Annotated in this window: 52 protein-coding genes (1 of these 52 only partly in view); 23 read left to right on the forward strand and 29 right to left on the reverse strand. The window is 66.6% G+C overall.

All coding sequences use genetic code 11. From position 1 onward, the window contains the following. The first annotated feature begins 108 nt into the window (after positions 1-108). The 3 genes from FA702_RS04930 to FA702_RS04940 all read left to right on the forward strand — a co-directional run bounded on the left by FA702_RS04930 (position 109) and on the right by FA702_RS04940 (position 4,694). The gene (locus tag FA702_RS04930; protein ID WP_136955245.1) at positions 109-1,494 is read left to right on the forward strand and encodes an aminomethyltransferase family protein; all 1,386 of its coding nucleotides are present in this window, start codon (positions 109-111) and stop codon (positions 1,492-1,494) included. Between the two features lie 139 nt (positions 1,495-1,633). Beyond that, a complete protein-coding gene (locus FA702_RS04935) occupies positions 1,634-2,476 on the forward strand; it encodes a beta-etherase (RefSeq protein ID WP_136955246.1) in 843 nt (280 codons plus the stop codon). A gap of 256 nt (positions 2,477-2,732) precedes the next feature. Further along, positions 2,733-4,694, forward strand: coding sequence for a glycosyltransferase family 2 protein (locus FA702_RS04940; RefSeq protein ID WP_136955247.1), 1,962 nt, complete (start codon positions 2,733-2,735; stop codon positions 4,692-4,694). Here the strand turns inward: FA702_RS04940 and FA702_RS04945 are convergent. The 4 genes from FA702_RS04945 to FA702_RS04960 all read right to left on the reverse strand — a co-directional run bounded on the left by FA702_RS04945 (position 4,681) and on the right by FA702_RS04960 (position 7,685). Next, positions 4,681-5,436 carry an IclR family transcriptional regulator gene (locus FA702_RS04945; protein WP_136955248.1) on the reverse strand — a complete coding sequence of 252 codons (756 nt, stop codon included), beginning with the start codon at positions 5,434-5,436 and terminating at the stop codon, positions 4,681-4,683. The genes FA702_RS04940 and FA702_RS04945 overlap by 14 nt on opposite strands. Before the next feature lie 4 nt (positions 5,437-5,440). After that, a complete protein-coding gene (locus tag FA702_RS04950) occupies positions 5,441-5,836 on the reverse strand; it encodes a nuclear transport factor 2 family protein (RefSeq protein ID WP_136955249.1) in 396 nt (131 codons plus the stop codon). 35 nt (positions 5,837-5,871) lie between these two features. After that, on the reverse strand, positions 5,872-7,005 hold the full coding sequence (locus FA702_RS04955) for a cobalamin-independent methionine synthase II family protein (protein ID WP_136955250.1): 1,134 nt from the start codon (positions 7,003-7,005) through the stop codon (positions 5,872-5,874). A gap of 74 nt (positions 7,006-7,079) precedes the next feature. Then, the gene (locus FA702_RS04960) at positions 7,080-7,685 is read right to left on the reverse strand and encodes a TetR/AcrR family transcriptional regulator (protein ID WP_136955251.1); all 606 of its coding nucleotides are present in this window, start codon (positions 7,683-7,685) and stop codon (positions 7,080-7,082) included. 62 nt (positions 7,686-7,747) lie between these two features. Here FA702_RS04960 and FA702_RS04965 point away from each other — a divergent pair, with 62 nt between their 5' ends. From FA702_RS04965 to FA702_RS04975, 3 genes are read left to right on the forward strand one after another with little or no spacing between them, the layout of a single operon-like run. Beyond that, positions 7,748-8,143: a cytochrome c5 family protein gene (locus tag FA702_RS04965; protein ID WP_210417586.1), complete on the forward strand. Its 396-nt coding sequence runs from the start codon at positions 7,748-7,750 to the stop codon at positions 8,141-8,143. Between the two features lie 5 nt (positions 8,144-8,148). Then, on the forward strand, positions 8,149-9,558 hold the full coding sequence (locus FA702_RS04970; protein WP_210417587.1) for a D-arabinono-1,4-lactone oxidase: 1,410 nt from the start codon (positions 8,149-8,151) through the stop codon (positions 9,556-9,558). After that, entirely contained in the window at positions 9,548-10,819 is a 1,272-nt protein-coding gene (locus tag FA702_RS04975; protein ID WP_136955252.1) for an alanine racemase, read from the forward strand. Before FA702_RS04970 ends, FA702_RS04975 begins: the two co-directional genes overlap by 11 nt. 10 nt (positions 10,820-10,829) lie before the next feature. On the opposite strand, the gene FA702_RS04980 is transcribed toward FA702_RS04975, so the two are convergent. The 3 genes from FA702_RS04980 to FA702_RS04990 are packed head-to-tail and all read right to left on the reverse strand — an operon-like array spanning position 10,830 to position 14,557. Then, on the reverse strand, positions 10,830-11,819 hold the full coding sequence (locus FA702_RS04980; protein ID WP_255504716.1) for a HupE/UreJ family protein: 990 nt from the start codon (positions 11,817-11,819) through the stop codon (positions 10,830-10,832). Next, positions 11,816-12,649: a peptidyl-prolyl cis-trans isomerase gene (locus tag FA702_RS04985; RefSeq protein ID WP_136955253.1), complete on the reverse strand. Its 834-nt coding sequence runs from the start codon at positions 12,647-12,649 to the stop codon at positions 11,816-11,818. The genes FA702_RS04980 and FA702_RS04985 overlap by 4 nt, the downstream gene beginning before the upstream one ends. A 12-nt stretch (positions 12,650-12,661) precedes the next feature. After that, positions 12,662-14,557 carry a DUF3604 domain-containing protein gene (locus FA702_RS04990; RefSeq protein WP_136955254.1) on the reverse strand — a complete coding sequence of 632 codons (1,896 nt, stop codon included), beginning with the start codon at positions 14,555-14,557 and terminating at the stop codon, positions 12,662-12,664. Positions 14,558-14,781: 224 nt separating this feature from the next. On the opposite strand from FA702_RS04990, the gene dxs reads away from it, so the two are divergent. Genes dxs through FA702_RS05005 form a run of 3 tightly spaced genes read left to right on the forward strand, consistent with a single transcriptional unit; the run spans position 14,782 to position 19,839 of the window. Beyond that, on the forward strand, positions 14,782-16,728 hold the full coding sequence (gene dxs, locus FA702_RS04995; protein ID WP_136955255.1) for a 1-deoxy-D-xylulose-5-phosphate synthase: 1,947 nt from the start codon (positions 14,782-14,784) through the stop codon (positions 16,726-16,728). Positions 16,729-16,735: 7 nt separating this feature from the next. Beyond that, positions 16,736-17,221 carry a DUF2141 domain-containing protein gene (locus FA702_RS05000; protein ID WP_255504717.1) on the forward strand — a complete coding sequence of 162 codons (486 nt, stop codon included), beginning with the start codon at positions 16,736-16,738 and terminating at the stop codon, positions 17,219-17,221. 2 nt (positions 17,222-17,223) lie between these two features. Continuing rightward, on the forward strand, positions 17,224-19,839 hold the full coding sequence (locus FA702_RS05005; RefSeq protein WP_136955256.1) for an MMPL family transporter: 2,616 nt from the start codon (positions 17,224-17,226) through the stop codon (positions 19,837-19,839). On the opposite strand, the gene FA702_RS05010 is transcribed toward FA702_RS05005, so the two are convergent. Both FA702_RS05010 and FA702_RS05015 read right to left on the reverse strand, forming a co-directional pair. Next, a complete protein-coding gene (locus FA702_RS05010; protein ID WP_136955257.1) occupies positions 19,836-20,834 on the reverse strand; it encodes a VacJ family lipoprotein in 999 nt (332 codons plus the stop codon). The two genes, FA702_RS05005 and FA702_RS05010, sit on opposite strands and share 4 nt — an antisense overlap. Then, positions 20,835-21,431 carry an ABC transporter substrate-binding protein gene (locus FA702_RS05015; protein WP_136955258.1) on the reverse strand — a complete coding sequence of 199 codons (597 nt, stop codon included), beginning with the start codon at positions 21,429-21,431 and terminating at the stop codon, positions 20,835-20,837. It abuts the gene before it with no gap. Positions 21,432-21,618: 187 nt separating this feature from the next. Here FA702_RS05015 and ispH point away from each other — a divergent pair, with 187 nt between their 5' ends. Together ispH and hpnH are read left to right on the forward strand one after the other, a co-directional pair. After that, complete coding sequence (gene ispH / locus FA702_RS05020) at positions 21,619-22,593, forward strand: 4-hydroxy-3-methylbut-2-enyl diphosphate reductase (protein WP_136955259.1); 975 nt, start codon at positions 21,619-21,621, stop codon at positions 22,591-22,593. An 8-nt stretch (positions 22,594-22,601) separates the two neighbouring features. Then, entirely contained in the window at positions 22,602-23,747 is a 1,146-nt protein-coding gene (gene hpnH, locus FA702_RS05025) for an adenosyl-hopene transferase HpnH (RefSeq protein ID WP_136955260.1), read from the forward strand. Here hpnH and FA702_RS05030 read toward each other — a convergent pair. The 7 genes from FA702_RS05030 to hpnA are packed head-to-tail and all read right to left on the reverse strand — an operon-like array spanning position 23,667 to position 31,350. Beyond that, complete coding sequence (locus FA702_RS05030) at positions 23,667-24,329, reverse strand: phosphorylase (RefSeq protein WP_136955261.1); 663 nt, start codon at positions 24,327-24,329, stop codon at positions 23,667-23,669. The two genes, hpnH and FA702_RS05030, sit on opposite strands and share 81 nt — an antisense overlap. 10 nt (positions 24,330-24,339) lie before the next feature. Next, on the reverse strand, positions 24,340-26,277 hold the full coding sequence (gene shc / locus FA702_RS05035) for a squalene--hopene cyclase (RefSeq protein WP_255504718.1): 1,938 nt from the start codon (positions 26,275-26,277) through the stop codon (positions 24,340-24,342). 10 nt (positions 26,278-26,287) lie between these two features. Then, complete coding sequence (hpnE, locus tag FA702_RS05040; RefSeq protein ID WP_136955262.1) at positions 26,288-27,544, reverse strand: hydroxysqualene dehydroxylase HpnE; 1,257 nt, start codon at positions 27,542-27,544, stop codon at positions 26,288-26,290. After that, positions 27,541-28,386, reverse strand: a complete 846-nt coding sequence (gene hpnD, locus FA702_RS05045; protein ID WP_136955263.1) for a presqualene diphosphate synthase HpnD — start codon at positions 28,384-28,386, stop codon at positions 27,541-27,543. Before hpnD ends, hpnE begins: the two co-directional genes overlap by 4 nt. Then, positions 28,383-29,204 (reverse strand): squalene synthase HpnC, encoded by an 822-nt coding sequence (gene hpnC, locus FA702_RS05050; RefSeq protein ID WP_136955264.1) that lies wholly within the window; start codon positions 29,202-29,204, stop codon positions 28,383-28,385. Before hpnC ends, hpnD begins: the two co-directional genes overlap by 4 nt. Then, complete coding sequence (locus FA702_RS05055) at positions 29,204-30,334, reverse strand: glycosyltransferase (RefSeq protein ID WP_136955265.1); 1,131 nt, start codon at positions 30,332-30,334, stop codon at positions 29,204-29,206. Before FA702_RS05055 ends, hpnC begins: the two co-directional genes overlap by 1 nt. Next, positions 30,331-31,350 carry a hopanoid-associated sugar epimerase gene (gene hpnA / locus FA702_RS05060; RefSeq protein ID WP_370385497.1) on the reverse strand — a complete coding sequence of 340 codons (1,020 nt, stop codon included), beginning with the start codon at positions 31,348-31,350 and terminating at the stop codon, positions 30,331-30,333. The genes FA702_RS05055 and hpnA overlap by 4 nt, the downstream gene beginning before the upstream one ends. A gap of 165 nt (positions 31,351-31,515) precedes the next feature. Here hpnA and hpnI point away from each other — a divergent pair, with 165 nt between their 5' ends. The 12 genes from hpnI (at position 31,516) to phoB (ending at position 44,384) form a co-directional block, all read left to right on the forward strand. Then, on the forward strand, positions 31,516-32,673 hold the full coding sequence (gene hpnI / locus FA702_RS05065) for a bacteriohopanetetrol glucosamine biosynthesis glycosyltransferase HpnI (RefSeq protein WP_136955267.1): 1,158 nt from the start codon (positions 31,516-31,518) through the stop codon (positions 32,671-32,673). Between the two features lie 2 nt (positions 32,674-32,675). After that, entirely contained in the window at positions 32,676-34,121 is a 1,446-nt protein-coding gene (gene hpnJ, locus FA702_RS05070) for a hopanoid biosynthesis associated radical SAM protein HpnJ (RefSeq protein WP_136955268.1), read from the forward strand. A 22-nt stretch (positions 34,122-34,143) separates the two neighbouring features. Continuing rightward, complete coding sequence (gene hpnK / locus FA702_RS05075) at positions 34,144-34,974, forward strand: hopanoid biosynthesis-associated protein HpnK (RefSeq protein WP_136955269.1); 831 nt, start codon at positions 34,144-34,146, stop codon at positions 34,972-34,974. Between the two features lie 10 nt (positions 34,975-34,984). Continuing rightward, entirely contained in the window at positions 34,985-35,899 is a 915-nt protein-coding gene (locus FA702_RS05080; protein WP_136955270.1) for a ferritin-like domain-containing protein, read from the forward strand. Between the two features lie 65 nt (positions 35,900-35,964). Continuing rightward, positions 35,965-36,873, forward strand: coding sequence for a lysylphosphatidylglycerol synthase domain-containing protein (locus FA702_RS05085; RefSeq protein ID WP_255504793.1), 909 nt, complete (start codon positions 35,965-35,967; stop codon positions 36,871-36,873). Between the two features lie 152 nt (positions 36,874-37,025). Beyond that, positions 37,026-38,240, forward strand: coding sequence for a cell wall metabolism sensor histidine kinase WalK (locus tag FA702_RS05090; protein WP_136955272.1), 1,215 nt, complete (start codon positions 37,026-37,028; stop codon positions 38,238-38,240). 123 nt (positions 38,241-38,363) lie between these two features. Then, on the forward strand, positions 38,364-39,395 hold the full coding sequence (locus FA702_RS05095; RefSeq protein WP_136955273.1) for a substrate-binding domain-containing protein: 1,032 nt from the start codon (positions 38,364-38,366) through the stop codon (positions 39,393-39,395). 18 nt (positions 39,396-39,413) lie between these two features. Then, positions 39,414-40,796: a phosphate ABC transporter permease subunit PstC gene (gene pstC / locus FA702_RS05100; protein WP_136955274.1), complete on the forward strand. Its 1,383-nt coding sequence runs from the start codon at positions 39,414-39,416 to the stop codon at positions 40,794-40,796. Positions 40,797-40,804: 8 nt separating this feature from the next. Beyond that, positions 40,805-42,094, forward strand: a complete 1,290-nt coding sequence (pstA, locus tag FA702_RS05105) for a phosphate ABC transporter permease PstA (RefSeq protein ID WP_210417588.1) — start codon at positions 40,805-40,807, stop codon at positions 42,092-42,094. 1 nt (position 42,095) lies between these two features. Continuing rightward, entirely contained in the window at positions 42,096-42,914 is an 819-nt protein-coding gene (gene pstB, locus FA702_RS05110) for a phosphate ABC transporter ATP-binding protein PstB (RefSeq protein ID WP_136955276.1), read from the forward strand. Positions 42,915-42,918: 4 nt separating this feature from the next. Continuing rightward, a complete protein-coding gene (phoU, locus tag FA702_RS05115) occupies positions 42,919-43,605 on the forward strand; it encodes a phosphate signaling complex protein PhoU (RefSeq protein WP_124807907.1) in 687 nt (228 codons plus the stop codon). Between the two features lie 89 nt (positions 43,606-43,694). Beyond that, positions 43,695-44,384 (forward strand): phosphate regulon transcriptional regulator PhoB, encoded by a 690-nt coding sequence (gene phoB / locus FA702_RS05120; RefSeq protein WP_136955277.1) that lies wholly within the window; start codon positions 43,695-43,697, stop codon positions 44,382-44,384. A 6-nt stretch (positions 44,385-44,390) separates the two neighbouring features. Here the strand turns inward: phoB and FA702_RS05125 are convergent, their stop codons facing one another. From FA702_RS05125 to nuoF, 13 genes are all read right to left on the reverse strand, one after another. Then, a complete protein-coding gene (locus tag FA702_RS05125; protein WP_136955278.1) occupies positions 44,391-44,663 on the reverse strand; it encodes a DUF1467 family protein in 273 nt (90 codons plus the stop codon). Between the two features lie 7 nt (positions 44,664-44,670). Continuing rightward, positions 44,671-46,323, reverse strand: a complete 1,653-nt coding sequence (locus tag FA702_RS05130; protein ID WP_136955279.1) for a ribonuclease J — start codon at positions 46,321-46,323, stop codon at positions 44,671-44,673. Continuing rightward, positions 46,320-47,099 (reverse strand): type III pantothenate kinase, encoded by a 780-nt coding sequence (locus FA702_RS05135; protein ID WP_136955280.1) that lies wholly within the window; start codon positions 47,097-47,099, stop codon positions 46,320-46,322. The genes FA702_RS05130 and FA702_RS05135 overlap by 4 nt, the downstream gene beginning before the upstream one ends. Further along, positions 47,083-47,814, reverse strand: coding sequence for a biotin--[acetyl-CoA-carboxylase] ligase (locus FA702_RS05140; RefSeq protein WP_136955281.1), 732 nt, complete (start codon positions 47,812-47,814; stop codon positions 47,083-47,085). The genes FA702_RS05135 and FA702_RS05140 overlap by 17 nt, the downstream gene beginning before the upstream one ends. A 21-nt stretch (positions 47,815-47,835) precedes the next feature. Then, positions 47,836-49,299, reverse strand: a complete 1,464-nt coding sequence (gene nuoN, locus FA702_RS05145; protein WP_136955282.1) for an NADH-quinone oxidoreductase subunit NuoN — start codon at positions 49,297-49,299, stop codon at positions 47,836-47,838. Further along, the gene (locus tag FA702_RS05150) at positions 49,299-50,834 is read right to left on the reverse strand and encodes an NADH-quinone oxidoreductase subunit M (protein WP_136955283.1); all 1,536 of its coding nucleotides are present in this window, start codon (positions 50,832-50,834) and stop codon (positions 49,299-49,301) included. The genes nuoN and FA702_RS05150 overlap by 1 nt, the downstream gene beginning before the upstream one ends. Continuing rightward, positions 50,831-52,897 (reverse strand): NADH-quinone oxidoreductase subunit L, encoded by a 2,067-nt coding sequence (gene nuoL / locus FA702_RS05155; RefSeq protein ID WP_136955284.1) that lies wholly within the window; start codon positions 52,895-52,897, stop codon positions 50,831-50,833. Before nuoL ends, FA702_RS05150 begins: the two co-directional genes overlap by 4 nt. 10 nt (positions 52,898-52,907) lie before the next feature. Continuing rightward, positions 52,908-53,213, reverse strand: coding sequence for an NADH-quinone oxidoreductase subunit NuoK (nuoK, locus tag FA702_RS05160; protein WP_124807916.1), 306 nt, complete (start codon positions 53,211-53,213; stop codon positions 52,908-52,910). Further along, on the reverse strand, positions 53,213-53,830 hold the full coding sequence (locus FA702_RS05165; protein ID WP_136955285.1) for an NADH-quinone oxidoreductase subunit J: 618 nt from the start codon (positions 53,828-53,830) through the stop codon (positions 53,213-53,215). Before FA702_RS05165 ends, nuoK begins: the two co-directional genes overlap by 1 nt. 127 nt (positions 53,831-53,957) lie before the next feature. Then, positions 53,958-54,443 carry an NADH-quinone oxidoreductase subunit NuoI gene (gene nuoI, locus FA702_RS05170; RefSeq protein WP_136955286.1) on the reverse strand — a complete coding sequence of 162 codons (486 nt, stop codon included), beginning with the start codon at positions 54,441-54,443 and terminating at the stop codon, positions 53,958-53,960. Further along, positions 54,440-55,486: an NADH-quinone oxidoreductase subunit NuoH gene (gene nuoH / locus FA702_RS05175; RefSeq protein WP_136955287.1), complete on the reverse strand. Its 1,047-nt coding sequence runs from the start codon at positions 55,484-55,486 to the stop codon at positions 54,440-54,442. The genes nuoI and nuoH overlap by 4 nt, the downstream gene beginning before the upstream one ends. Before the next feature lie 118 nt (positions 55,487-55,604). Continuing rightward, entirely contained in the window at positions 55,605-57,614 is a 2,010-nt protein-coding gene (gene nuoG, locus FA702_RS05180) for an NADH-quinone oxidoreductase subunit NuoG (RefSeq protein WP_136955288.1), read from the reverse strand. Further along, positions 57,614-57,671, reverse strand: the end of a protein-coding gene (nuoF, locus tag FA702_RS05185) for an NADH-quinone oxidoreductase subunit NuoF (RefSeq protein WP_124807920.1). It continues 1,235 nt past the right edge of the window; 58 of the gene's 1,293 nt are visible here — the last part of the coding sequence; its start codon lies off the right edge, out of view; the stop codon is at positions 57,614-57,616. Before nuoF ends, nuoG begins: the two co-directional genes overlap by 1 nt.

The following is a 57,671-nucleotide window of genomic DNA, read 5'->3' on the forward strand; positions in this document are numbered from 1 at the left end:
GGGTCACTTGCGATTTTTCTGAAGTTCATAATTGCGAACTTTTCATATCAGCGAATTTGGGGCATGGAGGTTTCACACCAAGCACCTCGCACGGGAGAGTCTCCATCCATGTCGCAAAATCTTGAACAGCTGCTGCAAGGCCAGGCCGATGTCGTCGGCTTCCTGCGCAACCAGCAGGTCGGCCCCAACGTCTATCCGGGTGTGCCGGCTGAATATTCCAACTGGCGCGCGGAACAGTGGGCCTGGGGCCACACGGCGGTTCTGTACAACCAGTCGTATCACATGGTCGATCTCGCGGTGCGCGGACCCGATGCGTTCAAGATGCTGGAATATCTTGCGATCAACACCTTCAAGGGCTTCCAGCCCGATCGCGCCAAGCAGTTCGTGCCCTGCACGCCCGATGGCTATGTCATCGGGGACGTGATCCTGTTCTATCTCGACGAGAACGAATTCAACCTCGTCGGCCGCGCGCCATCGATCGAATGGGTCGAATACCACGCCGCCAGCGGCAACTGGAATGTGACCGTCGAGCGGGACGAACGCTGGGCAATGCGCAACGACGGCAAGCGCAATTCGTATCGCTTCCAGATTCAAGGCCCCAACGCGATGAAGATCATCGAAAAGGCCACGGGCAAGCCGGCGCCCGAACTGAAGTTCTTCCACATGACCCGCATGACGATCGGCAGCCGCGACGTGCGCGCCCTGCGCCACGGCATGGCCGGGCAACCCGGCTTCGAACTGTTCGGCCCCTGGGAAGACTATGCCGCCGTCCACGGCGCCCTGGTGGAAGCGGGCAAGGACTTCGGCATGGCGCTGGTCGGCGGCCGCGCCTATTCGTCGAACACGCTGGAATCGGGCTGGATCCCCTCCCCGCTTCCCGCGATCTATACCGGCGAGGCGCTGAAGCCCTATCGCGAATGGCTCTCCGCCAATTCCTATGAAGGCAAGTGCTCGGTCGGCGGCAGCTATGTGCCCGACAGCATCGAGGGCTACTACACCAATCCGTGGGATCTCGGTTACGGGCCGTTCGTGAAGTTCGACCACGAGTTCATCGGCCGCGCCGCGCTGGAAAAGATGGCGGCCGGCCCCAAGCGCACCAAGGTGACCCTGGCACTCGACAACGAGGACGTGATGCGCGTGCAGTCCTCCGCCCTGAGCAAGGGCGAACGGGCCAAGTTCATGGAATACCCCAGCTCGGTCTATGCCATGCACCCGTTCGATCTGGTGCTGAAGGACGGCAAGACGGCCGGTATCTCGACGTGGATCGGCTACAGCGCCAATGAGGGCAAGTTCCTGACGCTGGCCATGATGGAACCCGGCTTCGAAACCCCCGGCACCGAAGTATCGCTGCTGTGGGGCGAACCCGATGGCGGCACCACCAAGCCGACCGTCGAGCCGCACGTTCAGACCGAGATCAAGGCGGTCGTCGCCTCGGTGCCCTATTCGGAAGTCGCCCGTGACAGCTATGCCGAAGGCTGGCGCACCCGGAAGTAATTCCGCGCAAGCCTGAAGTGTGAGCGCCGGCCCTCCCCGACAGGGCCGGCGCTCTTTTTCTGCCCGAATTTAGTTTTTAAACCTAACAATACGTGGCATGGTCGTTGGCGAAAAGAGGACGTCCAGGAGAGCAACCGGCATGGCCGCGAACAACACCATCACCTTCTATGACCTTGCCCTTTCGACGGGCGCCACGATCAGCCCGTTCGTCTGGGCGACCAAGTATGCTGTCAAGCACAAGGGCTTCGAGCTTGACGTCGTGCCCGGCGGCTTCACCGGCATTCTCGAACGCACCGGCGGCAAGACGGAGCGCCTGCCCGCGATCGTCGACGACGGGGAATGGGTGCTCGATAGCTGGGGCATCGTCGAATATCTTGACGCCACCTACCCCGACCGCCCCGCCCTGATCCCGCACGAGAGCGTGGCGGCGACGTTGAAGGCGCTCGATCACTGGTTCTGGAACGCCGCCGTGGGGCCGTGGATGTTCTGCTTCTGCGCCGATTACCGCAATCTTTCGCTGCCGCAGGACCATGCCTACGTCACCCATTCGCGCGAGAAGATGCTGGGCCGCAAACTGGAAGACGTGCAGGCCGGGCGCGAGGAGCGGCTGCCCAAGATCTCCGCCGCGCTGGAACCCTTGCGCGCGGCTCTTGCGCAGCACCCATGGCTCGGCGTCAGCGCTCCCAACTATGCCGATTTCCGCATCATGGGCGGCATCCTGTTCACGGCGTCGGTATGCCAGACCCCGGTGCTCGCCGAGGACGACCCGCTGCGCGACTGGATCGAACGCTGCCTCGACCTTTATGGCGGACTGGGGCGACACCCGGGGCTGTTCCCGCTGTTCGGGCTGAAGCAGCGCGAGGGCGATCCCGACCTGTTCAACCGCCAGGCGGGACAGGGCGGTATCTATAAGCGCAACACCGGCCCGGAATCGACGCGCGCCGAAACGCAGCGAATCACCGAAGGCATGGCTGCCGCCTGAGGCATCGAGCACGATCACAGCACCCGGAGGGCGCGAACCATGCCCTCCGTTGTGGCGATCGACGGGCAAGGCGCTCACTCTGGCCGTAACCTGTTGCATTGCGTGGCAAGAATTGCACGCCCCGTCGCACCCGGGACTGTCAAAGAGAAACCTTTGCTGCTTTCGCGATTTCGTTCGATCGGTCCCGCCCGTGCGGAGACAGGTCCGGCGGATCCGGCATTTGCCTGATTCCGAACGAAATCTGAGGTCGCAGTTGTTGACGTTCTCTCGTGCTTCGCTTGATGCGCCGCTGCTGTTCGCGGCGATCTCCGCCTGCCTTTCCGCGTTGGTTGCACTGGCGCGATACAGGGAGCCGGTGCGGCTGGCGCCGTCCCGGTTGCGCGACCTGTGCGAACTCTGCGCGCTTGCGGCAGCCGCGCTGACGGCCACCGTACTTCTGGCTGGCCCTGCCCCCTCTTTGTCAGCCACGCCGCTGTTGCTCGCAACCTTCGTCTTCGCAGGCCTGTGCATGGTTTTGCGGATACGGGTGGCCCGCCTGAACAACGCCGGTATCGCCTGGCATGCCGCGCAAATTCTCGCGATGACGGTTGCGACCGGCTGGAGCGCGCTGTTCATCGGCGAAAGCGATTTTCCCGGCTGGTTCCGCATACCCGCCCTGATCGGGCTGGCGCTGGGCACGGTCGTTGCCCTGGCCGCAATGGCTGGCAGCGTCGCGCGTGACGCCGCCATTACGCATGAACGCTGGCGGCGGCCTGTATCGCCGGGCAGTGCATCGGCAAAGGCGGCGCGTGAACCCAAGGTTTCGCTCCACCTGCCCTGCTATTCCGAACCGCCCGCGGTCGTCATGGGGACGATGGATCGCCTGGCGGCGCTCGCCTATGCCAATTTCGAAGTGCTGGTCTGCGACAACAACACGCCGGACGAAGCCCTGTGGCGTCCGCTGGAGGCCCATTGCACCGCGCTCAACCGCCAGCTTGGCCGAACCGTGTTCCGCTTCTTCCACGTCGCCCCCCTCGAAGGTGCGAAGGCCGGCGCTCTCAACTTCTGCCTCGACGTTATGGCGCCCGATACCGAGATCGTTGGCGTGATCGACGCCGATTACCATGCCACGCGCGATTTCCTGTCGCGGCTGGTGCCGCATTTCGCCGATGCCGGCCTCGGTTATATCCAGACTCCCCACGATTATCGTGGCTATGCCGGCAGCCCGTGGCTGACCGCCTGCCATTGGGAATACATGCCGGTCAACAAGGTCGACTGGCGTGGCATCAGCGAATACGGCGGCGCGTTCACCATAGGCACGATGTGTCTGCTGCGTGCGCAGGCTCTAAGGGACGCCGGCGGGTGGGCCGAATGGTGCCTTACCGAGGATTCCGAAGTTTCGGTCCGGATGCGGGCTGCCGGATGGCACGGGCTCTACTTCAGCGAAACGTTCGGGCGCGGGCTGATCCCCGAAACCTTCGACGATTACCGCAAGCAGCGGTTCCGCTGGACCGCCGGCCCCGTGCAGCAGTTGCGCCGCCACTGGCGGCTGTTCCTGCCGCGCCCCATCGCGGGCACGCTGCCGGGCTGGTCGAAGCTGCTCGAAGTGTTGCGGTGCGTCGCCCCGTTGCAGCGCGTGGGCGCGCTGATCCTGATGCTGGCCGGCACGGTCTTCATGGGCCTTGCCCAATCGGCCCGCGCCGGCGATCCGGTGGACATCCCCAACGTGGTGTGGGCGCTGATGCTTCTTGGCGGAATGACCTGGTGCGCGCGCACGGCGCATCGCTACCGCCTGTCCGGCTGTCATGAGCCGCGCGACATGGTGCTCGGCGAGATCGCCCGTGCCTCGCTGACCTGGATCGTGCTGCTCGGCGGCGTGGCGGGGCTTTCCCGTCGTCCGCTAGCGTGGCGCCGCACGCCCAAGTTCGCCGTAGCCGCGTCGCGCCGTTCGCCCTTCGCCGATACGGTGGCGGAAACCGTACTGGGCGCGCTATTCCTCGCGCTGACGATAACGATCCTCGCGATCGACACCGGCTGGGGAAGCGAGACCGAATGGCTGCTGGCGCTGCAGCTTGCCAGCCTGTCCGCCGCGTTCCTGTGCGCCCCGGTCATGTCATGGCTGGCGCAGCGGCATGCCCGGCTGGCTTCGCTCGCCAATCACAAGCAAACGGCCCACAAGCCGGCCGGAAGCCTGCACATCGGACCGGTTTCGGCGCCCGTTCCGACTACGCTTCCCTGATCGCGTCTGCGCTGCGCTGGAGCAATATCCTGATCCGCTGTTCCAGCGCCGGATCGAACCGGACCGCAGGCACGGCCACGCTGAACACGCCGATCTGCCGGTCGCCCAGCCTGGCCGGCACAGCCACCCCGCAGATGCCAAGCGTGGCCCGCTCGCGCGCGGTGCAGAAGCCGTTTTGCCGAATCTCGGCAATATCGGCACGCAGATCAGCCTCCGAAACGCGCGTTTTCGGCGTCAGTTGTTCCCGTTCGCTTCGCGCGAAATAGTCCGCCAGTTCTGGCTCGGCCATCCCCGCCAGCAGAACCAGCCCGCCGGCCAGCCCGTGCAACGGCTTGCGCGTGCCGGGATCGATCGCATAGCGCAGCGCCTGGTCGCTGGCTTCGGTCACCAGCGCCTCGGCATCCCAGCCGGCGCGGATCATGAACGACGACGTCTCGTTCAACTCGCTGCGCAAGGCGCGTACCAGCGGCGTCACTCTTTCCGCCAGCGAAAGCGAGGACACGGGCGCGCGCAGCCGCTCCAGCCCCGGCCCCGGCAGATAGCGCCGTCCTTGCCGGGCCAGGTATTCCCGCTCGGCCAGCGTCGCCAGCAGATAGGACAGGCTGCTGACGGGAATCCCCAGCGCCGCCGCGATCTCCTGCGCGATCACGCCCTGCGGATGCGCCACGACGAACTCGATCACATCGAGCGTGCGCATCGCGGACTTGACCGGGGCGGCAGCGCCCGCCTGGCTGGCGCTCATGCCGTTACCCCTTGAACGTCAACGATCCGCGCCGCTCGGCAAAGCGCCATCCGGCGGCGGTCAGGCAGAAGCGATCGTGGAACGAACCCACCAGCGGCGGCCCTTCCCCCGTGAACAGCAGCATCGCCGACGTGCCCCGCGCGGTAGCCGGCCCTTCAACGTCGATCACCACGTTGGAGCAGACGTGCCGCGTGGTTCGCGGCGGGCGCGCCTTGAACGCCGCCAGGATCGCCTCGCGCCCCACGACCGGCTGGTCCGGCGCGGTCGGGCGGACCATCACGCCATCCTCGGCATAGAGCGCGGCCACCTCGTCCCAGCGCGCCTCGTCGTTGAGGTTGGCGTAAAGCGCGATCAAGCGGGCGCAATCGTGCTCGACGGCCCGGCGATCATCGGGGTTCATACCTTGCTCCCTGTTCGCCGTCAGAGACGGCCGGCTCACATACGGGTCGCCGCGATGTCCGCACCTTCGCGCAGCGACCGAAGCTTGCGCCATGTCACGATCGGATCGATCTTGCCATAACCGGCAAACGTGCCGAAGCCGCAATCGGTGCTGGCGACAACGCGTTCCGGGCCAACGAATTCGGCAAAGCGCTCGATCCGCTGGGCGATCAGTTCAGGATGCTCGATATAGTTGGAGCAGGTGTCGATCAGGCCCGGCGCCAGCACCTTCCAGTCGGGCAACTTCGCGTCCTTCCACACCTTCCACTCGTGTTCGTGGCGCGGATTGGCGGCCTCGAACAGCACCGTGGCGGGGCGCGCCTTCAGCACGATGTCGATCACCTTTTCCAGCGCGATGTCGTGATCGTGCGGCCCTTCGTAGTTGCCCCAGCACACATGCATCCGCATCCGCTCGGGCGGGATATTGGCCGTGGCGGCGTTCAGCGCCTCGACGTTCGCCGCCGCGACCTTGAGGAAGTCTTCCTCCGCCATATCCTGGTAGCCGGTATGGCGCGACATCGCGAGGTCCGGGCAGTCGAGCTGGAGGTAGAACCCCTCGCGCACGATCGTCTCGTATTCCTCGCGCATCGCATCGGCGAGGTCGGCCAGATAGGCCTCGTGGCTGGGGTAGTGGCGGTTCACCTGAAACGCGGTGATAAGCCCGGGCGAGGCGGCGTTCATGAAGGCTTCGGTATCGGGTGCGCCATGCTTGGCGAGCGCCGACTTGAAGCGGCGGATATCCTCGTGCAGCGGATCGAGCGTTACCAGCTTCACCGGACCGATGCACGACGCCCGCACGAATTCCTGGCTGCCCATGATCGCCGAAAGCTTCTTGGCGAGGTTGGGCACTTCGGCAAGGTCGGCCGCGGGCTTGCGATCGATATGGCCGCCAAAGCCGGACAGCCGCTCGATCATGTAGGTCGAATAGCCAACCTTGCCCAGCTCACCATCGCTGACCACGGACACGCCGGCTTCGACCTGCGCCTTCACCGCCGAATCGACGGCGGCGGAAACCTTGGCGTCGAACTCGGCCGCGTCGTAAGGCTGGCCGCCATCGCGCGCCAGCAGCAGCGGCGTGAGTTCATCGCCGCGCGGCAGGCTTCCGACGTGCGTGGTCTTGATCTTGGCCATGCGGCTCTCCCAATGCTCGATCAGTTCATATTCGTGAAAACTTCATAGCAAGGAACAGGCGCGACGCAAGCGGCCTACGGCGCGATCACCGCCCGGATCGCGCGCGCGGCATCGGCCAGCGCCGGAGCCTCCGGCAGATCGGGTTCGTCGAAGATCAGTTCGATCGCGGCATATCCCAGATCCACGCAAAGCCGCGCCCGCGCCTCGGTAGACTGCGGGTCCTGCCGGGGGTCGAGCGCGAGCACGCGCTCCGCCAGCGCGTGCGCCACGGCACGGTGCGAGGCGATGCGGATCGGCGCGAGTTGCGGCACCGCCCGCAGCATCCGCATGATCCACGCCCCGCCCGGCGTGGCGCGGGTCAGGGTGACATGCGCCTCCAGCACGGCGGCGATGGCGGCTTGGTCCTGTTCGGGGTCCAGCACCACCAGCGCATTCTGCGCCATCATCAGCCGTTCCCCCAGGGCAGCCAGCAGCGCGTACTTGTCCGGGAAGTAGTGGTAGAGCGTCGGCGGACTGACCCCGGCGCGCGCCGCCACCAGGTTGGTGGAAATGCGCTCCACCCCTACCTCTTCCAGCAGGCTTCCGGCGGCATCGAGCAGGCGGTTCCACGTGGCTTGCGCCCGCTTTTGCACCGGTTTTCGCCCCGACATCGCAAAGGGGATTTCGCCTTCTTCGGTCACGTTCCGATGCTCCTTGACAGAAATATAGCTATAACTAGATTTCCGGCAAGTTGGGAAGGGACATGATGGCGCGACTCGGATTGCGTGGGGCACAGGGCATGTTCGCGGCGGCGCTGCTGGCGCCGGCCCTGCTTGCACTAGCCGGCTGTGGCGCTTCCGCACCGCCGGCAAAACCGCTGACCGAAGCGCAAAGCGCCGCCCTGACCCCGGCAGACCCGCGTCTGGCCGAACTCTATGACGCCTCGTGCAAGGCCTGCCACACGGTCCGCGCTTCGACCGCGCCGCTCACCGGTGATCGCACGATGTGGGATGCCCGCTGGAGCAAGGGGCCGGACGCGCTGCTTGCCAGCGCCATCCAGGGCAAGGGCGCGATGCCCGCCGGTGGCCAGTGCCTTGCCTGCACGCCCGACGATCTCAAGGCGCTGATCCGGTTCATGACCGGCCGCGAGAAGGAATAGGAACCATGGCGATGCTCACGCGCAGGAAAGCCATTCTGGGAACGGTGGGCGTGCTGGGAGCCACGGCGGGCGGCCTCACCGCACGGCGAGCATGGCTCGATCGCGAACCGGCCGCCCCGCCCGCGCTCGACGGATCGGGCCGCGTGCTGTGGACCAACTGGTGCGGCCTTGAACATGCCTATCCGGAGCGTCGCCTTGCGCCCGCCAGCGAAGCCGAACTCGCGCAAGCGCTGCCCACCGCCCCCACGCCCATCCGCCCGGTCGGCGCCGGGCACAGCTTCACCGCGCTGGTGCCCACGTCGGGCACGATGCTCTCGCTCGACCGCATGGCGGGGCTGGCCGGGCATGACGCCGCCACGCATTCGGCCCGCGTCCTGGCAGGAACGCGGCTGGCCGTGCTCGGCCCCGCGCTGGCCGCGATCGGGCAGGAGATGCCCAACCTGCCGGACATCAACAAGCAATCGCTGGCCGGCGCGCTCGCCACCGGCACGCACGGTACCGGCAAGGGGCTGACCGCGATTCACGGCGGCGTTACCGCGCTGCGGCTGGTCACCCCCGATGGCACGGTGATCGAAGCCGCGCCCGATCACGAACCCGAGGTCTTTCACGCAGCGCGCGTGGGCCTTGGCGCGTTCGGCGTGCTGACCGAAGTGACCTTGCGCAACCAGCCGCTGACTCGCGTGCGCAAGGAAGTGCGGATCGTCGATACCGAGGAACTGCTCGGCCAGTGGCCCGCGCTCGCAACGCGCCATCGCAACGCCGAATTCCTGATCCTGCCCTTCACCGGCAAGGCCGCGCTCATCACCCACGATGTCTCGACCGAACCGGTCCGCCCGCGCGGGCCCGATCGCGATACCGACGTGCTGATGCAGCTGAAGCTGCTGCGCGACGTGTTCGAGTTCACCCCCGGCGTGCGCAAGCGCGTCGCCGCGCACTTCCTCAAAGACGAACCGCCCGAAGTAGCCATCGACCAGGGCTGGAAGCTCCTGTCGAACGAGCGCCCCGTCCGCTTCAAGGAGATGGAATACCACGTCCCCATCGAACGGCAGGTGGAGGCACTGCGCGAAGTGGTCCGTCGCATCGAAAGCCACGCGCACGACGTGTTCGTGCCGATCGAGGCGCGGATCATCGCGCCCGACGATGCCTGGCTCTCCCCGTTCTACCAGCGCGAGAGCGGTTCGATCGCGGTCCACGCCTATTACAAGGACAGCCACCAGTTCATGTTCGACCTGATCGAACCGGTGCTGCGCGAGGCGGGCGGGCGACCGCATTGGGGCAAGCTCCATTCGCTGTCGCGCAAGGAACTCCAGCCGCTCTATCCGATGTTCGCGCAAGCCGATGCGGTGCGCCGCCGGCTCGATCCGCAGGGCCGGATGCTCAACCCCTTCCTGCGCAGGATCTTCGATGCCGCCTGAACGCAAGACATCCTCGCGCCGCGCCGTGCTCGTAGGCGGCGGCGCGATCGCCGTTGCCGGGCTCGGCGTCCTTGCCCTGCGCCCGGCGGAGACCGGCGGCGGACACGATGCCTATTTTGCCGGGCTGGCCGCCGCGCTGCGCCGCGCCGGGCTGATGCATCCCGTGCTGGTGATCGACCGGCAGCGGCTGGACGCGAACATCAGGGCCATCCGCGCGTCGGTCGATGGCGCAAAACTGCCGCTGCGCGTGGTAGTCAAGTCGCTGCCCGCCCCCCGCCTCATCGAACACGTGCTGAACGGCATGGGCAGCCGGCGGATGATGGTGTTTAGCGCCGAGATGCTGCTGCAATTGCTGCCCCTTTACGCCGATGCCGACATGCTGATGGGCAAGCCCCTGCCCGCCGCCGAATTCGCCCGCGTGATCGACAAGGCCGGGCCGCAGGCCGCCGCCCGCCCGCAATGGCTGATCGACACGCCGCAGCGGCTTTCCGAATACGCCGCGGTCGCCAAGGCCCATACCGTGCCTCTGCAGGTGAGCTTCGAACTCGATGTAGGCCTGCACCGCGGCGGATTTCCTGATGCCACGGACCTAGCCCCCGCGCTCGCCTTCGCGCGCGACAACGGCGTGCGCATCGCCGGACTGATGGGGTACGACCCCCATGTTCCCAAGATGCCGCTGCCCGATCGCGCCTATGCCGCCTCGCAGGCCGCCTACCGCGCCGCTATCGATGCCGTGCGCCACGTCGTCGGCAATGCGGCGGCGCTGACGCTGAACGGCGCCGGCAGTCCCACATTCCGCCGCCATTGCAAGGGCACCGTGGCCAACGAAGTCTCGGTCGGCTCCGCCTTCGTCAAGCCGGGCACGTTCGACTATCCCGACCTTGCCGATCTGGCGCCGGCCGCCTTCATCGCTTCCCCCGTCATCAAGGCCGTGGCGGACATGCGCCTGCCGGGCGTGGAGCCGCTGTCCGGTCTGATGCACTGGTTCGATCGCAACAGCCAGCGCGGCTTCTTCATGCATGGCGGGCACTGGCTGGCCCAGCCGGTTTCGCCGCCGGGCCTGTCCTATTCCGGCCTGTTCGGGCGCTCCTCCAACCAGGAACTCCTGCTCGGTTCGGCCCGGACGAACCTGCGCCCGGACGACCACGTCTTCCTGCGCCCGGACCAGAGCGAAGCGCTCTTTCTCCAGTTCGGGGACATCGCGGTGTTCGACGGGCACACGATCACGGAGACATGGCCCACGCTGCCGATCAGCGCCTAGAGCAGCGCATTCAGGCGATCAGGCGATCGATGAACCAGTAGCTGGCGGTAATGCCAATCGCATAAGTCGCGAGAAGCGTCGCCGGGCGCAGCGCTTGCGGGGTGAAGCGCCGCAACAGCCCGATCGCGGCGAGGCAGACCGCTACGATCACCAGTTGCCCGGTCTCCACGCCCAGATTGAACGTCAGCAGCGCCATCGGCACATCGGTTTCCGGCAAGCCGATCTCGCGCAGCGCGCCGGCAAAGCCGAAGCCGTGCAGCAGTCCGAACAGGAAGGCCACCACCCACGGCACGCGTTCGGACAGGCGCGGCGCGCCATCGCGGCGTTTCACGATCTCCACCGCCAGGAACACGATCGACAGCGCAATCAGCGCTTCCACCGGCGCCTGCGCCAGCCCGAACAGCCCCAGCGTCGTGCCGGCAAGGGTAATCGAATGCGCCACCGTGAACGCCGTGGCGGCACGCACCACGGTCCACAAATGGCCCAGCAGCAGCACCAGCGAGACCACGAACAGCAGGTGGTCGTATCCCGTCAGGATGTGTTCGACGCCCAGCACGAAATAGGTCCGCGCCACCTGCCAGCGGCCGGGTTTCGCCGCCACCTCCACCATTGGCTGCGCGGTGGTGAGCCGCTCGGCCTGAACCGGCCGCCCCAGCGGCGCCACCCGCAAAAGGGCATCGGTGAATGTGCTCTCCATGCCGGAAAGGCCGACTTTCTGCCCTTCCAGCGATCCCCGGCAAGTGACATCGCCGGTCGAGATCACGGAGCCTCCATCGAGACGGCTGGCGCGCGGGGTAATCGTGCAGAACGCCGGCAGCGCGGGCCGTGCGCGCGTGGCCAGCCCCCCAAGGATCGGTGCTTTCCACACCAGCTTCCAGTGCGCCGCGTCCTGCTGCGTCAGTTCCAGATAGCCCGGCCGCAATTCGTCCGCCCGCGCCGGCGGGCCGACCACGCACAGCACCGCGAGCAGGAGCAGGGCAAGGTCGCGCGCCGTGTTCACTTGGGCTGCTCGATCACCACGTCATAGCCGTCGACGATCTTGCGATAGGCCTCTTCCTCCGCCTTGCGCACGTTGGCTTCGTGCCAGTCGTTGGCAAGCTGCTGGCGCGCTTCGGCCACCGTCGGCGGCCTAGCCGCGATCACCGCGTCGACGCGCACCAGATGCAGGCCAAGGCCCGAAGTGACCGGCCCGGTCCATTCGCCGCGCGGCAGCTTGCGCAGCGCCAGCGCGAAGGCATCGCCGAACGTGGCGCCGATGGAATCCGCGTCCGCGGCCTCGTAACGAGGGTTGAGCGGCACCGCCTGGGCAAAGCGCGCGGCATCCCCGCCCTGCCGCAACACTGCCAGCGCATCGCGCGCGGCCGCGCGGGTGGCGGGGCTGTCGGCCCCCAGATAGAGTTGCGCGAACGTCACCTTCGGTTCGCGCGCATAGCGGCCGGGGTCCTTGTCGAGCAGCTTTTGCAAATCGGCATCGGTCGGCGTCGCCGCTTCGGCATCGTTGGTGGCGATGGCAATCATCTTGTTGCGCATCCGGCGCACCACGATCTCGTCATCCTTGTCCAGCCCCAGCCGCAGCGCCTCGCGGTAATAGACCTGCTCGTGCACGTAATCGCTGATCAGCCCGTCCATTTCCTGCGGCGTGGGCTGGCGGTGGAAGCTTTCGGTAAAGCGGTTGAGCAGGCGCGACACGACCTCCGCGTTCACCACGATGCGCCGTTCGCCCGCGTCCGGCGCGCGGCCGGCCAACAGGGCGAAGACCAGAACCCCCGCGATCATGAAATGCACCAGAGGTTCACGCAGCAGCGAGGCCGCGCGGGATCGCAGGGTCATGTCCGGTCGCCGTTACGCAGGAGTGTACCAGATCGCCGAGGTATAGGCACGTTCCTGCTGCTTGCGCGGAATGTCCGGGGTCAGGGTGAGGTGGTACTTCACCGCATCGTAGCTGACCCAGTTTGGCGTCGGGATTTCCAGCACGCGCACGTAATAGAACGCGCGCATCGCCGGATCGAACTCCGGATCGGTCCACACGCTGGCCAGTGCCGGCGCGCCGATCGAGTTGGCGTATGTCGCCCGCGTCAGGTCCACGGTATCGCCAACCGCCGGCACCTTGCCGCCCACCGGCTTGCGCTTGCCCATGTCGCTCCACACGACGTCGAAGACCTTTTCGTGCGACTTGCCGCCCTTGTCGACCCAGCCCTTGACGATCTGGACGCGATCGAGATTGGCACCGACCGGGTCTTTCAGCGCGGAAACGATGAAGCTCGGCGCGCCCGTTCCCTTGTGCCCGCCAAGGTCGCTGCCCATCGGCACGCCGCGGCGATAGCCGGCGTGGACCCAGTCGCCCTTGAGGTCGTCGCCCTTGAAATCCCAGCCGCCGAAGAAGCGCACGGTCATGCGCGGCCCGGTGGTGCCATAGACTTCGCGGCGCTGGATTGCGTCGAAGATCGAGGTGCGCGTGTTGGCCCGCGCCCACACGGCGGCATAGCCGCTCGCCAGCGATTGCCAGTTCATGCGGCCGCTGTTGATGCCCGGCACGAAGCCATCGGTGGCACGCGTCGGCCCCGGTTCGACGCCGGGATGCTTGCCCCAGAAGTTGTTGTCGTCGGCCGTCGACAGCGAACTGTGCGAATCCGTGGAGCCGATCACGCCGAACTTGTAGGGGTTCACCCCGATCGTCTGCTCCAGGATCAGGCCGCGCTTCAGCGCCTCGCGCACATAGCTGCCCGCCAGATCGCCCGGCTTGGTCGGTTGCGAATTGAGCAGGTTGTTGAGGTCCCACCCGGCCGTGCCGTAGCCCGCGAATTCATCGTTCGGTGACAGGAACGGATGGGCTTCGCTGTCTCCCTTGATCTGGGTGATTTCCACCACCGGCTCGTGCGCGGCGCGGCGGCGGGCCTGTGCCGCCGTCATCGGGCCGCCGCTGGGATCGGTCATCATGAACATCAGGCCATTGGACAGGTTGGCGTTGTGCGGGATCGCCAGCACCTTGCCCCCGGTGCTCTTCTCGTAGCCGTCCATGTAATCCCACAGCTTGTCCGGCCACAGTTCGTTGGTGGGATCGAGCGGCATGATCTTGGCAACGCGGTCCTTGTTGTCGCGAAAGATCACGTTGCGGTGCAGATTGTTGCCCCCCTGCATCAGCGTGTATTCGAAGCCGAAGAAGGCGGTGAACTTGCCCGGCTCGTTGTAGCGGTCGACGGTATCGAGGTGATCGTTCCAGATCTTGCGCGTGCGCTCTTCTGCCTTGGCGGGATCGTTAAGGCCGCCCGGCAACTTGTTCTGCGACCGCGCCTGAAGCATCTCGCCGGTCGCCTGCAACGAACCCTTCGGCCCCTGGTGCATCAGATCATACCAGCGGCGCAGCGTGGGATCGGTGATGAGCAGGCGCGGAGCATCGTAGAGCGCCTTGGTCGCGCCCAGCCCCTCGGCGTGATCGGCGATCACCAGGAAGTCCAGTGGACGCGCGAGCTTCGCCTTTTGCCCGGTGCTCGACGTCACTTCCTCGCCGCGCGCGAACCGCAACGCCTCTTCCGGCCCCAACCGGTTGCCGAAGCCAAAGGCGTCGACCGAATTGGCGGTGTGAAGATGGGTGTCGCCCCAGAAGACGCGCTCGGGAAACTCGGTTTCCACCACCTTGATCTCGGACTTGCCGGACACGGCCTGCTTGATCTTGTCGCACCCCGACAAGGAAAAGGCACTGCCCAGCAATAGAGCCGCGATGATCGCCGTGCGCCGCATGATCACTCTCCCGTTTCCCGCGCCTATTTCACTGTCACGGGTTGTTTTTTGAAACCCGAAGATGCCACACGCGGATGGATGGTCAATACGTCCGCGCCATGAATCGACACTTTTTATGCCAAAACTTTTCAACTGTCACGCCCGCTTCGTGCAGGACCGGTTCAGGCACGCAGCCCCACTTGAGTAGTAATGACACCACGGTTTTTGGAATGTAAGGCGCAGGGATGTCGTTAGAACGAGATCGTCCCTTGCTGGAGGGAGTAGAGACGCCGGTTGATTTTCGGGGCTGGCCGTTGCCGCGTTTGCGGGCATTGGCGGACGAGGTCCGGGCGGAGATGATCGCGGCGGTAGGGCAGACGGGCGGTCACCTGGGGTCGGGCCTTGGGGTGGTGGAGCTGACGGTGGCGCTGCACTACGTGTTCGACACGCCGCGTGACCGGCTGGTGTGGGACGTGGGGCACCAGGCCTATCCGCACAAGATCCTGACCGGCCGGCGCGAGCGGATGCGCACGCTGCGCCAGGGTGGTGGCCTTTCGGGCTTCACCAAGCGGTCGGAGAGCGAATACGACCCGTTCGGCACGGCGCATTCGTCGACGTCGATCTCGGCGGCGCTGGGCTTTGCCGTGGCCAACAAGCTGTCGGGCGCGCCGGGCAAGGGCATCGCGGTGATCGGCGATGGCGCGATGTCGGCGGGCATGGCCTACGAGGCGATGAACAACGCGCAGGCCGCCGGCAACCGGCTGGTGGTGATCCTCAACGACAACGACATGTCGATCGCGCCGCCGGTAGGCGGGCTTTCGGCCTATCTCGCGCGGCTGGTGTCGTCGCGCCCGTTCCTGGAGCTGCGCGAGCTGGCCAAGCGGCTGTCGCGCAAGCTGCCGCGCCCGCTGCACGAGGCCGCGCGCAAGACCGACGAGTTCGCGCGCGGCATGGCGATGGGCGGTACGCTGTTCGAGGAGCTGGGGTTCTACTACGTCGGCCCGATCGACGGGCACAATCTGGACCAGCTGATCCCGGTGCTGGAGAACGTGCGCGACGCGGCCGAGGGGCCGTGCCTGGTCCATGTCGTGACGCAGAAGGGCAAGGGCTATGCCCCGGCCGAGGCGGCGGCGGACAAGTACCACGGGGTGCAGAAGTTCAACGTCGTCACCGGCGAACAGGCCAAGGCCCCGCCGGGACCGCCGAGCTATACCGGCGTGTTCGCGCAGGCCCTGCTGGCCGAAGCGCGGCGCGATCCGGCGATCTGCGCGATCACCGCGGCGATGCCTTCGGGCACGGGGCTCGACAAGTTCCAGCAGGCGTTCCCCGAACGCAGCTTCGACGTCGGCATTGCCGAACAGCACGCGGTAACCTTCGCGGCGGGGCTTGCCGCGCAGGGGATGCGGCCGTTCTGCGCGATCTATTCCACGTTCCTGCAGCGCGCCTATGACCAGGTGGTGCACGACGTGGCGATCCAGAACCTGCCGGTGCGCTTCGCGATCGACCGTGCGGGTCTGGTGGGTGCCGACGGGGCGACGCATGCCGGCAGCTTCGACGTGACCTACCTCGCCACGCTGCCCAACATGGTGGTGATGGCGGCGGCGGACGAGGCGGAACTGGTGCACATGACGCACACCGCCGCGCTGCATGACACGGGTCCGATCGCGTTCCGCTATCCGCGCGGCAACGGCACCGGCGTGGCGCTGCCCGCGGTTCCCGAACGGCTGGAGATCGGCAAGGGCCGGATCGTGCGGGGCGGCGAGAAACCGCACGGCAAGGTTGCCCTGCTCTCGCTGGGCACGCGCCTCGCTGAGGCGTTGAAGGCGGCGGACCAGCTCGAAGCCAAGGGCCTTGCCACCACGGTCGCCGACCTGCGCTTCGCCAAGCCGCTGGACGAGGACCTGATCCGGCGCCTGATGGCGAGCCACGAGGTCATCGTGACGATCGAGGAAGGCGCGATCGGCGGGTTCGGCGCGCACGTGCTGACCATGGCCAGCGACCAGGGCCTGACGGACGCGGGCCTCAAGATCCGCACCATGCGCCTGCCCGACGTGTTCCAGGACCAGGACAACCCCGACAGGCAGTACGACGAAGCCGGCCTCAACGCCCCCCAGATCGTCGACACCGTCCTCACCGCCCTCCGGCACAACTCCACCGGCGTCGAACCCGATACACTCGAAGCCAGGGCCTGAGGAACGCGTGCCTTTACCCCTACCCTTGATGCGTGCGGTGGCACTGGCGGCGGGCATCGCCGGGCTGGCCGTTCCCGTGACGGCGGGATCGCAACAGGCCGAGGGCGTGCTGACGATCGACGTCGGCAACGTGCGCGTTGCGCGCGGCACCGTGCATATCGACATCTGCCCGCAGGCCCAGTTTCTCAAGGACAACTGCCCTTGGGCGGCGGACGCGCCCGCGCAAGTGGGCGTGACCCGGCTGGTGGTGCGGCACCTGCCGCCCGGCCGCTATGCCGCGCAGGCCTTCCTTGACGAGAACAACAACAAGGAAGTCGATCGCGCGCTGTTCGGCATTCCGAAGGAAGGCGTCGGCTTTTCGAACGACGCCAAGATCGGCTTCGGCCCGCCGAAGTTCGCGGACGCGGTATTTACTTTCAACGGTCCGTCGCAAGCGATCCGCTTCAATCTCCGCTATTTCCTTGGTGCCAAAGGCCCGCCAACAAAACGCTGACCATGCGCCCTACCCCCACCTCCCTCGTTGCGGCGAGCGTTCGCCGGCCCTGGCTCACGCTTGCGATCGGCCTCGTGCTCACGCTGGGCGCGCTGTTCGTCAACGCCCAGCGCATGGCAATGACCACCGACACGGCCGCGCTGATCTCCTCCTCGGTGGGCTGGCGCCAGCAGGAACAGCGCATGGAGGCGGCGTTCCCACAATTGCGCGACGCCATGCTCATCATCATCGATGGCGACACGCCCGAGCGCGCCGAAGGCGCCACGGTGCAACTCGCGGCGAAGCTGGCGGAAGACAGCGCCCATTTCCGCCGCGTCACGCGGCCCGACGGCGGCGATTTCTTCGCCCGCGAAGGCCTGCTCTACAGTTCGACCAACGAAGTCCGCAGCGCCACGCGCGCCATGGTCGATGCCCAGCCCCTGCTCGGCCCGCTGGCCGCCGATCCCAGCCTGCGCGGCGTTTCGGGCGCGCTTTCGACCATGCTCGATGGCGTCGATGCCGGCGAAACCTCGCTCTCCCGCGTCGGCAAGCCGTTCAAGGCGCTCGCCAGCGCGATCGACGGATCGCTCGACGGCAAGAACCCCGGCTTTTCGTGGCAGAAGCTCTTTGCGGAGGACGGCAGCGCGGTGGCGCCCCCCACGCGCCGCCTGATCCTGGTGCAACCGGTGCTCGACCATTCCGCGCTGATGCCCGGCGAAGCGGCGAGCGAAGCCGTGCAGGCGGCCGCGAAGGCGCTCTCGCTCGACGCGGCGCATGGCGTTTCGGTCAAGCTTACCGGCGAAGTGCCGCTGGCGGACGAGGAGTTCGCCACGCTGCAGGAGAACATCGGGCTGGTCGCGATCGTCATGCTGGGGGCGATGCTGCTGACGCTGTGGCTGGCCACGCGCTCGGTCAAGCTGGTCGGCGCGATCATGATCACGATCATCGCCGGGCTTATCGTCACCACGGCGGTCGGCCTGCTGGCGATCGGGCGGTTCAACCTGATTTCGGTGGCCTTCATCCCGCTGTTTGTCGGGCTGGGCGTGGATTTCGGCATCCAGATCTGCGTGCGTTACAACGCGGAGCGCGCCGAAGGCGCCGAACCGGCCGCCGCGCTGCGCCAGGCCGCCGCCGCGCTCGCCGCGCCGCTAACGCTGGCCGCTGGCGCGATCTTCCTGGGCTTTGGCGCCTTCCTGCCCACCGCCTATGTCGGCATCGCCGAACTCGGCGTGATTGCCGGCCTTGGCATGGTGGTGGCGCTGCTGTTCAGCCTGACGCTGCTGCCCGCGCTGGTCCTGCTGCTGAAGCCCGGCAGCCCGCGTGGCGACGTGGGGTTCACCCAACTCGCCCCTGCTGACCGATTCCTCGAACGGCGGCGCGGCGCGGTGCTATGGGCATTCGCGCTCGCCATGGCCGCCAGCATCGCCACGCTGCCGTGGGTGGTGTTCGACTTCAACCCGCTGCACCTGCGCGATCCCGAAGCGCCCGCCATGCGCGCGCTGGGCGACCTGACGCGCGATCCGGACCGGACGCCCAACACGATCGACGTGCTGGCGCGCAACGAAGCCGAGGCGCATCAGCTTGTGCAGAAGCTGGCCAAGCTGCCCGAAGTGGCGCGCGTGATCTCGGTCGACAGCTTCGTGCCCGAGGATCAGGCCCCCAAGCTGGCGCTGGTGCAGGATGCTTCGACCCTGCTCGACCTCACGCTCAACCCGTTCGACATCACCCCACCTCCGGGCGATGCCGAGATGCAGGCGGCCGTCTCGGCCACCGCGCAACGCTTGCAGACCGTGGCCGCCAAACATCCCGGCGCCGAGGGAGCGGACGCCCGCGCGCTGGCCAAGGCCTTCGACCGGCTGGCCAAGGCCACGCCGGCGCAGCGCGAACAGGTCAACGCCATGCTGTCGCAACCGCTCGGCGTGATGCTCGACCAGATGCGGCTGGCATTGCAGGCGGCTCCCGTCGACCGGGCCAGCCTTCCCGCAGAGATCACGCGCGACTGGATCGCGCCCGACGGCCGCGTGCGCCTGCAGGTGTTCCCCAGCGGCAACGCCAACGACAACCGCGTGATCCATCGATTCCGCGATGCCGTGGCGGCGGTGACGCCGGCGATCTCGGGCCTGCCGGTGGCGACGCAGGCCGCCGCCTCGACCGTGGCCGGCGCGTTCGTGCAGGCGGGCGTGATCGCCTTCCTGCTGGTCAGTGTGCTACTGTTCCTGGTCCTGCGCGATGCGAAGGAAGTGGCGTTCACGCTGGCCCCCGTGGTGCTGTCGATCTTCCTGACGCTCGGCAGTTGCGTGGTTATCGGCCAGCCGATCAACTTCGCCAACATCATCGCCTTCCCGCTGCTGTTCGGCGTGGGCGTGGCGTTCCATATCTATTTCGTGATGGCCTGGCGCGATGGCGCAACCGGGCTGCTGCAATCGAGCCTTGCCCGCGCCGTGCTGTTCAGTGCCTTCGCCACCGGCACCGCGTTCGGCAGCCTGTGGCTGTCGCACCACCCCGGCACGGCGAGCATGGGCAAGATCCTGATGATCTCGCTGATCTGGACACTGATCTGCGCGCTGGTGTTCGAACCGGCGCTGCTCGGCCCGCCTCGCGCGAAAGCCCAACCGCGCGCAAAAGCGAAGCCCGGTTAAGGCTGCGGCGCGGGCGTCGCTTCCGGATCGTCCAACGGATCACGCAACTCGGGCGCGTCGGACTGAGGCGCCGGCGGTTCGGGCTGTGTGCCGGTCAGTTCCGGATCGTTCAGCGGATCGGACAGTTCCGGCGCGGCCTGCTGGGGAGCGGTCGCGGCATGCCCCTTGGCTTCCTCGACCTCGGCCGCGCGATTCTGGAGATAGACCGAACGCAGGGTGGCATAGGGATCGACCGCACCATCGAACAGCGCGCGCAGATCGGCGTCCGATTCGGCGCGCAGGTCAAGCCCGCCGATGCCGCCGGTGATGAGCTGGTATTCCATCGAATTGAACGGTTTGCCCGCCACCAGGGGCAGGAGCGCGTCATCGGCCGAATTGCCCAACAGGTCGCGCAACGTGGTGGGGCCGATGAACGGCAGGAAGATGTATGGCCCCGGCCCCACCCCATAGAACGCCAGCGTCGTGCCGAATCCGTTGGGCCGATGCGGCAGCTTGAAGTCCTTGGTCTTGGCCACATCGAACAGCCCGCCGACACCGAACGTCGAATTGACCACGAACCGGCCCAGCGTTTCAACAGCCTTGCCCGGTTTGCCCTGGAGCAGAAAGTTCAAGAAGATGAAGGGCTCGGTCAGGTTGCTGAGCGCGTTGCGCAAGCCCGACCGGACCGGCCGGGGCACCACCTGCTTATAGCCCATCGCGGCCGGACGGAACACGGCGTGATCGATACCCTGGTGGATGCCGAACATCGTCCGGTTGAAGCCTTCCAGCGGATCACCTTTCGCGTGGTGACGGCGTTCTTCAGCCGGCTGCGTAGCCGGAGCCGGCGCATCCTGCCGCTGTGCCGGAGACACGAGAACCACGGGAGACGCGGACACCGGGTCTGCCGGGGCAGGCACGGCCGGCCCAGCGATTGCCTGCTGCGGCACCGATACGATCGGCTCGGCCGTAACCGGCGCGAAAGCCAGCGCCGCGGGAACAAGCAATGGCGAGATCAACTATTTATCACCTCTGGCAGCGATCGCATCCATGTGCGCAACCAGCGAACGCGCGCCACCGCGTTGCAAGATGGAGGCAAAATCGGAACGTCGCGTCGCGATCTGGCTGATCGCGTTGCGATAGAAAACATCGACGATCCTCCAGCTACCGCCATTCTGCCGCAACCGGTAGCTGATCGCGATCGGCGCCTGCTTCGGCGCATTCAGAGTCGTCCGCACCAGCTTGTCGGTACCCCGTACCTGAACATTGGGATCGATGGTGAAGCTTTCCCCGGACCAGTTATCGAAATTGCGGGCATACTGCGCCACGGTCATGCGCCGGAAAGCCGCCGTCAGCGCCTGCTGGTCGGCCGGCGCAATGGTCGTCCAGGCGGGGCCGACCGAAAGGCGGGTCATCAGCGGAAGGTCGAAGGTCCGGTCCACGACCGGGCCGATCGCCGCCGATCGCGACGGAATTGTGCCGCCGGCGCGCATGATTCTGATCAGTCCGTCGTTAAGCTGCTGCACGGTGGCGCGCGCCGGATCGACGGCCTGCGCCGAAGCCATGGCCGGCAGCAAGGGCGCGATAACCAGCGCGGCAAGGATCGGACGATGCATTTTGGACTCCTGATATTCCGGTTCGCTTATCGCGTCAGCGCGGCAGCCGTCTACCGCGAACGCACAAAGGCGGTACCTTTCTGCGAAAGAACGCTCTATGAACGGTTCGGGACCACTTTCGCGAGCTGCACCTAAGCATTATCATGTTAGCAGCCGCACAATGAATAAGGCTTTTCCGGATAATCGAATGCCAGGTCCCGTCCATTCGCTGAATATCATTCTCGCCAATCCCCGCGGCTTCTGCGCCGGGGTAACGCGCGCCATCGACATCGTGGAGAAGAGCCTCGAACGCTTCGGCGCGCCCGTCTATGTGCGGCACGAAATCGTTCACAACAAGCACGTGGTCGAACAGCTCAAGGCCAAGGGCGCGGTCTTTGTCGATGAACTGTCGGACATTCCGGCGGGTGCGATGACGATTTTCAGCGCCCACGGCGTCGCCCGCACGGTGGAGGAAGAGGCAAAGGTCCGGCAATTGCCCGTGATCGATGCCACCTGCCCGCTGGTGACCAAGGTCCATAGTCAGGGGCGGCGCTATGCGCGGGCCGGGCGGACGCTGGTGCTGATCGGCCATGCCGGGCACGCCGAAGTGATCGGCACGATCGGCCAGATCGATTCGCCGGTGCATCTGGTCTCCACCGTGGACGATGTCGCCCTGCTGCCGGTCGCCACGGATCAGCCGATCGCCTATATCACCCAGACGACGCTGAGCGTGGACGATACGCGCACCGTGATCGCCGCACTGCACGAACGCTTCAGCGATGTCGCCGGACCCGACGTGGACGATATCTGCTATGCCACGCAAAACCGCCAGACGGCGGTGCGGAAACTTGCCGCGCTCAGCGACCTGCTGATCGTCGTCGGCGCGCGCAACAGCTCCAACTCCTCGCGCCTGCGGGAGATCGGCGCCGAACTCGGCGTGCGGAGCTACCTTGTCGACAACGGCGACGATATCGATCCGGCATGGCTGGACGGTGTCGAAACCGTTGGCGTCACCGCCGGCGCTTCGGCGCCGGACGTGCTGGTGGACAGCGTGATCGCCGCCCTTGGCCGGTTGCGCTCCGTCACCGTCTCGCAACTCGATGGCGTAAGGGAAGACATTGAGTTCAGTCTGCCTTCTGCGCTACGACGTCCCGCGCCCGCGATCCCCAGGGCCGCTGAATAGGAATATTGATGAGCCTTCCGCTCTCCCAGGTCGCCCGTATCGGCGCCTATACGCTTCGCCAGCACATCAAGGGTGGCAAGTACCCCCTCGTCCTCATGCTGGAACCGCTGTTCCGCTGCAACCTCGCCTGCCCGGGCTGTGGCAAGATCGACTACCCTGACGCCATCCTCAACCAGCGGCTCAGCTTCGAGCAGTGCATGGAAGCGATCGAGGAATGCGGCGCGCCGGCGGTATCCATCGCTGGGGGCGAACCCCTGCTGCATCGCGACATGCCGCGCATCGTCGAAGGCTATATCGCGCGCAAGAAGTTCGTGATTCTGTGCACCAACGCGCTGCTGCTCAAGAAGAAGATCGACGACTACAAGCCGTCGCCCTTCTTCACCTGGTCGATTCACCTCGATGGCGACAAGCAGATGCACGACCACGCGGTCGATCTGCCCGGCACCTACGAGGTCGCGCTGGAAGCGATCGAACTGGCAAAGTCCAAGGGCTTCCGCGTGCAGGTGAACTGCACCGTGTTCGACGGCGCCAATCCCGATCGCCTGGCCGCCTTCTTCGACGAGATGAAGAGCCGCGACGTGGAGATCACGGTTTCGCCCGGCTACGCCTACGAACGCGCGGCCGACCAGCAGCACTTCCTCAACCGCGAACGCACCAAGCAGTTCTTCCGCGACGTGTTCAGCCGGGGCAACAAGGGCAAGAACTGGGCCTTCACCAATTCGCCCTTGTTCCTCGATTTCCTGGCCGGCAACCAGACTTACGAATGCACGCCGTGGTCGATGCCGCTGCGGACCGTGTTCGGCTGGCAAAAGCCCTGCTACCTGCTGGGCGAAGGCTATGTCGACAGCTTCCGCGAACTGATGGAAGGCACCGACTGGGAAAAGTACGGCGTCGGCAAGTACGAGAAGTGCTCGAACTGCATGACGCATTGCGGCTTCGAAGGCACCGCCGCCACCGACGCGATCCGCCATCCGCTGAAGATGCTGCAGATCGCGCGCAAGGGCGTGAAGACCGATGGGCCGATGGCTCCTGAAGTCGATCTGTCGAAAGCGCGCCCCGCCGACGACGTCTATTCAAGCCACGTCGAGCGCGAACTCGCCAAGATCAAGGCCGAGAATCCCGCTGCGACCAAGCGCGTCGTGAACGCGGCCTAGCGCCCGGAACGCCAGCCCGGCGTGGCGGCCCGTGCGGATCAGCGCGGGCAGTTGCGCCGGGTTCCGGGCCAGCGATGCCAGCACCGCGCCCAGCGCCACGCTTCCGTCGGGCTTCATGCCGATCTGCGCCGCCGGTGGCAGCGCTTCTTCGGCGCTATCGGAAATGACCCGCACCGCCGCGAACGGCAGCCCATGCCGCGCCGCCACGCGCGCGGCGACATGGCTTTCCATATCGACGGCCAGTGCGCCGGTTTCGGCCCGCAAGGCGCGTTTGCCCGCCACCGTCGGCGTCATGACGTCACGCCCGGCCACCGCGCCCACGACCGCTTCCGGCAGGATCGCGCGCAGCTTTTCGACTGCCGCCGAATCGCCGTCGAGCACGACCTCCCCAACCTTCAGCGCTGGATCGAGCGCTCCGGCAATGCCGCTGGAGAGGATCACGGCGGGGAACATCTCCGCCATATCGTCCAGCTCGGCTTCGAGGCGGGCACTATCCCCGCCGCCGGCAACGATGTGAAACGCCCCGCCGCGCCCGATCAGGTCCGCTTCGCGCTTCAGGCCACAGGCGACGATCCAGTTCACCGCAGCTCGGTCACATGCCGAACGCCACCTGCCGCGTGTTCGACCGCTTGAGGTTGCGATAGCGCGCCACGGCCCAGAGCGGGAAATACTTCGGGTATCCGTGATAGCGCAGGTAGAACACGCGCGGGAAACCGCCGCCGGTGTAGTATTCCTGGCCCCAGAGGCCATCAGCCTCCTGGTTTGCGACCAGCCAGTCCACGCCGCGTTCGACGGCCTCGGAATCGGCTTCGCCCGCGGCCATCAGGCCCAGCAGCGCCCAGGCGGTCTGCGACGCGGTGGACGGCGCGGGAACATGGCCCTTGCGATCGAGCGCGTAGCTGTCGCAATCCTCGCCCCAGCCGCCGTCCGGGTTCTGGATCGCCTTGAGCCAGCCGACCGCCCGCGCCACCGCCGGGTCGTCCGCCGGCAGCCCCGCCGCGTTGAGCGCGCACAGCACCGACCATGTGCCGTAGATATAGTTCACGCCCCAGCGGCCGAACCAGCTGCCCTCCGGCTCCTGCTCCTTGCGCAGATAGGCGATCGCGGCGGCCATGCGCGGGCTGTCCAGCCCCTCGCCCAGTTGCGCCAGCATCGAGACGCAGCGCGCCGAAACGTCGGCCGTGGGCGGATCGAGCAGGGCGCCATGGTCCGCGAACGGCAGGTTATTGAGGTAATCGTAGTCGTTGTCCGCGTCGAACGCGCCCCAGCCGCCGTTCCTCGATTGCAGGCCCACAGTCCACTCCACGCCGCGATCGATCGGCATCCGGTCCGCCACCTGCGCGCGATCCATCGCCATCACCACCACGGCCGTATCGTCGAGGTCGGGATAGTGCGCGTTGTTGTACTGGAACGCCCACCCGCCAGGCCGCACGCCGGGGCGTTCCTCCGCCCAGTCGCCTTCCACGTCGAGCACTTGCCGGGGCTTTAGCCAGTCGAGCGCCGCTTCCGCGCGTGCCACGTTGTCCGCCCCGCCCGCTTCCAGCATCGCGTGCGCGGCCAGCGCGGTATCCCACACCGGGGAAACGCACGGCTGGCAATAGGCTTCGTCCTCGTGGATCACGAGCAGGTTCTCGACCGACTGGCGGGCGATGGCGCGCGCCGGGTGATCCTCGGGATAGCCCAGCACGTCGAACATCATCACGCTGTTGGCCATGGCGGGATAGATCGCGCCCAGCCCGTCCTCGCCATTGAGCCGCTCGGTCACCCACGCTGCGCATGTATCGATCGCGCGCTGGTGCAGCGTTCTGGGCCAATGCCCCTCGGCCACCTTCAACACCTTGTCGAGCGCGTTGAAGCTCTTGGTCCACACCCACTTGGGGTCCGCCGCCTGCGTCTTCCGGTCGATCGGCCGGCGCGTGTAGAGTTCGTCTACCTTGATGCCCTTGGCGTTGCGCGCCACCGGCTTTTTCGCGCAGAGCACCAGCAGGGGCACGACCACCGTGCGCGCCCAGTACGACATCTTGGACAGATGGATCGGGAACCAGCGCGGCAGCAGGATCAGTTCGGGCGGCATGGTAGGTACGGCCGACCACGGCCCGGCATCGAACAGGGCAAGCTGGATGCGGGTGAAGACGTTGACCGCCTCCGCCCCGCCGGCTTTGTGGACAGCCTCGCGCGCCCGGACCATGTGCGGCGCAGCGGGATCGTCGCCGATCATCTTGAGCGCGTAATAGGCCTTCACCGTGGCGCTGACATCGAACGCGCCCTTGTGGAACAAGCCCCAGCCGTGATGCTCGGCGGACTGGGTACGCCGCAGGTAACGGCCGATCTTCGCTTCCAGCTCCTCCGCGACCGGCTCGCCCAGATAGTGCCGCAGCAGGACGTATTCGGCCGGAATCGTGCAATCGGCTTCCAGCTCGAACACCCAGTGACCATCGGCGCGCTGCGCGCGGGAGAGTGCCGAGGCGGCACGGTCCACCGCCGCGTCAACGGCAGCAAGCGGATCGGTCATTGTCGAAAGCGTTGCCATGGGCGTCCTCTTAACGTTGCGCGGCGGCAATCGCCAGCCGCGCGGCGGTCTCGCCCGAACGCAGCGCGCCCTCGATCGTCGCGGGCAGGCCGGTCTGCGTCCAGTCGCCGGCCAGGAACAGGTTGCTCCAGCGGGTCCGCGCCGGGGGTCGCTTGGCGTCCTGCGCGGGTGTGGCGGAAAAGGTCGCGCGCTTTTCCTTGACGATCTGCCATTTCGGCAAGGGCGCGGCGAAGCCATAGGCGCGCTGGATCTCGTCCCAGAAGCGCCGGGCCAGCGCCTCGCGATCCTCGTCAACGATCGCGTCGGCGGCCGAAACGGTCACCGCAATGCGGTCGGGAAAGGCAAACAGCCATTGCGCCGTCGCCCCCAGCACGCCCAGCATCGGCGGCGCGCCCGGTGGCGGCGCGATGGCGAAATGCGCGTTGACGATGGCGTGGAAGGCATCCGGCGCATCGATCTCCGGCAGCAGTGCCCGCGCAACCCATGGCGGCACGGCCAGCACCACGGTCTCGTCTGCGGCAACCGGCTCCGGCCCGCTGCCCCAGTCGAGCGCGACGACACGGTCGGCTTCCGTCACGACGGCCCGCAACCGGCGCCCCAGCGCAACCGGCGCGCCGCGCGCGGCAAGCCACGCCGTCGCGGGATCAATGAACGCCGCCGCCAGCGTGGGTTCGGCGATGCGCGGCAGGCTGGCCCTGCCCCCGCGTGCCAGCGATTCGCGCACCACACCCGCGGTCAAACGTGCCGATCCGATCGCGGGATCGGTGTTCAGCACTGCCAGCAGCACCGGTTCGAGCAGGCGTTCCCACAAGGCACCGCTGACCGGCACGCGATCGCCCACCGTCTGCTCCGCCCTGCCCGAAAGCAGGCGGCCAAGCGCGAGATAATCGGACAGCCCCGTCCCCGGCACGCGCCGGTTCTTCGCCAACACCCACCACGGCAACGCACCATCGTTGATGCGGATCGTCCAGCGCTCGCCCGTGCCAAGGTCCGCGAAGGCAAAGTCCGCCTGCGCCGGCCCGGCCAGCGGCTCGCGCGCACCGACCGTCGCCCGGAACCGCGCGACCGCCGTGTTGCCGGCAAGGACAAGATGGTTGCCGTTGTCAATCGTCAGCCCCAGCTGCGGATCGTGGTAGGACCGGCAGCGTCCGCCCGCCTGCGCCGCCGAATCCGCGATGCGCACGGCAAGGCCGGCTTCCGCCAGCCGCACGGCCGCGGACAGGCCCGCCAACCCGGCCCCGGCGACGATCGCCTTGCGCGCGCTCATCCCGTCACCAGCAGGCGCAGCACGGTCCAGATGACCGCCAGCTTGTTGGTCCGCACGCGCCGGCGCGGCGGTGCCCAGCCCACGCGCTCCATCCGCCGCAGCATGCCCGCATAGGCGTGTTCCATCAGGCGCGGCGCGATCAGGTGCCCTTTCGGCCTGGTCGCCAGCAGGGCCGCCGCCTCGCGGTAATGCCGGTGCGCCCGCGCCGCCACGCGCCGCGCCGCTGCGTCCATGCGCGGATCGGCGGCGACCTGCAGGGGCGTTTCGGGCACGATCCCCGCTTCGGCCAGCGCTTCGGCGGGAATGTAGACGCGGCCGATCGCCGCATCCTCGTCGATATCGCGCAGGATGTTGGTCAGTTGCAGCGCCCGGCCAAGATGGTGCGCCAGCGCCACGCCCGGTTCGCGCTCCATGCCGAAGATATGCACCGAAAGCCGCCCCACCGCCGAGGCGACACGGTCGCAATAGAGATCGAGTTCGGCTTCCGACGGCCAGCGGACATCGTGATCGACATCGGTTGCCATACCGTCGATCACCGCCTCGAAGTCCGCGCGCTCCAGCGCGAACCGCCTCACCGGTTCGGCCAGGAACGTCGCCTGCCCGGCATCGCCGCCGGCGTAGAGCGCGTCGAGATCGCGGCGCCACTGGTCGAGCTGCGCCCCGCGCGCCGCCCGGTCGCCTTGCTGGTCGTCGGCGATGTCGTCCACGATCCGGCAGAAGTCATAGACCGCGTACATCGCCTCGCGCTCGGCCTTTGGCAGCACGCGCATCCCGGCATAGAACGAACTGCGCGCGGCCGCGGGCGCGGCAGGCGCGGTGTTGGCGACAGCCGCGTCGCTCATGCGGCCCGCCGGAACAGGGTGGGGATCGCCGCGCCCAGCGCCATGAACAGCGCTTCGGCCTTGCCGTGGTGGACGCGCTCGCTCAGCGGATCGCGCTGTTCGAGACGGTCGCAAAGATCGACCGCAAGCCTGTGAATCACCGCGACTTCCGCCGCCAGCCGTCGATCGCGGATCATCGCGGAAAAGCCCGCCGCGTGATCCAGCAGCCCCCGCGTGCGCCGCGCCAGCCCAGCGATGATCGCGCGCAGTTCGGGGCTGGCGCGGTCCGCCGCCAGATCGTCGATCCTCAGCCCGGTATCAAGCGGGATATAGACCCGGTCGATCGTGCGGTAATCCTTCCCGCAATCCTGCAGGTGATTGACGATCTGCAAGGCCGCGCACAGCGCGTCATTGGCCGCCCACGTCGCGCGGCTTTCGCCGTGCACGTCCAGCACGAAGCGCCCGACCGGCATCGCCGAATAGCGGCAGTAGCCGATCAGATCGTCCCAGTCGGCATAGCGGTTTACCGTCACGTCGCGTTCGAAGGCGTTGAGCAGGTCGTGCGCGTTGACGGGATCGATCGACCGTTCCGCCATCGCATCGCGCAGCGCCATGGCTTCGGGTGCGCCTTCCCCGTCCAGCCCGGCGCGCAGACGCGCGAGAAGCGCCAGTTTCTCGTCCGCGCTGGCCGTCGGATGATCGGCAACGTCGTCCGCCGCGCGCGCGAAGCGGTAATACGCCATCACCGGGGGGCGGTATTCCGGTTTGATGAGCAGGCTGGCGACGGGAAAGTTCTCGTCACGATGCCCCTTGCCCGAAGCGAGGCCGGTGTTGTCCATCACGTTCCCGTAGCGGCCTGAGCCCGCCCTTTCCACATTCCGCCACGCCCCCGGCCATGCTGCCATGCCGAAAGCACCGTGCAGCCCGCGTAAAATGCCGCAATCACCGGCAAGGCAAGCCCCCACAGCGAGCTGCGCCGGTAGAAGCGGAGCATCGGCTGGAACGACAGCGCCATCAATCCCCACGCCGCCAGCCCCAGCCCGCGCGGCAGGCCATGCCCGAACAGCGCCAAGGTCGGCGGCACGCCATAGACCAGCGCCAGCCCCGCAATGGTGCCCGCCAGCAGCACCGGCGAATAGTGCAGCTGCGCATAGGCGGAGCGCGAGATCATTGCCGCGATCGGCTCGAACCCGTCATAGGGGCGAATGCTGCGCGACCGGTCGGTCAGCCCCAGCCAGACCGGCCCCTGTTTCTTGAGCAACGCGCCCAGCGTGCAATCGTCGATCAACGCGCCCCGGATCGCGGCGATGCCGCCCGCGGCCTCTAGCGCCTCGCGCCGCACCAGCATGCAACCCCCAGCCGCCGCGCCCTGCCCCGTCGGTTGGTTCACGCGGGCAAAGGGATAGAGCATCTGGAAGAAGAACACGAAGGCCGGAACCAGCATCCGTTCGGCCAGCCCCTCGCACCGCAGCTTGGCCATCAGCGTGACGAGCGCCAGCCGCCCCGCTTCCCCGCGCGTCACCAGCATCCGCAGCGTATCGGGGGCGTGTTCGATGTCGGCGTCGGTAAGCCAGAGATAGGTCGGCGCGTTTCCGGCGCGCGCCACGCCCTGCGACACGGCCCAGAGCTTGCCCGTCCAGCCTTTCGCCAGCGGTGCGCCCGTCAGCACTTCCAGCCTGTCCGAATCCAGCGCGCGCGCGATGTCGCCGGTGCCATCGCTGCTCGAATCGTCGACCAGGATCACCCGGAACCGCCCCGGATAGTCCTGCGCCACGAGGCTGCCGATCGACCGGGCAATCACGTCCGCCTCGTCCCGCGCGGGCACCACGGCGACGACTTCGGGCCACGCCGCCGGTTCGGGCGGCATGCCCCGCGTATCGCGTTCGCGCGTCAGCCAGAAACCGTGGTGCGCGAAGATCAGACCCAGCCAGATCGCCAACGACAGGCCGCCCAGCGCGAGAGCCGTCATCGGATCATGCCCGCCTGCCGGAACCATGCGATCGCATCACCGATCGCGCCCTGCCACGACCGCGCGCGATAACCGAGTTCGGCCTCCGCCTTGGCCGCCGAAAAGAACATCCGGTACCGCGACATGCGCAGCGAATCGAGGGTGAGAAACGGATCGGAGCGGCCGGTCAGCCGGCACAGCGCCTCGTTCGCCCAGGCCAGCGGATAGAGCGGCCCGCGCGGCAGGCGGACCTTTGGCGCCTTGCGGCCCATCAGTCGCGCGATCTCCGCCAGCATGTCACCCAGCATCACGTCCTCGCCGCCCAGGATATAGCGCTCCCCGATCCGTCCCCGGGCCAGCGCCAGCAGGTGCCCCGCCGCCACGTCATCGACATGCACGAGATTCAGCCCGGAATCGACGAACGCCGGCATTTTGCCGTTGGCCGCCTCCACGATCACGCGGCCTGTGGGCGTGGGCTTGACGTCGCGCGGACCAATCGGCGTCGATGGCTGCACGATCACGGCGGGCAGCCCTTCCTCGGCCACCATGCGTTCGACCAGCCGTTCGGCCACGACCTTGCTGCGCTTGTAGGCGCCCACGGCTTCGTCGGGCGCGGCGGCGTTGCGTTCGTCCACCGGGCCATCATGCAACGGCTTCAGCGTGGCGACGCTGCTGGTATAGACGATCCGGCCGACCCCGGCCGCCTGCGCCGCGCGCATCACGGTGCCGGTGCTGTTCAGGTTGTTGCGGACGATCTCCTCCGGATCGGGCGCCCACAGCCGGTAATCGGCGGCGACATGGAACAGCGTGCTCACGCCGGCCAGCGCGCGCGCCATGCTGGCCGCGTCGCGCGCATCGCCTTCCACCAGTTCGCCGCGAAAATCCGCGAGGTTGGCGCGCGGGCTGGTCGCCCGGACAAGGCCGCGCACGTGCCAACCCTCCGCCGCGAGCGCGCGCGCCACGGCAGAGCCGACAAATCCCGAGACGCCGGTTACCAGAACCAGACCGCGTGAATCGCTCATGGCATCGTCCACCATGGCATCGTCCGTATCTCGCTCGCTGCCAGCATGGCCCCTCCATATGGCGGCAAGCCGTGGAGGCAAGCCCCCGGCGCGCGCTTTCCGTATATTTCGTCGCCACAGGCGGGATCGGGCTTTCGCCGGGGTCGCCAGCGCCGGGCCGAACGGCTAGTGAGGCCGCTTATGCCCGGAGTCGCGCTCCTCCTTTCGGCCTTCGGCTGGGTGCTGCTGGCGCTCGCCATGATCGGCACGGCCTACATGGCCTTCGCGACGGGGGTACTGGCGCGCTTTTTGGCCCAGCGCTCGCCCGCCTCGCCCCGTGCCACGCCGGTCACGCTGCTGAAGCCGCTCTATGGCGCCGAGCCGAAACTGGCCGAAAACCTCGCCACCTTCCTGGAGCAGGACCACAAGGGACCGGTGCAAGTGCTGTTCGGCGTGCAAAGGGCCGACGATCCTGCCATCGCGGCGGTCCACGCCCTGCAACGGCGCTATCCCGAAGCCCGGATCGATCTGGTGATCGACGGCACGCCGCACGGCTCGAACGGCAAGGTCGGCAACCTCGTCAACATGATGCGGCAGGCCGCGCACGGCGTGCTGATCCTCAGCGACAGCGACATGGCAGTGGGGCGCGAGTATATCGGGCAGGTGCTGGCCGCGCTCGACCAGCCGGGCACCGGAGCGGTCACCTGCCTCTATCGCGGGCGCGGCGATGCCGGGTTCTGGTCGCGCCTTGCCTCGGCCGGGCCAAGCTATCAGTTCCTGGTCGGGCTGGTCTTCGCCAAGACGCGCGGGCTGGCCGATCCCTGCATGGGCTCCACCATCGCGCTTCGCCGCGAAACGCTCGACGCGATCGGCGGGTTCGCAGCCTTTGCCGATGTGCTGGCCGACGATCACGCCATCGGGCAGGCGGTGCGAGCGCGCGGCCTTGCCATCGCCATCCCGCCACTGCTGCTGGTCCACGCCTCCACCGAAACCGCGTTCGTGGAGCTGTGGAAGCACGAACTGCGCTGGGCGGCGACGGTGCGCGGAGTGTCGCCGGCAGGCTATGCCGGATCGTTCATCGGCATTCCGCTGCCCATTGCGCTGGCCGGAATGGCGATTCATCCGAATTACGGGCTTGCCATCACGCTGGCCGCGCTGGCAGTGCGGGTGGCGACGGTCCGGGTGGTCGATCGTCATGCCGGCGAGCCGACCGCTCCGCTGTGGATGCTGCCGCTGCGCGACATCGCGAGTTTCGCCGTGTTCGTCGCCAGCTTCTTCGTCCGCTCGGTTGATTGGCGCGGAACAGAACTTACAATGCTCGACAACGGGCGCGTCGCAGCGCCCTCGGAGATGACTTGACCATGATGCGTACCCTCTTCCTCCAGGCCCCCTCTTTCGATGGTTATGACGGGGGCGCGGGCGCGCGCTACCAGATGAAGCGCGAGGTCAAGAGCTTCTGGTATCCCACCTGGCTGGCGCAGCCGGCGGCGATGGTCGAAGGATCGAAGCTGATCGACGCCCCGGCGCACGACCAGACCTGGGAAGACATCGCGCACGAGTTCGACGAACGCGATCTGGTCATCCTCCACACCTCCACGCCCAGCTTCAACCAGGACATCCGCACCGCCGCGCTGATAAAGCAGCGCAATCCGAAGATCGTGATCGGCTTCGTGGGCGCCAAGGTCGCGGTCGAGCCGGACAAGAGCCTGGCCGCCAGCACCGACATCGATTTTGTCGCGCGCGAGGAATACGACTTCACGATCGTGGAGATCGCGCAGGGCAAGCCGCTTGCCGAAGTCGACGGCATCACCTGGCGCGCGCCGAACGGCACGTTCATCCGCAACAAGGACCGCGCGATGATCGAGGACATGGACGTGCTGCCCATGGTCTCCCCGATCTACCGGCGTGATCTGGACCTGACCAAGTATTACGGCGGCTATCAGCGCCACCCCTACGTCAGCTTCTACACCGGGCGCGGGTGCAAGAGCCGCTGCACCTTCTGCCTGTGGCCGCAGACGATCAGCGGCCACCGCTATCGCCACCGCACCGTGCCCAAGGTGATCGAGGAGGTGAAATACATCCTCAGGGAAATGCCCGAGGTGAAGGAGATCTTCTTCGACGACGACACGCTGGCCGACGCGCATGATTTTGTGGTCGAGCTGTCGGGCGAACTCGCCAAGCTCGGGTTCGGCCAGAAAGGCTTCGACATCACCTGGGGTTGCAATGCCAAGGCGAACGTGCCCCAGCCGGTGCTGAAGGCGATGAAGGAAGGCGGATGCCGCGTGCTGCTGGTCGGCTATGAAAGCGGCAACCAGAAGATCCTGCACAACATCAAGAAGGGCCTGCGCACCGACGTGGCGCGCCAGTTCACCAAGGATGCCCACGCCCTGGGCCTGACCATCCACGGCACCTTCATCCTCGGCCTGCCGGGCGAAACGCTGGAGACGATCGAGGAAACGATCCGCTACGCGATCGAGCTGAACCCCCACACCATCCAGGTCAGCCTGGCGGCGCCCTATCCGGGCACGTTCCTCTACAAGCAGGCGACCGAGAACGGCTGGTTCGACGGCAGCGATCACCTGCTGACCGACGGCGGCAACCAGATCGCCCAGCTCAGCTACCCGCACCTTCCGGCAAGCGTGATCTTTGACAAGGTGGAGGAGTTCTACAAGCGCTTCTACTTCCGCCCGCGCAAGATCGGCGCGATCATGGGCGAAATGATCCGCGATTGGGACATGATGAAGCGCCGTCTGCGCGAAGGCGTGGAATTCTTCGACTTCCTGCGCCGGCGCAAGGAAGCCGCCTGACCCCCGGCGCGGACCACCCACGTTGAAAAGGCTGGTGATTACCGCGGATGACTTCGGCGCTTCGGCCGAAGTCAACGATGCGGTCGAGCAGGCGCATCGCGAAGGCGTGCTCAGCGCCGCCAGCCTGATGGTGGGCGGCGCGGCGGCGCAGGACGCGGTGGCGCGCGCCCGACGCCTGCCGGCGCTGGGCGTCGGCCTGCATGTCGTGCTGGTCGATGGCCGGCCGGTGCTGCCGCCGGAACGGGTGCCGGCGCTGGTCGATGCAGACGGTTGCTTCCGCACCGACATGGTGCGCGCGGGGATCACCATCTTCGCGTCAACCGCCGCGCGGCAGCAACTGGCCGCCGAAGTGGATGCCCAGTTCGCCGCCTTTGCGCAAACCGGCCTGCCGCTCGACCACGTCAACGCCCACAAGCACTTCCACCTGCATCCGACGATCGCCGGAACCATCCTGAACGTCGGCCGGCGCTATGGCATCAAGGCGATCCGCGCGCCGATCGAACCGCGCGCCGTCCTGACCGCGATCGACGGCACGCGCGCCGGGCCGGGCATCGAACGGCTGTGGGCCAGGCTCGTCCGGCGGCGGATGCGCGCGGCCGGCCTGGCCGTGCCGGATCAGGTCTTCGGCCTCGCCTGGTCGGGCGCGCTGACCGCCGACCGCCTGCGCGGGCTGCTCGATCATCTGCCCGACGGTTTGACCGAGATCTATGCGCATCCGGCGACAGGCCCCTATCAGGGCGCCGCGCCGGGCTATCGCTATGCCGAGGAACTCGCCGCGTTGACGGATGCGCTTGCCAAGCAGGCCATCGCGCGCAATGGCGTGAGCCTTGGAAAGTTTGCCGATTTCAAGTGAGGACCACCCCATGACGACTCTCGTCCGCACCTGGGGCGAATACGATGAGGCCGCCCCTCTCCCCAAAGGCCGCGTGAAGCTGGGCAGCAAGGATCATCTCATGCTGATGAGCCGCACGCTGCTCGATACGCACGATCCCTATCGCCCCGCCGTGATCGACTGGCCCAAGCTCGATGACGAAACGCGCGACAAGATCGTTTCGCTGCCCATCTGGGACATCGCCGTGGCCACCGAGGGCCGCGCGGGCATGAACGTGAAGACCTACGCCGAATACATCGACGATCCGCTGCTCAAGGCGGCGGTGGAGATGGACGGGTTCGAGGAAGCGCGCCACAAGGTGGTGCTGGCGGACATGGTTCGCGCCTATGGCATCGAACTGGCGCCGGAGCCGGAATACCGGCGCCCGAAGGACCCGGAATTCGCGTTCATGCGCACCGGCTATTCGGAATGCATCGACAGCTTCTTCGGTTTCGGCCTGTTCAAGATCGCCCGGGATTCGGGCTTCTTCCCACCCGAACTGGTCGACACGTTCGAACCGGTGATGCGCGAGGAAGGCCGCCATATCCTGTTCTTCGTGAACTGGGTGGCATGGTGGCGGCGCAACATGCCGTGGTGGCGGCGGCCGTGGTTCGAGATCAAGGTGATCGCCGTCTGGATCGCCCTGATCCTCGAACGGATCGATACCGCCAAGGGCATGGGCAAGGACAATACCAAGGCGCAGGAAAACAACTTCACGCTGAACGGGTCCAAGGAACTGGGCGTAGAGATCACCTTCCCGGAACTGGCGCGCATCTGCCTGGCCGAGAACGACCGCCGGCTGGCGCCCTATGACGAACGCCTGATCCGCCCGCGCTTCGTGCCGGCAATGATCCGGCTGGCGCTGCGCTTCATCAAGGCGCCCGCCCTGACGGGAGAGCCAGCCTGAAATCCTGGAGCCGCCTGGGCGTTCTGCTGGCGACGGTAGCGGGGCTGGGCGTCGCGGTCTGGACGATCGGCAGCGCCGGCCTGACCGATGTGATCGGCACCGCCGCGCGGATGGGAGCCGGCGGCTTGGCGCTCTATTGCGCGTGGACGCTGGGCGTGTTCGTTTTGCTGGGCGCGGCCTGGCTCGCCGCCGCGCCGGGCGAACCGCCGCGCAGCCTGTTCCTGTTCACGTGGGCGCGGCTGGTGCGCGAGGCCGTGTCCGATCTGCTGCCCTTCTCGCAACTTGGCGGCATCTTCGTCAGCACCCGCATGCTCACCCAGACATCGATTCCCACGACGCGCGTCTATGGATCGATGGTGGTCGACATGACCACCGAGATGGCCAGCCAGCTGGTCTATACCCTGTTCGGGCTGGCGATGATGACCTCGCTGCTGATCGGCGATGGCGCGGCGGTGCGGCTGCGTCCGATGATCCTGGGCGGCACTGGCGTTATGATCGTCGTGATCCTGCTGTTCTTCACCATGCAGCGCGCGGCGCTGGACCTTGCCGGCCGCATGGCCGCGCGCTTCCTGCCGGGATCGACCGCCCTGGCCGATGTTCGGGCCGAACTGTCGCGCATCTATGCCCACCGCGCCCATGTCGCGCTGGCGTTCGTGTTCAATCTCGCCGCCTGGGTCGCAAGCGGCATGGGCGCGTGGCTGGTGCTGCACCTGATGGGCGTGCGCATCGCGGTGTGGGAGGTGCTCTCGCTCGAAAGCCTGATCTTCACGCTACGCAGCGTGGCCTTCGTCGTTCCCGGCGCCATCGGCGTGCAGGAGGCGGGCTATGCGCTGGCCGCGCCGCTGTTCGGCCTGCCCCCGGAAACCGCGCTGGCGCTGTCGCTGGCCAAGCGCGCGCGCGAACTGGCAATGGGCCTCGTCACGCTGCTGGGATGGCAGCTTGGCGAAGTGCGCGGTCTGGCCCGGAGCGCCTGAAGCACTGACCGAAAACGCGTGCATCTCCGCACCGGTTTGTGACAACGCAGTGAGCCACTTGCGCCGTCGTCGCGGCCTGACCTATGCCCGAACCGGTCGCATCCGCGCGGCCGGGATTCGGATGCCATCTCTCTTTCGGAATACGCCATTCGATGAAGGGTTCCGCTCCGCCTTGGCCCGGTCTTGCGCCCAGCATGGTTCCGGCCATCATCATTGCCCTGTGCGCGTCCGGCGCGATGCTGCTCGCCGGGGCCGGCTTCTGGCTCACGCTGGCCGTGCTGGTGGTCTGGCTCGCCAGCCTGTGGCTCGCCCGGCCCGAACCCGTGGTGGAAGCGCTCCCGCCTGACGACGGCAGCGTTTCGCGCCAGGCGATGATCGAGCTGATCGAGCCGTTCGGCGTGCCCGTGATGATGCTCGACGGGCAACGCATCGCCGCCGCCAACGCCGCCGCGCGCGAAGCGCTGGGGCCGCACGTCGTGGGCCAGGACGCGCGCGTGGCGTTGCGCCACCCCGAAGCGATCACCTTGCTGGATCAGCCGGAAGGCCGCGCGCTGGTGCGCGGACTGACCGGATCGCGCAGCATCTGGCAGGTTTCGCGCGTGGCGATCGACGAGCGCTACTCGCTGATCGAGTTGGTCAACCGCACCGCCGAAGCAGACATCAGCCGCGCGCATACCGATTTCGTGGCCAACGCCAGCCATGAACTGCGCACGCCGCTGGCCTCGATCATCGGCTACATCGAGACACTGGCCGATCCCGACGCCAAGGTGGACGAAGCCACCGCCGCGCGCTTCCACAACACCGTGCTGCGCGAGGCGAAGCGGCTGCAAACGCTGGTCGAAGACCTGATGTCGCTTTCCCGGATCGAGGCGGAAAAGCACGAACCGCCCAAGGAACGCATCGATCTGGGCCAGCTGGCCGCCAGCATCGGGGGCGAAGTGGGCTTTACCGTGGGCGAAAGCCGGATCGCGGTCGACAGCACCGAGGCGGTCGTGATCGGCGATCGTCAGCAGCTCGACCAGTTGATTCGCAACCTGATCGATAACGCGCTGAAATACGGTGACCCCAAAGCGCCGGTGCGTATCGGCGTCCATACGCAGGGGCACGAGGCGGTACTGACCGTGACCGACCGGGGCGAAGGCATCCACCCCGATCACATTCCCTATCTGACGCGACGCTTCTACCGCACCGATCCCAGCCGCAGCCGCGCCGCCGGCGGGACCGGCCTTGGCCTCGCCATCGTCAAGCACATCGTCGAACGCCACCGCGGACGGCTGGATATCACCAGCAAGCTGGGCGAAGGCACGACGGTAACCGTGCGTTTCTCGATCGCGCCGGATCTTGAAGCGACGGAGGCGGCAGCCTAACGCAGCCACGGCGGATAGTCGTCACATAACTGTCACAAAACCGCCGCAAGGGGGTACGTGGCCGGAAAGCCGGGTGTTTCGCCCCAGGAGCCCGTGGCGGCAGCCTCGAAAGAAAGCGGTTCGATGATGACGCGGCGGATTGCGTTGCCTGTGCTGGCCCTTCTCCTGTCCTCGTGCGGCCAGCAGATGGCCACGCGCGATCAGGTTCGCGCCGTGGGATCGTCAACGGTCTATCCCTTTGCCAAGGCTGTGGCGGAATCGCTGGCGCGCGCGCAAACGGGCATCAAGTCGCCGATCATCGAATCCACCGGCACCGGCGCGGGCATGAAGCTGTTCTGCGGCGGCATCGGGCCGCGCTTCCCCGATGTCGAGAACGCCTCGCGCCGGATCAAGAAGTCCGAATTCGAGGACTGCCGGCGCAATGGGGTGAAGGACATCGTCGAGATTCAGGTGGGGCTGGACGGCGTGGCCTTCGCCGAAGGGCGTGGCGGTCCCGGCATCGCGCTGACCCCGCAAGACGTCTATCGCGCGCTGGCCCGCAATCCCTATGGCAGACCGAATACGGCGCGCACCTGGAAGGACGTGAACCCGGCCCTGCCCGCCATGCCGATCCTGGTCTATGGCCCACCCTCCACATCGGGCACGCGCGATGCGCTGCGGGAGCTGATCCTGGTGAAGGGGTGCGATGCCGATCCGGCGATGGCCGCACTAAAGCAGAGCAACGCCGCCCGCCACGACGCGGTCTGCGGCGAAGTGCGCGAGGACGGCGGCTACGTCGATGCCGGGGAAAACGACAATCTGATCGTCCAGAAGGTCGAAGCCAATCCCAAGGCCATCGGCATCTTCGGCTTTTCCTATCTGGAAGAGAACGCCGACCGGCTGCGCGGGCTGACCATGAACGGCGTGCAGCCCAGCTACCAGACCATTTCGGACTTCAGCTATCCCGGCGCCCGGCCCTTGTACATCTACGTGAAGAAGGCGCACCTGCGCGCCATTCCCGGCCTCAAGGCCTATGTCACGGAATGGTCAAGGCTGTGGGGCAAGGACGGTTCCCTTGCCCGGCTGGGCATGGTGGTGGCGCCGGACGCGGTGCTCGCGCAAAGCCGCAGGATCGTGGAAGAGATGCCGGCGCTGGATGGCGCGCAGCTGAAGTAGGGAGTACCGTCCGGCCTGATGCCTTCCGCCGTCCTTCTTCTGCTTGCCTTCGGGCTGGGCCTTGTCGGATGGCTGGCAGCGCGCGGACGCGCCTGGGCGTTCCGCCGGACAGCGCCGCGCGGCCGGATCGATTCGCTGCCCGGCTTCCATGCCTGGTACGTGGCCCTGTGGATCGCCGTGCCGGCCCTGCTGTTCGCGCTCGCCTGGAACACGATCAGCCCCGCGCTGGTCACACACCAAGTTCTGGCCGATCCCGCCGCGACAGTTCTGCCGCCGACCGGGTTCGAGCGCGATACCATGCTGGCGGAAGCCTACGCCGTGGCCGATGGCCGCGCTTACGGCGTCTTCAATGCCGAGGCGCAGGGGCTGGTCGAGCCGTTCCGCGCCGCACTGCTCAAGTTCCAGTCGATCGGACTAGCGATCACCGTGCTGATCGCTTTCGCAGGCGGGGCCTTCGCGTTCCTGCGGCTGCGCCCCGATTTCACCGCGCGAACGCGCGTGGAACGGGCGGTCATGGCGGTGCTTTTGCTCGCCTCGCTTGTGGCGATCCTCACCACGATTGGCATCATCATCAGCCTGATCTTTGAAACAATACGCTTTTTCGGGATGGTTTCGCCCACGGACTTCCTGTTCGGCACGCATTGGTCGCCCGACCCGATGAGCACCAGCGCGCCCGATGGCAGCAAGTACGGCGCGCTCCCGCTGTTCTGGGGCACGATCTACATCGGCGCGGTGATCGCCATGGTCGTGGCGATCCCGCTGGGCCTGCTGAGCGCGATCTACCTGACGCAGTATGCCAGCCCGCGCGTGCGCCAGCTGATGAAGCCCCTGCTCGAAATCCTCGCCGGCATTCCCACCGTGGTCTATGGCTATTTCGCGGCGCTGACCGTGGCGCCGGCGGTGCGCGATGCGGCGCAGGCCATCGGCATCGCCAACGCCTCCACCGAAAGCGCCGTCGCGGCCGGGCTGGTCATGGGCATCATGATCGTGCCCTTCGTCTCGTCCATGGCCGACGATTCGATCGCCGCCGTGCCGCAAGCCATGGGCGATGGCAGCCTCGCCATGGGCGCGACCCGCGCCGAGACCATCCGGCTCGTCCTGATCCCCGCCGCCCTGCCCGGCATCGTCGCGGGGGTGATGCTGGCGATCAGCCGCGCCATCGGCGAAACGATGATCGTGGTCATGGCCGCCGGCGCCACGGCCAACCTTACGCTCAACCCGTTCCAGAGCATGACCACGGTCACCTTCCAGATCGTCGCCATGCTGACCGGAGAAGGCAGCTTCGATCATCCGGCCACGCTCAGCGCCTTCGCGCTGGGCATGGTGCTGTTCCTGGTCACCCTGGCGCTGAACTTCATCGCGCTGCGCGTGGTGAAGCGCTATCGCGAGGCCTATGAGTAATGCCGCCGATGGATGAAGCGAGGACAGCGTCCGATAGCCGGGCGACCGAGCAGGAGCACATCCGCGCCCTTCGCCGCGCGCGGATGGAAGCCGGTCTTGCCCGTCGCTACGCGGTCGACCGGCTGTTCCGGCTAGCGGGCCTTTCCGCCGTGGTGTTCTCCGCGCTGGTGCTTGCCTTCCTGCTGGTGTCGATGACCGCCAACGGCGTCAGCGGCTTCAAGCGTAGCGAATTGCGGATGACGGTGCCAATCCGCGGAGCAATGCAGATCGACGCGCAGCGGCTGGGCCAGCCCGACCCCGCCGGCGGACTGGAACTGGCGGGCCTGCCCCATGTGATCGACAGCGCCGCCGACCGCGCGTTCGGCAAGGGCGGCGCGCGCCTGCTGGCGGACGATGCCTGGCGCGAAGTGGCCGACACGCTGATCGCCGATCCATCGCTGCTAAACAACGCCACGCTCGACGTGTCGCTGCCCGCCAGCGACAAGCTGGCAGCCGCCCAGCGCGGCGATGGCGACCCGGACCTGCGGACGATCGCGACGCGGCTGGAGCGTGCGGGGAAGCTCGTGCGCGCGTTCGACTTCGGTTTCCTGACCCGCTCGGACGCGACCAGCCCGCAAAGCGTAGGCATCTGGGGGGCGCTCAAGGGATCGATCCTGACCATGCTGGTCACGCTGGTCCTGGCGTTCCCCGTCGGCGTGCTGGCCGCGCTCTACCTGGAGGAATACGCGCCCCGCAACCGCTGGACCGACCTGATCGAAATCTCGATCAACAACCTGGCGGCGGTGCCTTCGATCATCTTCGGGCTGCTGGGCCTGGCGGTCTTCCTCGGCCTGTTTCCCAATTACCGTTCGGCTCCGCTGATCGGGGGCATGACTCTGGCGCTGATGACGATGCCGGTCATCGTCATTTCCGGCCGCAACGCGATCAAGGGTGTGCCGCCATCGATCCGCGATGCCGCGCTGGCGGTTGGGGCCAGCCCGGTGCAGGTGGTGTTCCACCATGTCCTGCCGCTGGCGCTGCCCGGCATCCTGACCGGCACGATCATCGGCATGGCGCGCGCGCTGGGCGAAACCGCGCCCCTGCTGATGATCGGCATGCGCGCGTTCGTGGCGACGCCGCCGGGCGATCTCACATCGCCCTCCAGCGTGCTGCCGGTGCAGATCTTCCTGTGGTCCGACGAGATCGATCGCGGCTTCGTGGAACGCACCAGCGCCGCCATCGTGGTCCTGCTCGCCTTCCTGCTGCTGATGAACGGCCTGGCCATCTACTTGCGCAACCGCTTCGAGAAACGGTGGTAACATGAATACCCAGCCGATCAGCGCCGATCCGCGCGCCGCCAAAGCCGATGGCGGGAACGATGCCGTGCCCAAAATGCGCGCGCGCGACGTCTCGGTGTTCTATGGCGACAAGTGCGCGATCGATCAGGTCTCGATCGACATTCCCCAGCGCTATGTCACCGCGTTCATCGGCCCGTCGGGCTGCGGCAAGTCCACCTTCCTACGCGCGCTCAACCGGATGAACGACACCATCGCCAGCGCGCGCGTGGAAGGCGAGATCCTGCTCGACGGCGAGGACATCTACCGCACCCGGATGAACGTGGTGCAACTGCGCGCCCGCGTGGGCATGGTGTTCCAGAAGCCCAACCCGTTTCCCAAATCGATCTACGAGAACATCGCCTATGGCCCGCGCATCCACGGTCTGACCGGCAGCCGCGCGGAACTGGACGCGATCGTCGAGCAATCGCTCCAGCGCGCCGGCTTGTGGGACGAAGTTAAGGACCGCCTCTCCGAAAGCGGCACCGCGCTGTCCGGCGGCCAGCAGCAGCGCCTGTGCATTGCCCGCGCGATCGCCGTCGATCCCGAAGTGATCCTGATGGACGAGCCGTGCTCGGCGCTCGACCCCATCGCCACCGCCCGCATCGAGGAGCTGATCGACGAACTGCGCGGTCGCTACGCGATCGTGATTGTGACACACTCGATGCAACAGGCCGCCCGCGTATCCCAGCGCACCGCGTTCTTCCACCTTGGCAGGATCGTGGAGTACGGGAAAACCTCCGACATCTTCACGAACCCGCGTGAGGAACGGACGAAGGACTACATAACCGGGCGCTACGGATAGGACGATGGTGGCAGAACATACCGTCAAGGCATTCGATGAGGACATCACCCGCCTGCGCGGCTTGGTCGCGGAAATGGGCGGCCTGGCGGAGCTTTCGGTGGGCGAGGCGATGGACGCCCTGGTGCGGGGCGATCAGGAACTCGCCAATACGGTGATCGCCCGCGACAAGCGGATCGACCAGCTTGAGGCGGAGGTCGACCGACTGTCGATCCGCGTGCTGGCCCTGCGCGCGCCGATGGCCGACGATCTGCGCGAAGTCGTCGCCGCGCTGAAGATCGCCGGCGTGATCGAGCGCATCGGCGATTATGCCAAGAACATTGCCAAGCGCGTCGGCCATATCGAGGGCCGCAAGCGCTTCGAGCCGCTCACCCTGCTGCCCGCGATGAACGAACTGGCAGCGGAAATGGTGCACGACGTGCTGACCGCCTTCGCCGCGCGCGATCCGGTGGCGGCGGCGGAGATCGTCGCGCGCGATGCCACGGTCGATGCCTTCTATGACAGCGTGTTCCGCAATTTCGTGTCGTTCATGGTCGAAAATCCTGCCACCATCACCAGCGTGGCGCAGCTGCTGTTCGTGGCCCGCAACATCGAACGGATCGGCGACCATGCCACCAATATCGCCGAGATGGTCCACTACGCCGCCACCGGCGCCTACCTGCCCGAACGCGAGGATGTGATTCCGCCTGCCTGACGCAATGCCGTCTGAGGTAATGTGGCCCGACGTAATGACACCGTAACATTAGTCGTGCTTTCGCAACCTGCCTGTCATGGAGGTTCGCCGTGTCTGCCCCGAAACTGCTTCTGGTTGAAGACGATACCGCGCTTGCCGAACTGGTCGAATACCGGTTTCGTGGCGAGGGATACGACGTGCGCACCACCGACGATGGCGACGAGGCCCTGCTTCTCGCCGCCGAGGATACGCCGGACCTGGTCCTGCTGGACTGGATGATCGGTGGCACCAGCGGAATCGAGGTCTGCCGCCGCCTGCGCCGCAACAAGAGCACGGCGCATGTGCCGATCATCATGCTCACCGCCCGCAGCGATGAGGACGACCGCGTGCGCGGGCTGGAAACCGGCGCGGACGACTATGTCACCAAGCCGTTCTCGCCGCGCGAACTGATTGCCCGCGTGGGCGCCGTGCTGCGTCGCGTGCGCCCGGCACTGGCGGGAGAGACGATCACCGTGGGCGATCTGTCGCTCGATCCCACCGCCCACCGCGTCACCCGCCGCGGGCAGGCGATCAAGATCGGCCCCACCGAATTCCGCCTGCTGCGCCACTTCATGGAGCACCCCGGCCGCGTCTTTTCGCGCGGGCAACTGCTCGACGCGGTGTGGGGCAGCGGCAGCGACATCGAACTGCGCACGGTGGACGTTCACATCCGCCGCCTGCGCCAAGCGATCGCGCTCCCCGGAGCGGCCGACCCGGTGCGCACGGTGCGTTCGGCGGGCTACGCGCTGGAAGGCGCCTGAACCCCGTCAGACACCCAGTTTGCGGGCGTAGTCGAGATCGTCGATGGTGACCCACTGGTTGACGTAGTTGGCGTAATACAGCCCGAACAGGACCGCCGCCAGGATGGTGGCGCGGATCGCGACCTGCTTGGGCCGGAAGTTGCCGGGCGCGCTGTGCGCCTGCCCGTCCACCTTGCCCAGCCCCAGTTCGTCGTGCGTGCGGATGCCGAACGGCATCACCAGAAACGCGGCGAACACCCAGAACAGCGAATAGATCGCGACGATCGACGTCCAGCGCACGGCAGGCCTATCCTTCCCGCAGCAGGACCTGGACGACCGGCTTCTTGCCGGACCAGCGCTGCGCCGCCCGCCTTACCGCCAGCCGCACCGTTTCGGCAACCGCCAGCCTGTCGCGCTTGCGATCGCCCTTCAGGTCCTTGACCGCCTGCGCGGCGTCCGCCTGCGCTTCCTGCACGAACTGGTCCATGTCCTCGTCCAGCGGCAGGCCGATGCTGCCGATGTCGACCGACGAGGCCAGCCGGCCTTCGGGCGTTACCGCCAGCGCCACCGAAACCAGCCCGTTCAGCCCCAGCTTGCGCCGCACCGCCATGGCCTCGCCATCCGCCGGCGCGATGATGTCGCCATCCAGCACGAGCCGCCCGGCGCGCACTTCGGTCAGCTTCACCGGGCCATCGGGCGCCAGCCGCAGCAGATCGCCGTTCTTCTGCAAGATCGCCTTCGGGATGCCCTCGTCCAGCCCCAGCCGGGCCTGCTCCGCCATGTGGCGTATCTCGCCATGCACGGGCACGAGGATCTCCGGCCGCAGCCAGTCATAGAGCGCGACGAGTTCGGGCCGCCCCGGATGGCCGGAAACGTGGATCATGCTCTGGCGGTCGGTCACGATCCGCACGCCGCGCGCCACCAGCGCGTTCTGGACGCGGCCGATGGCCAGTTCGTTGCCCGGTATCTGCCGGCTGGAGAACAGCACGACATCGCCTTCCTCAAGGCGGATCGGGTGCTGTTCGGCGGCGATGCGCGCCAGCGCGGCGCGCGGCTCGCCCTGCCCGCCGGTTGCCAGCACCATGATCTCGCCGCGCGGCAGGTCCATCGCCCGGTCCATGCTGACCGTTTCGGGGAAGTCCTCAAGATAGCCCGAAGCCTGCGCCACCGCGATGATCCGGTCCAGCGATCGCCCGGCAACGCAAAGCTGCCGTCCCGTCGCCTGCGCCACTTCCGCCAGCGTCTGCAGCCGCGCCACGTTGGAGGCGAACGTGGTCACCACCACGCGCCGCCCGCGCTGGCGGCTGACCGTCTCCAGCAGGCCGGCGCGCACCGCGCCTTCGGAACCGGATGCGGCGGGATTGAACACGTTGGTCGAATCGCAGACCAGCGCCAGCACGCCCTCGTCGCCGATCGCGGTCAGTTCCTCCTCGGTCGCCGGCGTGCCGACGCGCGGCTCGTCGTCCAGCTTCCAGTCGCCGGTGTGGAACACGCGGCCATAAGGCGTGTCGATCAGCAGCGCGTTGCCTTCGGCGATCGAATGCGCCAACGGCACATAGCGAATATCGAACGGCCCCAGCGAGAACGCTCCCTCGTTGGGAATGACATTCAGTTCGATGTCCGCGTCGATGCCCGCCTCGACCAGCTTTTCGTTGACCAGCCGTGCGGTGAACGGCGTCGCATAGAGCGGCACGCCCAGTTCCTGCGCGAAATAGGGCACCGCGCCGATGTGGTCCTCGTGCGCGTGGGTCAGCACCACGCCCAGCAGGTTTTCACGCTGCTGCTCGATGAACTCGAGATCGGCGAAAACCAGATCGACGCCGGGATAGTAGGGGTCGGCGAAGGTCATCCCAAGATCGACCATCAGCCACTTGCCGTCGCACCCGTAGAGGTTGACGTTCATCCCGATCTCGCCCGAACCACCAAGGGCGAGGAAAAGCAGTTCCTTTCCTGGCTTCACGAGGGAGCGCGCTCCGCAAGGATCGCCAGGCCATCGAGCGTCAGGTCGGTATCCACATGGTCAAAGATCGTGGTGTGATCACCGAACAGCACGGCGAGGCCGCCCGTTGCGATGACCTTGGCCGGCCGGCCCACTTCCGCCCGCATCCGGGCAATCAGCCCTTCCATCAGCGAAACGTAGCCCCAGAACACGCCGATCTGCATCTGGTCCTCGGTATTGCGGCCGATCACGCTGTTGGTGCGGCTGGGCGGCGCGATGGCGATGCGCGGCAGCTTGGCAGCGGCATTGACCAGCGCTTCCAGCGAAAGGTTGATGCCCGGCGCGATGATCCCGCCCTTATAGGCACCGTTGAAATCCACCACGTCGAACGTGGTCGCGGTGCCGAAATCGACCACGATCAGGTCGCCCGGATAATTGGCGTGCGCGGCGATCGCGTTCACGGCACGGTCAGCCCCCAGCGAGCGCGGCTCGTCCACATCGATGTCGATGCCCCATTCGATCGGCGGTTGCCCGGCGATCAGCGCATCGCGATGGAAGTATTTCTGCGCCAGCACCTGCAGGTTGTGCAGCGCGCGCGGAACGACCGTGGAAACGATGATCTGATCGACGTCATCGGCCGCGAAGCCCTGCAGCTGCATCAGTTGGAGCAGCCAGACCGCGTATTCGTCCGCCGTCCGGCGCGGGTCGGTCGCCACGCGCCAGCGGGATTTGATCGTCCGTCCGGCATAGAGGGCAAAGACAACGTTGGTGTTGCCTACATCAATCGCGAGCAGCATCCGTTCCCACCATTTCAATATCGCCCGCGTGGATGGCACGGGTGGAGCCGTCCGCCAAGCGCAGAAGCGCCACGCCGTCCTCGTCGATGCCGCCGAATGCCCCCATGATCTCGCCCTGATCGCGATCCTTGACGGTGACCAGCGTTCCCACGGGATGCGCGCGCACCAGCCATTCGCCCCGCAGCAGCGGCCATTCGCCCCGGTGCCAGCGCAACAATGCATCGGCCCAGGCTGCCGCCAGCCGTTCCGCGAACGCATCCCGCGCCACGGGAAAGCCCAGTTCGGCAAGGCAGGCGGTGGCACGGCCCGGCACCTCGGGCGCCTGCGCCAGATTGACGCCGATCCCCACCACCACCGTTTCGCGCTGCCGTTCGAGCAGGATGCCCACCAGCTTGGCATGGCTGACGAGCACATCGTTCGGCCACTTGAGCCGCAGATCGGCGATCGCGGGCGCACAGGCCTTCACCGCATCGAACACGGCGACCCCGGCCACCAGCGCCAGCGTCTGAGCGGGTGGATCACCCGCGCGCAACTGCACCGCGGTCGATCCCATGAAATTGCCGGCGCCATCGGACCACACGCGCCCGGCGCGCCCGCGCCCGGCGCTTTGCCGGTCGGCCACCAGCCAGTGCCCTTCCGGCACAGCTTCCCCCTCCCTTACCCGCGCCAGCAGCGCGGCGTTGGTGGAGGGGATTTCAGCGACGGTTTCGATCAAGGCCGGACAGCCTTCGCGCGGTCAGGCGACGTGGAACAGCGCCGTGGCGGCGTTGTCGGCCAGCGTCCCGATCCACTTGGTCAGCAGATAGCCCAGCGGCGAGATGAACAGCGCCGACGCTGCCAGCAGCACGCCATGCGCCAGATCGATCTCGCCCTTCACGCGGTCCGCCGCCTCGTCGAAGTACATGACCTTGACGACCTTGAGGTAGTAGAACGCGCCGATCACGCTGGCCGCGATACCGATCGCCGCGAGGGCCACGAGATTGGCCTGCACGGCCGCCTGGAACACCACGAACTTGCCCCAAAAGCCGAACAGCGGCGGAATGCCGGCAAGGCTGAACATCACCGCCGCCAGCGCCAGCGCCAGCATCGGGCGGGTCTTGGACAGGCCGGCGAGGTCGGAAATCGCTTCCACCGCATCGCCGTTTTCGTCGCGTAGCAACAGGATGGCGACGAAGCCCGCGATCGACATCGCGACATAGATCGCGAGATAGACCAGCATGGCGGACGCGCCCCTGGGCGTCGCCGCCGCAAGACCGATCAGCATGAAGCCGACATTGTTGATCGAGGAATAGGCCATCAGGCGCTTGATGTTCGCCTGCCCGATCGCGCCCAGCGCGCCGATCACGATCGACAACAGCGACGCGAAGATCACGATCTGCTGCCACGCCCCCGGCTGCGAGCCGAACGCTTCCAGGCTGACGCGCATCAGCAGCGCCAGCGCCGCCGCCTTGGGCGCGGTGGCGAAGAACGTCGTTACCGGCGTCGGCGCGCCTTCATAGACGTCCGGCGTCCACATGTGGAACGGCGCGGCGCTGATCTTGAAGGCAAGGCCCGCCAGCACGAACACGATGCCGAAGGTGGCGCCGGTCGACAGCGAACCCGACAGAGCGAGGTGGATGCCTTCGAAGCTGGTCGTGCCGGTGAACCCGTAAGTGAGGCTCATGCCGAACAGCAGGATGCCGCTGGCGAGCGAGCCGAGCACGAAATACTTCAGACCCGATTCCGCCGAACGATCGTCGGTGCGCAGGAACGCCGCTAGAACGTAAGAGGCAAGGCTGTTGAGTTCGAGACCGATGTAGAGCGTCAGCAGGTCGCCCGCGGAAACCATCATGCCCATGCCCAGCGCCGCGAACAGCACCAGCAGCGGGAATTCCGCCCGCATCGCGCGAACGCGGTCGAAGTACGCGGGCGCGACGATCAGTGTCACACCGGCGCCGGCATAGACCAGCAGCTTGGCGAAGGCCGAGAAGGCGTCCGCCTTGTACTGCCCGCCGAAGGCTTCGACGTCCGGCCCCATCGCGCCACCGCACAGCGCGGGAGCGACCAGGATCGCGCAGACCGTGAGCGCGGCGACCGACAGGATCGAGATCGTCCGTGCCGCCTTGTCGCCACCCCAGGCGGCGACCAGCAGGAGAAGCAGGCCGGAAATGCTGAGCACTTCTTCCGGCGCCACGATCAGAAGGGAGCGAACGAGTTCCATCAGTGCGCCTCCCCTTCGTGCGCTTCATGTTCGGCAGCCGGCTTGGGCGCCCCCATCTTCACGTCGGCATCTCCCTTGGGCCGGGCCTGGGCAAGGCGCGCATCAAGCGCGGCGATATCCTTCTTCATCGGATCGAGGAACGACTGCGGATAGACGCCCATCCACAGCACCACGGCGGCGAGCGGAACCATCATCGCCCATTCGCGCGCGTCGAGATCGGGCATCGCGGCGGCATCGGCGTTCTTCTGTTCGCCAAAGGCCACGCGGCGGTAGAGGTACAGCATGTAGGCTGCGCCCAGGATGATGCCCGTGGTGCAGATCAGCGCCACCCAGCTCGACGCCTGGTACACGCCCATCAGCGACAGGAATTCGCCGACGAACCCGCTGGTGCCCGGCAGGCCGATCGAGGCCATCGTGAACAGCAGGAAGAACAGCGCGTACTTGGGCATGTTGATGGCAAGGCCGCCGTAACGGTCGATCTCGCGGGTGTGCAGGCGGTCATAGATCACGCCCACGCACAGGAACAGCGCGCCCGCCACCAGACCGTGGCTGAGCATGACGATCATCGAGCCTTCCAGGCCCTGCTCGTTGAAGGCGAACAGGCCGATCGTCACGATCGCCATATGCGCGACCGAGGAATAGGCGATCAGCTTCTTCATGTCGTGCTGGACCAGCGCGATCAGCGAGGTGATGACCACCGCCGCCATCGACAGGCCCCAGATCAGCGGCGCGAACTGCGCCGAGGCCTCCGGGAACATCGGCAGCGAGAAGCGGATGAAGCCGTAGCCGCCCATCTTCAGCAGCACGCCGGCCAGGATCACCGAGCCGCCTGTCGGCGCTTGCACGTGCGCGTCGGGCAGCCAGGTGTGCACCGGCCACATCGGCATCTTCACCGCGAAGCTGGCGAAGAAGGCCAGCCACAGCCACGTCTGCGCGTGGACCGGGAAGTTATAGACCATCAGCGTCGGGATGTCGGTCGTGCCCGCCTCGTTCACCATCCAGAACATCGCGATCAGCATCAGCACCGAGCCGAGCAGCGTGTAGAGGAAGAACTTGTAGCTGGCGTAGATGCGCTCCGCCCCGCCCCAGATGCCGATGATCAGGTACATCGGGATCAGGCCGGCTTCGAACATGATGTAGAACAGGAACAGGTCCTGCGCCGCGAAAACGCCGATCATCAGCGTTTCCATCAGCATGAACGCGGCGTAGTATTCGCCCTGTCGCTTGTCGATCGACAGCCAGCTGGCGCCGATGCACACCGGCATCAGGAACACCGTCAGCGCGATCAGCATCAGCGCGATGCCATCGATGCCGAGCTTCCATTCGAAGCCCGCGAACAGCGCGGCGTGTTCGGTGAACTGCCACTGCGCGCCGCCGGTATCGAAGTTCGCCCACAGCAGCATGCCGAGGACGAAATCGATCAGCGTCCCCACCAGCGCCACGGTGCGCGCCTGTTCGCGATCGACGAGGAGGCAGGCCACCGCCGTTGCGAGCGGCACCAGCAACATCACCGAAAGGATCGGAAACCCGGTCATTGTGCGATCACCCAGCTGATTGCGAGCGTCAGGCCGATCAGCATGACCAGCGCATAGCTATAGAGATACCCGGACTGCAGCTTCACCGCCGCGCGACTGCCCTTGGCCACCACCCAGGCGGCGCCGTTGGGGCCGAAGCGATCGATGATGCCGATATCGCCCACCTTCCAGAACACCCGGCCCAGCCACATTGCCGGACGGACGAAGATGAAGTGATAAAGCTCGTCGAAGTACCACTTGTTGAGAAGGAACCGGTAGAGGAAGCCGAACTGGTCGACGAACGCCGCCGGGAACTTCGTGTTCTTGATATAAGCGTACCAGGCGATCAGCAGGCCGGTCGCCATGACCGTGAACGGCGCCCACTTCACCCAGTGCGGCACATGGTGCATCGCGTGGATCAGGTGCTCGCTGAACACGAGGCTGCCTTTCCAGAACTCGCCCGTGCCTTCGCTGACGAAGGCGTGGTTGAACACCAGCCCCGCGAAGATCGCGCCCATCGACAGGATGGCGAGCGGCGTGAGCATCACCGCCGGGCTTTCATGCGGATGATAGCCGGCCGTGCCATCGCTATGATGACCATGCCCGTGGTCGTCGTGCGCGTGATGGTCGTGTCCATGGCCTTCGTGGCCGTGATCGTCATGACCGTGGCCATGCGCGTCGTGCACCGCGTGCTGGATGTGTTCCGACTGTTCCCACCGCGGCTTGCCGAAGAAGGTCAGGAACACCAGCCGCCACGAATAGAAGCTGGTCAGCAGCGCGGCGAAGATGCCCATGAAGAAGGCGAAGTGCGAAAGCTCGGTCCCGCGCGCGAACGCGGCTTCGAGGATCGCGTCCTTCGAATAGAAGCCGGCGAAGCCCACGACATCGACGATGCCGACGCCTGTGATCGCCAGCGTGCCCGCCGTCATCGCCCAGAAGGTGATCGGGATGTGCTTCCGCAGGCCGCCGTAATAGCGCATGTCCTGCTCGTGGTGCATCGCGTGGATGACCGAGCCCGCGCCCAGGAACAGCAGCGCCTTGAAGAAGGCGTGCGTGAACAGGTGGAACATCGCCGCGCCATAGGCGCCGACGCCCGCGGCGAAGAACATGTAGCCCAGCTGCGAACAGGTCGAATAGGCGATCACGCGCTTGATGTCGGTCTGCGTCGTGCCGATGGTCGCCGCGAAGAAGCAGGTCGCCGCGCCGATGAAGGTCACGAAGCCCAGCGCCGTCGGGCTGGTTTCGAACATCGGCGAAAGGCGGCAGACCATGAACACGCCAGCGGTGACCATCGTCGCGGCGTGGATCAGCGCCGAAACCGGGGTCGGGCCTTCCATCGCGTCCGGCAGCCAGGTGTGCAGGCCCAGCTGCGCCGACTTGCCCATGGCGCCGATGAACAGCAGCAGGCACAGCACCGTCATCGTATCGAAGCGGTGGCCCAGGAAGCCGATGGTCGATCCGGCCATGCCCGGCGCGGCTTCGAGGATCGCGGGAATGGAAACCGTGCCGAACACCAGGAAGGTGCCGAAGATGCCCATCATGAAGCCAAGATCGCCCACGCGGTTGACCACGAAGGCCTTCATCGCGGCGGCGTTGGCGCTGGGCTTGCGGAACCAGAAACCGATCAGGAGGTACGAGGCAAGGCCCACGCCTTCCCAGCCGAAGAACATCTGTACCAGGTTGTCGGCGGTCACCAGCATCAGCATCGCGAAGGTGAACAGCGACAGGTACGCGAAGAAGCGCGGCTGGTCGGGCTCGTCGCTCATGTACCCCCACGAATAGAGGTGCACGAGTGCGGAGACGCTGGTGATGACCACCAGCATGACCGCCGTCAGCGTATCGACGCGCAGCGCCCAGGCGAAATCGAGATTGCCCGAGGTCACCCAGTGCAGCACCGGCGAGACATGCGCTTCGGCATGGCCCGACAGGAACGACAGGAAGATCGGCCACGACAGCGCGCACGAGAGGAACAGCGCGCCGGTCGTCACCACCTTGGCGGGAACATTGCCAAGCTGCTTGTTGCCCAGCCCGGCGATGATCGCCGCCAGCAGCGGCAGGAAGACGATGATATGGATGGCAGACATGGTCGCGTACTCAGCCCTTCATCCGGTTGACGTCGTCGACGGCAATGGTGCCGCGGCCACGGAAGTAGATGACCAGGATCGCAAGGCCGATCGCCGCCTCACCCGCCGCCACGGTCAACACGAACATCGCGAAGACCTGACCGACAAGGTCGTGCAGGAAGGCGCTGAAGGCGACCAGGTTAAGGTTCACCGACAGCAGGATCAGCTCGATCGCCATCAGGATGATGATGACGTTCTTGCGATTGAGGAAGATGCCGAGCACGCCGAGCACGAACATGATCGAGCTGACGACGACATAGTGTTCGATGCCGATCATTAGAGCGAGACCCCCTTGCCCACTTCCGGCTTCACGTTGATGGTCGCCTCTTCCGGACGGCGCGCGACCTGCTTCGCCACGTTCTGGCCGCGCACCCCGCCACGCTGGCGGTGCGTCAGCACGATGGCGCCGATCAGAGCCACCAGCAGCAGGATGCCCGCCGCTTCGAACAGGAAGAGGTAGCGCGTGTAGAGCAGCGCACCGATGGATTCGATGTTGCTGGCGTTGGCCAGAGGTGCGGCCGTTCCGTCCGGCGTCCCCAGTTGCATCGCGCCCGCACGATAAGCGCCGATGCCCAGCACCAGTTCGCACAGCAGCACCAGCGCGAGGATCATCCCCAGCGGGAAGTTCTTCACGAACCCGGCGCGCAGTTCGGCGAAGTCGATGTCGAGCATCATGACCACGAAAAGGAAGAGCACCGCGACCGCGCCGACATAGACGATGACCAGCAGCATCGCGATGAATTCCGCGCCGACCAGGATCATCAGGCCGGCGGCGTTGAAGAACGCCAGGATCAGCCAGAGCACCGAATGGACCGGGTTGCGGGCCAGGATCGTGACGGCGCCCGAGACGATCATGAGCGTCGCGAAGAGATAGAAGGCAAATGCCTGGATCATGCCAACAACTCCCGTTCGCTTCGAGCGAAGTCGAGAAGCCTCGCGCGACGTGTCTCGAATCCTGAGCTCGTCGAAGGGCTCGACACGAACGGATGCAGGGTTTCTGAAGTCATGTGTGTGCGGCCCCCTACCGGTACGGTGCGTCGGCTTCAAGGTTGGCAGCGATCGCGCGCTCCCACTTGTCGCCGTTCGCCAGCAGCTTGGCCTTGTCGTAAAGCAGTTCCTCGCGCGTTTCGGTCGCGTATTCGAAGTTCGGCCCTTCGACGATGGCATCGACCGGGCAGGCTTCCTGGCAGAAGCCGCAGAAGATGCACTTGGTCATGTCGATGTCGTAGCGCGTGGTGCGGCGGCTGCCGTCCTCGCGCGGTTGCGCTTCAATGGTAATGGCCTGGGCCGGGCACACCGCCTCGCACAGCTTGCACGCGATGCAGCGTTCCTCGCCGTTGGGATAGCGGCGCAGGGCGTGCTCGCCACGGAAGCGCGGGCTAAGCGGGTTCTTCTCGAACGGGTAGTTGATCGTCGCCTTGGGCTTGAAGAAATACTTCAAGGTCAGCCAGTGCGCCTTCACGAACTCCCACAGGGTAAAGCTCTTGATGAGCTGTCCGACGGTCATGAGAAATGCCCCGTAAGCATCAGGTAGCCGCTGACGAGGAACACCCACAGCAGCGAGACAGGCAGGAACACCTTCCAGCCCAGACGCATCAGCTGGTCATAGCGATACCGGGGTACGGTCGCCTTCACCCAGCTGAAGATGAAGAAGAAGAACAGGATCTTGAGCAGCACCCACACGACGCCCGGCACCAGATAGAGCACCGGAATGTCGAGCGGCGGCAGCCATCCGCCCCAGAACAGCGTGGCGTTGAGCGCGCACATCAGCAGCACGTTGGCGTATTCGCCCAGCCAGTAGAGCGCGAAGGCCATCGACGAATATTCGGTCTGGTACCCGGCGACGAGTTCGCTCTCCGCCTCGGTCAGGTCGAACGGCGCACGCTGCGTTTCCGCCATGCCCGAGATCAGGAACATCACCCACATCGGGAACAGCAGCGGGTTGAACACGAAGCCGTTGAACAGCCCCAGCACATGGCCCTGCTGCGCCTTGACGATTTCGTTCATGTTGAACGAGCCGGACCACAGCACCACACAGATCAGGATGAAGCCGATCGAGACTTCATAGGAGATCATCTGCGCCGAAGCGCGCATGGCCGAGAAGAACGGGTACTTCGAGTTCGAGGACCAGCCGGCGATGATCGTGCCGTAAACGCCCAGCGACGAAATCGCGAGGACATAGAGCAGGCCGACGTTGATGTTGGCGAGGATCGCGCCCGAATTGAACGGGATCACCGCCCAGGCCATCAGAGCAACCGTGAAGGTGATGATCGGGGCGATCAGGAACAGGCCCTTGTTGGCCGCCGAAGGAATGATCGTTTCCTGCAGCATGACCTTGAGGCCGTCCGCGAACGACTGCAGAAGGCCGAACGGGCCCACCACGTTGGGGCCGCGGCGCAGCGCCATCGCCGCCCAGATCTTGCGGTCGGCATAGATGATCATCGCCACGCCGAGCATCAGCGGCAGCGCGATCAGCAGAATCCCGCAAATGGTCGAGATCGCCCAGGCCCACTCGTAAGGCAGGCCAAGAGTCTGGAAGAAAGCGGTCATGACGGCTCCCTCAAGCCGTCACCCCAGCGCAGACCGGGGTCTCGTGCCTCAGGCGAAGCGCCTTGCGGTGCGAGATGCCAGCCTTCGCTGGCATGACGGGCAATGGTGTTGGACGTGCTCACTCGGCCGCCTCCGCGAAGCTTTCACCATGGAGCAGTTCGGCCGAGCAGCGCTGCAAAGTGGGGCTGGCGCGGCAGATCGCGTTGGTGAGGTAACGATCCTTGATCGGGTAGCCGGCGATCACGCCTTCCGCCTTCGCCCCGGCAGGAGCGGCGGGCAGCGCGCCGTAATCGGCCAGTCCCTCGGCACCCAGTGCCGGCACGTCCGCGATCATGGCAATGCGCAATTCGTCGAAGCTGTCGAACCCGACCGAGACTTTCAGCGCATCGGCCATCGCCCGCAGGACGCTCCAGTCCTCGCGCGCGTCGCCAGGCGCGAAGACGGCCTTTTCGGCATATTGCACGCGGCCTTCGGTGTTGACGTAGGTGCCGTCCTTCTCGCTGTAGGCAGCGCCCGGCAGGATCACGTCGGCGGCATGGGCCGCCTTGTCGCCGTGATGGCCGATGTGGACGATCATGCTGCCGGCGAACTGGGTCCAGTCCACCTCGTCCGCGCCGAGCGAGATCACCAGCTTCGGCTTGGCCGCGACGATATCGGCAAGGCCGCCCTTCTGCGCATAGCCCAGCATCAGCCCGCCCATGCGTGCGGCCGCCATGTGGACCACGTTGAAGCCGTTCCAGCCTTCCCGGACCAGGTTGAACTTCTCGGCAAAGGCCAGGCCCGCCTCGCGCGCGCCTTTCACGATGCCGGCGGCACCGATGATGATCGCGGGCTTGGCCGCCTTGGCGAACACATCGGCCACGTCGGCCGGCAGAGCGTTCAGCGCGGCGGCATCGTCGCCCAGGAAGGTGGCCGGATAAGTCGGCTCCCACGCGGGGCCGATGATGAAGACCTTCGCGCCCTTCTTCACCGCCTTGCGCAGGCGGACGTTGAGCAGCGGGGCCTCGTCGCGGATCTGGCTGCCCACGATCAGGATCGCGTCGGCGTCCTCGATCCCGGCCAGCGTGGAATTGAAATTCACCGCCGCCAGGTTCGACGTGTCATAGGCCATGCCCGTCTGGCGGCCTTCGAGCAGCGAGGAGCCCAGCGCGCCGGCAAGCTTCTTCGCGGCGAACATCGTTTCGCAATCGACCTGGTCGCCCGCGATCACCGCGACCGACGAACCCGGATTGATCCGGGCGATGGCATCGAACGCTTCGGCCCAGCTGGCCGCCTGCAGCTTGCCGTCACGGCGCAGCCACGGCTTGTCGAGCCGGCGGCGGGTGAGACCATCCACCATGTAGCGGCCCCGGTCGGACAACCATTCCTCGTTCACGTCGTCGTTCACCCGCGGCAGCGCGCGCAGCACTTCGCGGCCCCGGCTGTCGAGGCGGATATTGGCGCCCACCGCGTCCGAAACGTCGATCGACAGCGTCTTCTTCAGCTCCCACGGGCGCGCTTCGAAGGCATAGGGGCGGCTGGTCAGCGCGCCGACCGGGCACAGGTCGATCACGTTGGCGGAAAGCTCGTGCTTCGCCGCGTGCTCCAGATAGGTCGAAATCTGGGTGCTTTCACCGCGATAGAGCGCGCCGATCTCGTCCACGCCGGCGACCTCTTCGGAGAAGCGCACGCAGCGGGTGCAGTGGATGCAGCGCGTCATCACCGTCTTGATGAGCGGCCCCATGTACTTCTCGGTAACCGCGCGCTTGCTCTCGTGGTAGCGCGAACCGCCACGGCCATAGGCGACCGACTGGTCCTGCAGATCGCATTCGCCGCCCTGGTCGCAGATCGGGCAATCGAGCGGGTGGTTGATGAGGAGAAACTCCATCACCCCTTCGCGCGCCTTCTTCACCATCTCGCTGTCGGTGCGGATCTCCTGCCCCTCGGCAGCCGGCAGCGCGCACGACGCCTGCGGCTTCGGCGGTCCAGGCTTCACTTCGACCAGGCACATGCGGCAATTGCCGGCGATGCTCAGCCGTTCGTGATAGCAGAAGCGGGGGATTTCCTTGCCGGCCAGCTCGCACGCCTGCAAGACGGTAGCGCCTGCCGGAACTTCGAGCTCTACGCCGTCGACTTTGAGTTTAGGCATTACTCTGCAGCCTCCCTCACGGCGCCGTGTTCGGCGATCCGGCGTTCCAGTTCGGGG

It is taken from the genome of Novosphingobium sp. EMRT-2 (genome assembly GCF_005145025.1).
In the GTDB taxonomy this organism is placed as follows: domain Bacteria; phylum Pseudomonadota; class Alphaproteobacteria; order Sphingomonadales; family Sphingomonadaceae; genus Novosphingobium.

Excerpts from the sequence above, each read along its gene's own strand:
- nuoI (WP_136955286.1), bottom strand. The coding sequence starts at position 54,443 with ATGACCGTCGGACAGCTCATCAAGAGCTTTACCCTGTGGGAGTTCGTG.
- FA702_RS04970 (WP_210417587.1), top strand. The coding sequence starts at position 8,149 with ATGGCGATGCTCACGCGCAGGAAAGCCATTCTGGGAACGGTGGGCGTG.
- nuoN (WP_136955282.1), bottom strand. The coding sequence starts at position 49,299 with ATGGAACTCGTTCGCTCCCTTCTGATCGTGGCGCCGGAAGAAGTGCTC.
- nuoG (WP_136955288.1), bottom strand. The coding sequence starts at position 57,614 with ATGCCTAAACTCAAAGTCGACGGCGTAGAGCTCGAAGTTCCGGCAGGC.
- hpnC (WP_136955264.1), bottom strand. The coding sequence starts at position 29,204 with ATGGACAACACCGGCCTCGCTTCGGGCAAGGGGCATCGTGACGAGAAC.
- hpnI (WP_136955267.1), top strand. The coding sequence starts at position 31,516 with ATGCCCGGAGTCGCGCTCCTCCTTTCGGCCTTCGGCTGGGTGCTGCTG.
- hpnH (WP_136955260.1), top strand. The coding sequence starts at position 22,602 with ATGAGCCTTCCGCTCTCCCAGGTCGCCCGTATCGGCGCCTATACGCTT.
- pstC (WP_136955274.1), top strand. The coding sequence starts at position 39,414 with ATGCCTTCCGCCGTCCTTCTTCTGCTTGCCTTCGGGCTGGGCCTTGTC.
- FA702_RS05090 (WP_136955272.1), top strand. The coding sequence starts at position 37,026 with ATGAAGGGTTCCGCTCCGCCTTGGCCCGGTCTTGCGCCCAGCATGGTT.
- dxs (WP_136955255.1), top strand. The coding sequence starts at position 14,782 with ATGTCGTTAGAACGAGATCGTCCCTTGCTGGAGGGAGTAGAGACGCCG.
- FA702_RS04985 (WP_136955253.1), bottom strand. The coding sequence starts at position 12,649 with ATGACCCTGCGATCCCGCGCGGCCTCGCTGCTGCGTGAACCTCTGGTG.
- ispH (WP_136955259.1), top strand. The coding sequence starts at position 21,619 with ATGCCAGGTCCCGTCCATTCGCTGAATATCATTCTCGCCAATCCCCGC.
- FA702_RS04945 (WP_136955248.1), bottom strand. The coding sequence starts at position 5,436 with ATGAGCGCCAGCCAGGCGGGCGCTGCCGCCCCGGTCAAGTCCGCGATG.
- FA702_RS05165 (WP_136955285.1), bottom strand. The coding sequence starts at position 53,830 with ATGATCCAGGCATTTGCCTTCTATCTCTTCGCGACGCTCATGATCGTC.
- FA702_RS04975 (WP_136955252.1), top strand. The coding sequence starts at position 9,548 with ATGCCGCCTGAACGCAAGACATCCTCGCGCCGCGCCGTGCTCGTAGGC.
- FA702_RS05135 (WP_136955280.1), bottom strand. The coding sequence starts at position 47,099 with ATGCTGCTCGCGATTGATGTAGGCAACACCAACGTTGTCTTTGCCCTC.
- FA702_RS05150 (WP_136955283.1), bottom strand. The coding sequence starts at position 50,834 with ATGACCGGGTTTCCGATCCTTTCGGTGATGTTGCTGGTGCCGCTCGCA.
- FA702_RS05095 (WP_136955273.1), top strand. The coding sequence starts at position 38,364 with ATGATGACGCGGCGGATTGCGTTGCCTGTGCTGGCCCTTCTCCTGTCC.
- hpnJ (WP_136955268.1), top strand. The coding sequence starts at position 32,676 with ATGATGCGTACCCTCTTCCTCCAGGCCCCCTCTTTCGATGGTTATGAC.
- nuoL (WP_136955284.1), bottom strand. The coding sequence starts at position 52,897 with ATGTCTGCCATCCATATCATCGTCTTCCTGCCGCTGCTGGCGGCGATC.
- nuoK (WP_124807916.1), bottom strand. The coding sequence starts at position 53,213 with ATGATCGGCATCGAACACTATGTCGTCGTCAGCTCGATCATGTTCGTG.
- pstB (WP_136955276.1), top strand. The coding sequence starts at position 42,096 with ATGAATACCCAGCCGATCAGCGCCGATCCGCGCGCCGCCAAAGCCGAT.
- FA702_RS05080 (WP_136955270.1), top strand. The coding sequence starts at position 34,985 with ATGACGACTCTCGTCCGCACCTGGGGCGAATACGATGAGGCCGCCCCT.
- FA702_RS04950 (WP_136955249.1), bottom strand. The coding sequence starts at position 5,836 with ATGAACCCCGATGATCGCCGGGCCGTCGAGCACGATTGCGCCCGCTTG.
- pstA (WP_210417588.1), top strand. The coding sequence starts at position 40,805 with ATGGATGAAGCGAGGACAGCGTCCGATAGCCGGGCGACCGAGCAGGAG.
- phoU (WP_124807907.1), top strand. The coding sequence starts at position 42,919 with ATGGTGGCAGAACATACCGTCAAGGCATTCGATGAGGACATCACCCGC.
- hpnE (WP_136955262.1), bottom strand. The coding sequence starts at position 27,544 with ATGAGCGCGCGCAAGGCGATCGTCGCCGGGGCCGGGTTGGCGGGCCTG.
- hpnA (WP_370385497.1), bottom strand. The coding sequence starts at position 31,350 with ATGGTGGACGATGCCATGAGCGATTCACGCGGTCTGGTTCTGGTAACC.
- FA702_RS05015 (WP_136955258.1), bottom strand. The coding sequence starts at position 21,431 with ATGCATCGTCCGATCCTTGCCGCGCTGGTTATCGCGCCCTTGCTGCCG.
- FA702_RS04930 (WP_136955245.1), top strand. The coding sequence starts at position 109 with ATGTCGCAAAATCTTGAACAGCTGCTGCAAGGCCAGGCCGATGTCGTC.
- FA702_RS05005 (WP_136955256.1), top strand. The coding sequence starts at position 17,224 with ATGCGCCCTACCCCCACCTCCCTCGTTGCGGCGAGCGTTCGCCGGCCC.
- hpnD (WP_136955263.1), bottom strand. The coding sequence starts at position 28,386 with ATGAGCGACGCGGCTGTCGCCAACACCGCGCCTGCCGCGCCCGCGGCC.
- FA702_RS04990 (WP_136955254.1), bottom strand. The coding sequence starts at position 14,557 with ATGCGGCGCACGGCGATCATCGCGGCTCTATTGCTGGGCAGTGCCTTT.
- FA702_RS05055 (WP_136955265.1), bottom strand. The coding sequence starts at position 30,334 with ATGACGGCTCTCGCGCTGGGCGGCCTGTCGTTGGCGATCTGGCTGGGT.
- shc (WP_255504718.1), bottom strand. The coding sequence starts at position 26,277 with ATGGCAACGCTTTCGACAATGACCGATCCGCTTGCTGCCGTTGACGCG.
- FA702_RS04965 (WP_210417586.1), top strand. The coding sequence starts at position 7,748 with ATGATGGCGCGACTCGGATTGCGTGGGGCACAGGGCATGTTCGCGGCG.
- FA702_RS04935 (WP_136955246.1), top strand. The coding sequence starts at position 1,634 with ATGGCCGCGAACAACACCATCACCTTCTATGACCTTGCCCTTTCGACG.
- nuoH (WP_136955287.1), bottom strand. The coding sequence starts at position 55,486 with ATGACCGCTTTCTTCCAGACTCTTGGCCTGCCTTACGAGTGGGCCTGG.
- FA702_RS04955 (WP_136955250.1), bottom strand. The coding sequence starts at position 7,005 with ATGGCCAAGATCAAGACCACGCACGTCGGAAGCCTGCCGCGCGGCGAT.